Origin of the sequence: Enterococcus sp. VV15 (assembly GCF_005236045.1) — a bacterium.
Lineage (GTDB): Bacteria > Bacillota > Bacilli > Lactobacillales > Enterococcaceae > Enterococcus_B > Enterococcus_B durans.
Genome location: NZ_QPTY01000011.1, coordinates 1 through 57671, shown reverse-complemented (window position 1 = coordinate 57671; position 57671 = coordinate 1). Strand labels below are relative to the sequence as shown.

Genomic DNA, 57671 nt, shown 5'->3' with positions numbered 1-57671 from the left:
GCATTTTCCGCTACCATTTTAACAAGAGGAAGGGTGACTTTTTTGGAACGTACAAAAGAAGACCTGCGGAAATTTGGTATACAACAACTGCAAAGGATAGCCGAGAGTGGCGAGAAAGAAGCGAAAGAACGAAAGCTCTATCAAAAATTGTATGAAAGCAGCAAGTGGCAAAGGGCAAGAACCATTGGGCTAACAATAGCGAATGGCTTTGAAATTTCAACCCAACCGCTTATTGAATCAGCTCAAAGTGCAGGGAAAAGCATCGTTGTTCCGAAAACACTACCTAAACGTCAAATGGCCTTTTATCAGGTTGATCAAGAGACAACATTTGAAAAATCAAGTTTTGGTGTGTTTGAACCAATTTCTGATCGGTATTATTTGCCCGATGAAATTGACTTGCTGATTGTCCCGGGGATCATTTTTCATGAATGTGGGTATCGCATCGGTTTTGGTGGAGGATATTATGATCGATATTTGCAAAATTACCCCAATGCTACGTGCAGCCTTGTTTTCCATGAACTTATCAATAACGAATGGCTCCCTGAAAGTTTTGACAAAAAAATCCAACAACTATTTACGGATGTTTAAAAGGAGGATTTCATGAATTATCAACAACAGATAAAATTAAAGGCTTGGTTAAGAAGGCCGATCATCACTTACTTTTTCTTGGCAATCCAGACAATCGTATTTTTAGCGATGGAATTCATCCCATCAAATAATATTGCTACATCTATGGGAATGTATGGACCATTCGTCGTTTATATGAATGAATGGTGGCGATTCATCACACCTATCTTTATCCATTTTGGTCTGATGCATTTTGCCATGAATTCATTGATTCTCTATTTTATGGGTGAACAAATTGAAACGCTCTATGGGCATTGGCGCTTTTTTATAATCTATCTATTCAGCGGAATCATGGGGAATGCAGCTAGCTTTGCGTTCAATCAAGCCGGCGTCCTTTCTGGTGGGGCAAGTACCTCATTATTTGGATTGTTTGGCGCATTATTCATATTAGGTTTTCATTTCAAAAATGATTATCAGGTAAGACAATTGATTCGTCATTATATGCTGTTTATTGCTATGAGCTTTGTTTTTGGTCTCATGGATACATCGGTGGATATCTGGGGACACATGGGAGGAATCATTGGTGGTTTGCTTTTAGGGAATTGTTTAGGTTTACCCAAAAAAATGACCGATTATTCGATCCATCAGCGAATACTCTCACTTCTCGTTTTTGGATTTCTTTTAATAATATGTGTTTTATTGGGTTTAAAAAAATATGGATTACTTGTATAATATGAAGGAAGTGCTTAGAGATGGAGAGCTTGTATGATGTGCAACAACTGTTCAAAAGGTTTGGCATCTTTGTCTATGTGGGGTCACGTATCTATGATATTGAGTTGATGACGATCGAATTGAGGAATCTTTATGATAATCGGTTGATCGATCATGATACATACATGACAGCGTGGCATATACTGAAAAGAGAGCACCGAGTAGAAGAAAGCCGAAAGAAAGGAAACTTGTAATGGACAAAAAAATTATTGGGATTGATTTAGGTGGGACAACAGCAAAATTTGCAATTTTAACACCGGAAGGAGAAATTCAACAAAAGTGGAGTATCGATACCAATATTTTGGATGATGGCACGCACATCATTCCTGAGATTGTTGAATCAATCAATCATCGTTTGAATTTATACAACATGAAAGCTGAAAATTTTATTGGGATTGGTATGGGGACACCTGGTAGTGTCGACAGCGATGCTGGGACAGTCATTGGTGCCTACAATTTAAACTGGACTGAACTTCAATACGTAAGAAAGCAAATTGAAGAAGGTACAGGAATCAAATTTGCAATCGACAATGATGCCAATGTAGCAGCTTTAGGCGAACGATGGAAAGGCGCTGGGGAAAATGACCCAGACGTTATCTTCGTTACGCTAGGAACCGGTGTGGGCGGTGGTATCATAGCTTCTGGAAACTTGATCCATGGCGTTGCTGGTGCTGGGGGCGAAATTGGCCATATCACAGTTGATCCAGAAGGTTTTGAGTGTACTTGCGGTAAACGTGGCTGTCTTGAAACGGTCTCAAGCGCAACTGGTGTGGTTCGTTTAGCACGCTTCTTAGCCGAAGAATACGCTGGTGACTCAACACTTAAAAAGATGCTTGATGATGGTGAAGAAGTGACAAGTAAAGATATCTTTGAATTAGCAGAGGGCAATGATCCTTTTGGTTTGATAGTTGTAGACCGCGTATGCTTCTACTTAGGCTTGGCTTGCGGCAATCTAGGGAATACAATGAACCCTTCAAGCATCGTTCTAGGTGGGGGCGTTTCAGCTGCAGGTGAATTTTTACGCAGCCGTGTCGAAAAATATTTCAATCAATTCACATTCCCACAAGTAAGAGAATCAACAAAAATCAAATTAGCGGAATTAGGAAATGAAGCCGGTGTGATTGGTGCTGCTTCATTAGCCTTGAAGTTTGCTTAACAAAGTGGAGGAATTACATGGTTTTATGGGTTATTAACATCGTATTGCTACTAATTATTCTTGCAATCGTATTTTGGGAAGTCTATTTGCGAGTAATGGCAAAACGTTCTTCGAAAACGCTGGAAGAAGAAGAATTTCGAGAAAATATGCGAAAAGCACAAGTCATTGATGTTCGTGAAAAAGATGTTTTTGATGCGGGACACATCCTAGGCGCAAGAAACATTCCTTATACAGTTTTGAAAGATTCACTAGGATCGATTCGTAAAGACCAACCAGTGTACATTTATGATCAAAAGAAAAGTTTAAGCATACGTACAGCAAATAAACTAAGAAAAGCTGGCTACAAAGATATCTATATCTTAAAAGGTGGATATGATGGTTGGTCAGGTAAAGTAAAAAGTAAAAAAGTGTAACATTTCTTCAATACTTGAAGAAATCAGTAAAGATCCTTTCAAAAAGTCTGAGTATCTGAAAATATTTTTTATATTTTCAAGATTCTTAGACTTTTTCTTTATGATCAGTTTTTGTAGGTTTGGACAAAATCGACTATTATTTGAATCATTTATGCTATGATCGAAATAGAAGAGGAATGTGGAATCAATGATTAAATTAAAGAGAATTTATCAAGAAAGAGAAGAAAATGATGGGGTTCGGGTTTTAGTTGATCGCATATGGCCTCGAGGAATATCGAAAGAAAAAGCACACCTTGATTTGTGGCTCAAAGAAGTTGCACCGAGTACAGAATTAAGAAAGTTTTTTGGACATGATCCAAAGCATTTTGCAGAATTTTCTAAACGATATAGTGAGGAATTGACAAAAGAGGAAGAAAAACGGACAGCAATTACCCAGTTAAAGTTGCTTCTTGAAACTTATCCGGTAGTGACGCTAGTCTATGGCGCAAAGGATGAAAAACAAAATCAAGCGGTCGTATTGAAAGAATATCTCGAGAGGAGTGTCGATGGATGAAAATTGGCATTGTAGGCGGTGGACCAAGAGGATTGAGCATGGCTGAACGATTGTTGCGCAATGGGGCAAATGAGCAAGCGCTTGAACTTATTCTATTTGATCCAGTAGGACCGGGCGGAAGAGTCTGGCGACTTGATCAACCTTCTGAGTTACTAATGAATTCTGTATCTCAACAAGTGACACTTTTTACTGATGAAACGTTATCAAGCGGAGGGGTTATTTCACCTGGTCCCAATCTTTATCAATGGAGTAAGACAAACGCAGTTGACTTCATTGAACAGCAAAATATACCAATGAAAGCTGAGTTTATCAAGGAATCAAGGGAGTTAAAAAAGGATGAACAATGTTCCCGCTGCTTTTACGGACTTTATCAGCACTGGTTTTATACACAATTAAATGAAGCATACCCCGAAAATCTGAATTTGGTCAAAGGGATAGTTACTGAAATCCAAAAAAAAGAGCAGCAGTATCAACTGGAGACGGACAAACAAGTATTTATGGTAGATCAATTGGTTTTGGCTACAGGTCATTGGGAAAATGAACTAACTGGGGAAGAGAAGAAGCTTTATGATCACGCAACGAAAGAGAACTTATTCTATCAGCCCCCTGCAAATCCGGCAGACGTTCCTGTTCAATCGATCTCATCAAAAGAAAATGTCATTTTGAAAGGATTAGGATTAAGTTTTTTCGACTATGTAGGGCTGTTCACAATTGGCCGTGGCGGTTATTTTGAAGATAAAGGGGAAAAATTGATTTATCATCCTTCCGGATTGGAACCAGTTGTCTATTGCGGTTCGAGAAAAGGACTTCCTTATTTTCCTCGGGGAAAGAACCAAAAACAGGGAGGTGCTATGGCTTTACCAAGATTGATCACAAGAGAAAATCTGTCAAAGCTGTATCATTCGAAGAAATTGACAGGAACTTTATTTTTTGAATTATTGAAAAAGGATACAGAATTGTTTTATTACAAAAAAATCATTGAAGAATATCAGCTAGAGATTTCAAGTGCCGTATTTGAGCAAGACTTTCTTTCTGATAAAGAAAAGCTGTGGCAACAAAAGTACCCTGAGTTAATGTCTTATCACTGGTCGTGGGATTTCTTTGCTGCCCCATTGAGTTCTAGTCAAGATTTTATACCAGCAAGCAGACAGTTTATTGCATATCAGATCAATGAAGCTTTAAAGGGAAACTGTACAGGTGCGATTGCGTCGACATTCGATGCATTGAAAGATTGGCGTGATCCGATACGGCAAGCGATCGAATGGGAAATTTTTACAGTAAAGGAATATGAAGAATTGTTATGGGGTTGGTTCACTCGTCTGAATGCGTTTCTTACGATTGGCCCACCAGCAATTCGAACAAGAGAACTAGCTGCTCTGATTGATGCCGGGATTTTTCATTTGGTCGAGCCCCCTATTGATATCCGTATGTCAGAAGGTTGTTTTTCTGTAGATTATAAAGGTGTGACGGTCAAAAGTAGGTTTTTGATTGAAGCACGTGTACCTAAAAATGACCTTCTTTACACAGAAAACCCAGCTTTAAAGAGTCTAATAAATAATCAGCTTATTCGTTCATATACTTATCAAGACCAGAAAAAACAATACCATACAAATGCAGTTGATATCATTCGAGGAATAAACCAAGTTGTGAACCAAAAAGGAAAGGTAGAGGAAACGGTTTATTGTATCGGTATCCCAGTTGAAGGCGTAGATTGGTTGACGGCTGCCGTTTCAAGACCTTACACTGATCCTTGGAATTTAAGACAAATCGACCGAATCGCACAACATATGTTGCAGAGTAAAAGGATATAGAAAAAAGACCTAAAAGTACGACTCTTTTAAGAAAGGGTGTCTCTTAGGTCTTTTCTTAAAGCAAAATTAGTGGGAAACACGTTTACGCATTGCTTTTTTTCGATTTTCTTCGATCATTGCTTCCTTCTCATCGATTGGATCAATGACTGTTTTTTTGACTGAAGCGACTAAGCCAGCAACTGCAGCAGCTGTTGCCAGACTACCTACTAAAATACCTGATACAAATTTTTTCATCTCAAACACCTCGTTTATTAGTTGTTACCTCTATTATGGAACAAAATGGAAAAAAAGACCAGTCTGAGGTCTAAAATTTGAAAACCTTTGCAATTGATGGTTGAAAAAATTACTAAATGTTTTATTATAAATTTACTAAATAAAAAGAAAGCATTTTACAAACACTTGAGACTTTTCATGCGTTCAAAAAAATGTTTGAAGAAGAAAAAAGGAGTGGGCATATGTCAATTTTAGTTTTAGGTGGTGCAGGTTATATTGGTTCCCATGCTGTGGATCAATTAATCAATAAAGGCTATGAAGTAATCGTGGTGGATAATTTATTGACTGGTCACAAAGCTGCGGTCCATCCAGATGCACGTTTTTATGAAGGTGATATTCGAGACAAAACTTTTTTGAAATCTGTTTTTGAAAAAGAAACGATTGAAGGAGTTCTTCATTTTGCTGCTAGTTCATTAGTAGGTGAGTCAGTCGAAAAACCGTTAAAATATTTCAACAATAATGTCTATGGTATGCAAGTGTTATTGGAAGTCATGCATGAATTTGATGTCAAAAATATCGTATTCTCTTCGACTGCTGCAACCTATGGCGAGCCAAAAGAATTCCCGATTACAGAAAGTACCCCAACGAATCCTAAAAATCCTTATGGTGAAAGCAAACTGATGATGGAAAAAATGATGAAGTGGTGCGATAATGCCTATGGAATGCGGTATGTTGCTTTACGCTACTTCAATGTGGCTGGTGCTAAATCGGATGCCTCTATAGGAGAAGATCATACACCAGAAACACATTTAGTTCCAATCATCTTGCAAGTAGCGTTAGGCCAACGTGAATCATTAGCTATTTATGGGGATGACTATGATACACCAGATGGGACATGCGTCAGAGATTATGTACAAGTAGAAGACCTGATTGCCGCACATATCTTAGCATTAGAATATCTAAAAGCCGGTAACGAAAGCAATTTCTTCAATCTAGGAAGTAATCAAGGCTATTCAGTGCAAGAGATGCTTGAAGCAGCTCGAGAAGTGACAGGAAAAGAAATTCCAGCGAAGATTGCCCCTCGACGAGCAGGCGACCCAAGTCGATTAGTCGCTTCAAGTGCAAAAGCACAAGCGATTTTAGGTTGGAAGCCGAAATTTACAGACGTGAAAGAAATTATTAAAACTGCTTGGGAATGGCATGTCAGCCATCCTAATGGTTACAAGGAGTAGAGAAAAGATGACAATCAGTCAAACGATTTGCGATTTTACTACGTTAGCGATCGAAGCGGGTGGATGGATGGAGATGGACCGGCTCTATCTGCAAAATAAGATCAACGGTATGATCGGTGAAGAGGCAATGGATGTATACCAAGTGCGTTCCGTCAATGAGGACTCAGTGGATTTATTGGATCGTTTAGTCGAGCAAGCACAAAAAAATAGGATAGTTTCTGACTTAACAGCGGAAAAAGAAATTTTCGAAGCACAACTGATGGACTTTTTGACTCCTCCACCTTCTGTAGTCAATGCATTTTTTGCACAACATTATGCCAACGATCCTGAAGAGGCAACGAACTATTTCTTTGATTTGAGCAAGCGAAATGACTACATCAAGACCCGAGCTATCGCAAAAAATATCCAATATACCTACCCATCAGATTATGGTGAGCTGGAAATCACGATCAATTTATCGAAACCGGAGAAAGATCCCAAGCAAATTGCAGCGGAAAGACAAGCTACGAAAGTTGATTACCCTAAATGTATGCTGTGTATGGAAAACGAAGGATACAAGGGGCGCTTGAATTATCCAGCGCGGACGAATCATAGGATCATTCGTATGAACTTGGATGGCGAAAGCTGGGGATTTCAATACTCACCTTATGCTTACTACAATGAGCATTCGATCATTCTTTCAGAAGAACATCGGCCAATGAGAATCACGAAGGAGGCTTTCGCTCGTTTACTGAAAATTACGGAAGTCTTGCCACACTATTTTGTTGGTTCAAACGCTGATTTACCGATCGTAGGGGGATCGATCTTATCTCATGATCACTATCAAGCAGGACGTCATGAATTTCCAATGGCAAAAGCGCCAATAGAAAAATTAATCAAATTATCTGATTATCCGCAAGTAATTGCTGGAATCGTCAAGTGGCCGATGTCTGTGATCCGTTTACAAGCGACAGATCGACATGTATTAGTCGAAGCGGCTACAAGCGTGCTGAGAAAATGGAAGAACTATTCTGATCCAACAGTAGAAGTCAATGCATTTTCTCCGGATGGAACACCACACCATACGATTACACCGATAGCTAGAAAACGGGATGACTATTATGAACTTGATTTAGTGTTACGTGATAATAATACGTCAGAAGAACATCCAGAAGGGATCTTCCATCCACATCAGGATATCCAACACATCAAGAAAGAAAACATTGGCTTAATCGAAGTCATGGGGCTAGCAATTTTACCGCCACGCTTAAAACCAGAATTAGCAGAGGTTAAAAATTATCTATTAGGAAAAGACCATCATATTGCGGATTATCATGTGGAGTGGGCAGATCAGCTTAAAGCTGAACACCCAGAATTGACTGAAAAATCAGTGGACAATATCGTCTTTGAAGCTGTAGGAAAAGTTTTTGCACGTGTATTAGAAGATGCGGGTGTTTTCAAACGTGATGAAGAAGGACGAGCTGCTTTTGAACGCTTTACTGCAGGGTTATAAGAAAATGGATGGAAAACGAAGAGGAGGGAGAGACAGTGGCAACAATTAAAGATATTGCTCGGTTGGCAGGTGTTTCTCCTGCTACCGTTTCGAGAGTTCTTAACTATGATAGCGAGCTGTCAGTTGCTTTAGAGACAAAGAAAAAAATTTTTGAGGTTGCAGAAAGTTTGAATTATACGAAGCATCTCAGAAATGGTTCTGCAATCAAACAAACTGTGCGTCTGATCCAATGGTACAATGATCAGGAAGAATTAGAAGATTTGTATTATCTTGCGATCCGTCTGGGGATTGAGAAGAAAGCGGAAGAGTTGAATATTGCGCTACTAAAAGAAACGTGGGATTCAGTAAGTGAGAAGCCAGCAGATGGAACAATTGCTTTAGGTAAGTTCGATACGCATCAATTAGTGGAATTGAAAAAATCACAAGCGAACCTTCTCTTAGTTGATTCAGATGGGACCAATTATGGTATCAATTCTTTGATCGTTGATTTCTCTTCAAGTATCAAAAAGATCATTGATTATTTCAAAAATCAAGGAGCAAGGGAGATCACGATGCTTGCTGGCAAAGAGTATACAAAAAAGAGCCGCCAAAGAGTCAGTGATCCGAGGAGCAGTGCATTCAAACAGCTTGTCGCTGCAGAGGGAATACAGGGAACAATTATCGAAGCAGATTTTTCCGTAGAATCCGGGTACCAAGTGATGAAGGAATATTTAGAAAATCATCAGAAAGTTCCAACTGCGCTGTTTGCGGCAAATGATGCATTAGCGATCGGTGCATTAAAAGCTATTACGGAAAAAAATTATAGAGTTCCACAAGATATTTCGCTGATCGGTTTTAATGATGTCAGTGTAGCAAAATATGTTTCTCCGCCACTTTCAACGGTGAAGGTCTATACAGAATGGATGGGAGAGCTTGCGGTTGAAACATTGGTTCAAGGGATGAATGAAAAATCTCCTGTTTCAAGAAAGATAATTGTCGGAACGGATCTCATCTTGCGAGGCTCGACGAACCCAATCAGTAAGTAATAGAATAAGTATAAATAAGAAAAAAGTTGTGTATTTGTTACAACTTTTTTTCTTTTTTTGCTGAAATTCTTTTTTCTTTTCTTTGCTAGAAGTATGCTACAATATAAAACGACAGTAGTAAGTAGAAAGGAATAAATAAATGATTACATTAGGAATAGATACAGCCAATCAAACTTTAGCAGTTGGAGTGATCGATGATAATCACATTTTGGGTCAAGTACAAATCAATGTAAAAAAGAATCATAGTATCAGCTTGATGCCAACTATTGATCAATTGTTTTCAGCAATCCAATTGACACCCGATGCAGTTGATCGGATCGTTGTTTCGGTAGGACCTGGCTCCTACACAGGATTGCGGATCGGTGTGACTACAGCTAAGACATTAGCATATACATTAAAGAAAGAATTAGTCGGCGTATCAAGTTTGAAGGCTATTGCAACAAATTGTATCGGAATTGAAGGGCTTATCGTGCCTATTTTCGACGCAAGAAGAAAAAATGTCTATAGTGCAATCTATCGTCAAAAGAATGGGGATCTTGAAACAGTGTTAGCAGATACACATATCTCGTTAGCAGAGCTGCTTGACCACTTAAAAGGATCGAGTGAATCTATTTTGTTTGTCGGGGAAGACTGCCAAAAGTTCTCTGCAGAGATTGCAGAAAACTTACCAGAAGCAACAATCAATCGACTTGCGGAATGGAACATACCTAATGGAGCGACTATAGCTAAAATGGGTGCCGCTGATGATCCAGTTGAAGATATCCAAAACTTTTTACCGCGCTACTTAAAGAAAGTGGAAGCAGAAGAAAAATGGTTAGAGACTCATAGTCCTGGAGAAGAAAGTTATGTTGAAAAAATTTAAAGCATATGCCAGAAGTTTGTTCTACGAAAAAAAAAATTTCTCAACGAAAACTGTAGAAATAAAAGGACAAGCCTATCAGTTCAAAGAATTGAATCCGAATGATGTGAAAGATTTATTAACAGTTGAACGTGCTGTATATGATGGAGAGCTACCTTGGACAAAAAGTGCATTTTTATCAGAAATGAAATCGCCTTTTTTAAATCTATATCTGGGAGTGTTTCAGGGAAACAAACTTTTAGGATTTATTGGTGCAAGAATCTTTGGGTTTGATTGCCATATCACGAATATTGCTGTTATCCCAACTTATCAACGAAAAAATCTTGGAACGAAACTGATTGACGAAATAGAAGATTTTGCTATAATGAATCGCTGTGAGACTCTTTCTTTAGAAGTCAGGATCAGTAATCAGGATGCGCAAAGACTCTATCGGAAATTAGGGTTCCAATCACGTAAAGTAAGAAAAGGCTACTATACTCAAACGAACGAAGACGCTTTAGACATGGTAAAATTTTTAGAAAATGAGTGAAACTAGTGATTTATAAAAAAAATAAGTTTAAACCAGAAGAGTTGGCGGAATGTTTGTGGACCCTTTGCGAAGAAGCTTATGAATATGGGTCGCCTTGGACGAAGAGTCAGTTTTTAGCAGATATTCTTCAGCCGCATACTGATTATTGTATATTAGTCGAACATTCGACAATTCAAGGGTTTCTAAGTTATTCTAGCGTAATGGATGAAACGGAAATCACAAATATCGCAGTGGCAAAAGCGATGCAACATAGAGGTTGTGCGCGAACTCTGTTAAGATTTTTATTGGCTGAAGAGAAAAAAGCGGGTACGTATACAGTCTTTTTAGAAGTACGACTATCCAATACACCCGCCCGTAAACTTTATGAATCAGAAAAGTTTCGGATGTTAGGTAAACGAAAATCTTATTACCACAATCCAGTAGAAGATGCGATTATTATGAGTACAAAGTTAAAAACGGAGACGATAAAATGAATGAAGAATTGATTCTCGCAGTTGAATCAAGTTGTGATGAAACGAGCGTAGCAATCGTAAGGAACGGAAACGAGATCTTATCGAATATTGTTGCCTCACAAATAAACAGCCATAAGCGGTTTGGCGGTGTCGTACCTGAAGTTGCAAGCCGTCATCATGTAGAACAGATCACTTTATGTATTGAAGAAGCAATGACAGAAGCGCAAGTCACAGTTGAAGAATTAAGTGCTGTAGCAGTTACGTATGGGCCAGGGCTAGTCGGTTCATTATTGATTGGGATTTCTGCTGCTAAGGCATTTGCTTGGGCAAATCGTTTGCCGTTGATCCCTGTCAACCATATGGCAGGTCATATCTATGCTGCTCGGTTCGAAAAACCGTTTAAATTTCCATTACTTGCGTTGCTTGTCAGTGGTGGACATACAGAACTAGTTTACATGCAAGAAGATGGCGATTATGAAATTATTGGAGAAACGAGAGACGATGCAGTTGGTGAAGCGTATGATAAAGTAGGTCGTGTCTTAGGCTTGAGTTATCCAAGCGGCAAGGAAATCGATCAACTAGCCCACCGAGGTCAAGATACGTATAACTTTCCACGAGCAATGATCCATGAAAATAACTATGATTTCAGTTTTAGTGGGTTAAAAAGCGCATTTATCAATCTTGTGCACAATGCAGAACAACGTGGTGAAAAACTTGATAAAAATGATTTAGCTGCCAGTTTTCAGGCAAGTGTGATCGACGTTTTGATAAACAAAACGATTCGAGCCTGTCAAGAGTACCCTGTGAAGCAACTAATCGTTGCTGGAGGAGTAGCCGCTAATCAGGGATTACGAGAAACGCTTGAGCAAACGCTGACTGAAACCTTACCAGAGATAGAATTATGTATCCCACCATTAAGACTTTGTGGGGATAATGCAGCAATGATCGGGGCAGCCGCACATGTCGAATTACAAAAGAAACATTTTGCAGACTATCGCTTGAATGCAGACCCTAGTTTGATATTGAATTAGAATATATCAGTCAAGGCTTTGCTGTTCAAAAAATGGATGTTAACTAAAAAGAGGTCGAGACAAAAGTCGTTTCGGTTTGCGAAATTGGAGAAAAGAGGCTGGGACAGAAGTGTTTAACTCTAAGAAATAAGAAGAAATTCACGAAAATTGCTTTTTAAATTTTTGTGAATTTCGGCTTATTTTATTATGTTTTTTTTTTTTTTTCACCTTTTTTTTTTTTTTAAATTATGTTAAATAATGTGTTTTTTATTTTTTTCCAATTTTTTTTTTTTTTTTTTGAAATTTTCGAAAAAACTGACTTTTGGACACTGTTTATTCGAGAGTCTGTAGCAAAACTGATTTTTAGATTTGTCCCACATACTTTTTTATGTTCTACCTCATTCAACGAACTTGATTTCTATAAGGGTTTTAGTGATGGTTGATCCGCCACGTTTTTTAGGATATTTACAACCAACGTGCTCATGATCTAGTTCTCTTTGAGAGGGGCAAGGAAATAGTTAGTCAAAATATTTTTTATCACGATGGAATAAAGTGAGCTTAGCATTCATATAAATAATTAGTTTTTTAGAAAAAATGAAGAAGTAATAAAATCAAAAAATGGGAATAAAAATTTCTTGATATGGGAATTTTTGTTCGAAGAATTTCTGATATTTACGTACATAAAATATAAATAACAGATAAACTAAGGGAAAGATAAGTTTTAGTTTTTATGAGATCCTTTCGCTTTTTTATAGTAAGTAATTCGATTATTTTTTCGTTTTTAAGGTAAGTGTTGTTATTTTTTATAATGCTTGATAATATTTGTGTTGTGATTTATTAAAAATAGTTGGAATTCATTTTCTATTTTTATTTTTTGTATGTATAGCTATTTTATTGCATTTGTTATTTTTGAATTCGTTATTTATCCAATTGTCTTAAAGAAAGGTATGTGCTAATATAAAATTGTAGAGATGCTTATATGTGTTATTTTTATTTCGAGGATATAAGCCTTTCAAATTAAAAAAAGGAGGTCCAATAAAAATGAAAAACGTTGGAAAGTATGTATTAGTAGTATTACTGAGTTTCTTTTTTACGAGTTCTGTAGATGCTGCTGGGGCTATTTCGGTAAAAGAGCAATTGATTTTGGATGAATTAACTCAGAAACTTGAAGTCCAAGGAAATGAATTTCAAGTTCCAGAAACATACATCACACAAACAGAAAATTATTTAAAGCAAAATGATTTAGCGGAATCGCAAACACTGGTTGTGATCAATAGTATTCGGCAAGCAAAATCGTTGATCAAAAGTTTAGATACCGACTTGTCTAATGTTCATTCTTTGGATGAATTAATTAAGCGCATTCCGAGAGATTCTGTTGTAGAACTTCAGCGACTCATCACAGAATCAGCAGACGTGTTGGGTTTGGTTGTTCTAAGTTGGAATGAGGGACATGTCGAATTAGGCACTCAAAATCCAAATGGTACGACTTCAGCTGTTTTTAGTTCGGAACAGCCAATCAAACAAACGGGAGCAGTACATATATCTAGTTTTCTGGCAATTGGCTTATTGCTATTGACCGCAACAGGAGCGTTCATAATCGGTAAGAAAGTGAAGCTTGCATAGAAAACAAAAAAAATTAAAAAGGATTGGGGGGATGATAGTGATCCCAATCCTTTTCTTATTGTGTGGCTATTCTCTTGTATATATCGTAGGGCGACCTGTCATCCATTTTACTTCGTCTTCGTTACAACTATTTCTTCTGTCTGAGCTTCCAAAATTTGAAAAAAATGAGCAGACATTGCCTGAATTAGACAGGAAAACGATTGAAACCAATGAACAAACAATTTTTTCCAGTCAAATTGTTTATCCTCGAGCTGGTTATCGATATGGAAGAGTAGTAGCAGACTCGGTAAGTCTGGATGTGCCTTTGTATTACGGAGATTCAGCTGAAATACTACGTCAAGGTGCTGGACAATATATGGGGTCGGTCTATCCAGGCGAATTGGGGACTACTCTAGTAGCAGGACATAATGCAGATGAATTTGGTAAATTGATCGCAATAAAAAAAAGTGATGTGATCCAAATAAAAGCAAGTTATGGCGATTATAGTTATCAGATTTATAAAATAGCTGTGCTAGATAAAAATGCTGAAGAAATCAAATTATTATTGACACAAAAAGAGCAACCTAAATTGATCCTTTATACTTGCTATCCCATCGATAGTATTGGGTTGACAGATCAACGACTATTCGTTTTTGCTGATCTGGTTCAAGGCCCATTGATTCAAGAACATCAATGATTATCTGAGCAAAAATATCCCAATTTTAGGTATGCTTTTTCTCAAGTTAGATTAGAGCGTAAGGAGGAGTCGCCGAAGTTAATTATTACATAGTTCATCTAACCGTTTTGGAAATTGTATTTCGTTATTCAGAACATTTAGAATAAAAGTGGATAATTTATTTTTGGAAAAATAGAAAATGAGCAAAAAAAAATGGCGAAAATTAGCAAAAATGATCGTAGCGTTTGTCTGCTCTCTTAGTGTGTATTTTGCGTGCACTTTGACAATTATTAGACTGACATTATGTAATCAACTATTTATGGAAAATACTATTTTATCATCAAGTTATGTCGAAATAGTGACAGATGAGATTAATCATACGATAAGTGATCTTGGAAGAGGAAGCAATGTCCCAGAAAACGTATTGAGTAGTGTAGTAACAGAAAAACAGGTCGAAGAGAACATCATGAGCTATATTCATAGTTTGTATTCAGATTCAGTTTTTCAAATAAAAGGATCAAGCGTAGTGCAACAAAAAGTGAAAGAAAGAATTGTGGATTATGCAAAAAATAAGAATTATCCACTTGATGAACCAGTCCAATTAACGATAGAGACACTACAAACATCAGCTGTAACTGCTGTACAACAAGCAATTGAAATGCGTTCGCTCAATATATATGGGAAGAAATTGCTTGCTTATAAAAAAATAATCGATTTACTCATTGTGTTTTCTTTGACGGTATCTTTCAGTTTGTTTGCGTCCATCATTTCTCTGAATAGACGTTTTTGGCATCGAGTATTACGTTATTTAGCATACGTTCTTTGTAGTTCAAGTTTAATGTTAGTGACACTTCCACTTATTTTATATGTAAACCAAATCGTTGAAAGAATAGGAATTTCTTCAAAAACGCTTTATATTTTTCTTACGACATATGGGAATCATTTTATTTTAATATTCATCAAATGGGGAGGAGTTATATTTTTCATTAGTATCATTTGCTTTTGGGGGAGTGAATATACCAGACGAAACACAATAACCAGCAAAAATTAAGTAGAAAAGGTGGCGAAAGAATGGAAGAAATGGTCAGCTTGGGAGAAATGTTCATCTTATTAAAAAAGCGATTATTGTTAATCATCCTGACTACAGTAGTAGGATTGGCAGGGGCATTGGCAGTCACTCACTTTTTTATTACACCTAAATTCAGCGCATCAACTGAATTGATCGTTCAATCAAAAAATAATAGTACGGTTGTGAATCTTCAATCAGATGTACATGCGAATATACTGTTGATCAATACATATAAAGATATGATTTTGGGAGATATCGTCCTCAATGCAGTAAATGAAAAATTATTATCTGGGAGGACTTATCAGGTGACAAAAAATGAACTGTCAAAGATGATAAATATCATCCAGTCAGCGGATTCCCAGATGTTTCAAATAAAGGTAACGACTGATGACCCGGAAAAATCAGCTGCTATTTCCAATATTCTTGCAACGATCTTCAAAGAAAAAGTAACGGAAGTCTTGGATGTGAGCAGAGTGACAGTCACCTCACATGCTCAAAGTAATGCGACACCGGTTTCGCCTAATAAAAAATTAAACATGGTTATTGGAAGTTTGTTTGGTCTAGCGTTAGGGATAGGAATTGTTTTTTTACTGGAAATTCTTGATAAAACAGTCAAAGATGAGCGTTTTATTACAGAAGAACTTGCACTTCCTATTTTGGGTACAGTCAACGAAATGAATAATAAAGAACTGGATAAAGGACGAACTGTTCAGGTAACAAATAGAATAATAGAGAATAAAGAAAAAGAGAGTCGAATACAACGAAATCGAGTATAAGGAGCGTTTTGAATGAAAAAGAAAAACATGATTATGCCTGTTTCACTGATCAGTGTAGCAGATCAAACGGCTACGATTCCTGAGCAATATCAAACGATACGCTCCAATATCCAATTTACTTCAATTGATCAAGAGTTGAAAACGCTGGTAGTTACTTCATCAGGACCAGGCGAAGGAAAGTCGACAACCTCAGCAAATCTAGCGGTAGTTTTTGCGAATAGTGGAAAGAAAGTATTGCTAGTGGATGCGGATTTAAGAAAGCCTAGTGTTGCTTTAACATTTCATTTGCCAAATATTAATGGATTAACTAATTTATTAGGCTCCAAAGAAAAGAATATTCAGGAATGTGTAGTTGAAACGATGATCGACAATTTATGGGTGATGACAAGTGGACCTAAACCTCCAAATCCTTCAGAACTGTTGGATTCTAACCGCATGATGGATATCATTGTGGAGCTAAAAAAGCAATATGACCTGATTATTTTTGATATGCCACCTGTTGCCTCAGTAACTGATGCTCAAATATTATCAGCTAAAACAGATGGAGTAGTGCTAGTCGTTCGTGAGCGAAAAACGATCAAAAAAGATCTACTGAAAGCAAAAAAACTTTTAGCCATTGCAAAAGCCAATATATTAGGTATCGTTTATAACGGTGTGAAAAAAAGCAGTGAGTACAATTATTACTATTATTATCGATGAACGGAGGATAAAATGGTCGATTTACAGAATTTCTGAAAGAGAAAGCCCAAGGTTTTAATCGTGAAATGATAGTGAAGTAGATATGAAGGTTCTCTAATACATAGATTAGTTTCTGTATGATCTTCGAACGATAGGCATCATTCCCATTATTGTAAACTCTGAGTGGAATCGATCAATCCAAGAAAATCCAAATTACCTACTTTCTTATCTGAATATGGGATGTTTAGCACAATTAAGGCTTTTAGCTTAGTAGGAATCTATAGTAAAAAAGTACAATAGTTAAGTGAAAAATTAATTGCACATTATTTGGTCCAGATGGTTGCTTCAAACCTAAGGAAGATTGGTTTATTTTTTTCTTCTGTGATCATGATGGTGGGAACAAGAATAGTATCTACTCACATGCCACCAACATTACTTACAAACCTTTTCCAAGTCAGTATGGGATTTTTGATCTATTTCAGTTTGACTGCAGAAAGTAATGTGAACCCAGTAATCGATTATTTCTTCAAAAAATGAAGTAGTCGATATATTGAATGGTTGAGATAAAAAATGGATATGGGATAAATCTAAAAATCAGTTTTGCTACAGACCCTCGAATAAACAGCGTCCAAAAGTCAGGTTTTTCGGAAATTTCAAAAAAGAGGCTGGGACAAAAGTGTTTCTTACTTTTGTCCCACGTTCGTTTTTTTCTCCAGTTTCTCAAACCTAAACGATTTTTGTCTCGACCTCATTTTTATAGTTATTCTCTTAATGCCGGCGTGACCGCCGCTTTGCAAAAAGTAAATCGTTTCTTTTCATAATCCAGTAATCCTGAATCCTTTAATTGCTTGATTACTTGTCCCGCCGTTTCTCTTGTCGTACCACTATTTACAGCTAATTCTTTTAATGTAATAGGGTAAGGAATATGGATATGCTCATCTTCTGTAGGAACACCTAGCTCTTCTTTTAAAACAAATAAGTTTTGTTTCACTCTGTCGAACGCGCTAGAAGTTAACCCGATTTGAATCCGAAGTTCATGCATCTCAACAACTTTAGATAATTTATGGATCATATAAATCAGATATTTTGAATTTTTTTTAGCAATTTTTTCGTAAAAAGAAACTGGAAAAGAGAATGTCTCGATGTCAGTCATTGCTTGTGCTGTGTAGGTGTAAGTGCTTTCTTCAAAAATTCCAGACATAGGAAAGAGGTTGTTTGCAGCAACATAGTCATAATAATAATACGTGGCGCTTTCATCATAGCGTTCTAAACGAACCAGACCTTCTGTAAGAATATAGAGGCGTTGGCGTTCGTCTCCTTCATCAAAGAGGATTTGTCCCTTTTTATAAGAACGAAGGATTGCATGTTCTTTTATCTGCTCAAATTCATCATCAGTAAAGTTTTCAAAATCAGGTTGATACCGTAGTTTTGAAAAGTGAAAATCAATTCTATTTACCCGCATAAAATTTCCGCTCCTTACTTTCAACTATTAATATTGTGGCTTTTTTTTCGAAAAAAGTAAAGTTATTACTTTGGATAAAAATTTCTGTTTTTTTTCTTAAAAAAAAATTTTTTTGTTATTATGTAAAAATTATACATTCGATTTGAATAATGTCGTTTTTCACCTGTTTATTCTGTATAAAAAACAACAATAGCTAATAAAGTAATCGCTAACATGATTGAAAAAGAAGTATTTTTTAGCTTATTCAAAAAATATTTTTTTATGAATAAATATTTTTTTGATAGTGATTTCAGTATAAATAAAGAGAGAAAAGTTGATAAAAAATGTAAAAACGTTTAATTATTTAATTATCCTTTAATAATGTGAAAAAACTCTCATTTTAGATGAGATGAAATTATGAAAGAGATTACAAAAGGACTGTATTCTAAGTATGTAATCAAAACGAAGGAGGCAACACAACATGGAAAAACCTATTCACGTTTTCTCTGAGATAGGAAAGTTAAAGACAGTTTTATTGAAACGACCTGGACAAGAAGTGGAAAATTTAACACCAGACATCATGGACCGTTTGTTGTTCGATGATATTCCCTATCTACCAATCGCACAAGAAGAACATGATAATTTTGCAAAAACATTGCAGAATGAAGGCGTCGAAACTTTGTATCTGGAAAAATTAGCAGCAGAAGCAATCGATGCCGGTAATGTGAAAGAGCAATTCTTGAACAAAATGCTAGATGAATCACACATTGCATCAGCTGCTGTAAGAGACGGTCTTCATGAGTTCCTTCTATCAATGGAAACACAAGAAATGGTAGATAAAATCATGGCTGGGGTACGTACAAAAGATATCGAAGTACGTTCAAATAGTTTATACGACTTATCAGCAGATGACGATTATCCGTTTTATATGGATCCAATGCCAAACCTTTACTTCACTCGCGACCCTTCCGCATCAATGGGAAATGGGATGACTGTCAACAAAATGACATTTGAAGCTCGCCGACGCGAATCGATGTTTACAGAATATATTTTGAATCATCATCCTCGCTTCGCTAACAAAGGGGTAGAAGTTTGGTTAGATCGTGAAAACCCAGATCATATCGAAGGCGGCGATGAATTGATCCTAAGCGATAAAGTAGTCGCAGTCGGGATTTCTCAACGTACCAGTGCCAAAGCGCTAGAAAAATTAGCACGTCACTTATTCGAAAAAAATTCAGGATTTGAAAAAGTATTGGCTATCAAGATTCCAAATAACCGCGCAATGATGCATTTGGATACGGTATTTACAATGGTTGATCACGATAAATTCACGATTCATCCAGCGATCCAAAGCAAAGAAGGAAAAATCGATGTCTTTACGATTGAGCCTGCAGGTGATGACATTAAAATCAGTCATTCAGATGACCTTCATGCGACAATGAAAGAAGCGTTAGGTTTAGACGATCTAGTCTTGATCCCAACAGGAAATGGCGATGCCATCGTTGCTCCTCGTGAACAATGGAATGATGGCTCAAATACGTTAGCAATCGCTCCTGGAGTTGTGGTGACTTACAACCGTAACTATGTTTCTAACGAATTGTTACGCAGCTATGGTATCAAAGTATTGGAAATCAATTCAAGTGAATTGTCACGTGGCCGTGGCGGTCCTCGCTGCATGAGCCAACCATTAGTACGTGAAGATTTGAAATAGTTTGTTTCCCGGTGACAGTCTAACTGTCAGCTGTCGCTGGGTTTCCTCTTTAAAAACTAAATAAAACAACCTAAAGGAGAATGTTAGTTATGAAAGAATCAGTATTTCAAGGAAGAAGTTTATTAGCAGAAAAAGATTTTACAAAAGAAGAATTACAGTATTTGATCGATTTTTCTGAACACTTAAAAGATTTGAAAAAACGCGGGATTCCTCATCACTACTTAGAAGGGAAAAATATTGCTCTTCTATTCGAAAAAACGTCTACTCGTACACGTTCAGCATTTACTACTGCAGCAATCGATCTAGGTGCACATCCTGAATATCTTGGAGCAAACGACATCCAATTAGGCAAAAAAGAATCAACTGAAGATACTGCCAAAGTATTAGGTCGAATGTTTGACGGTATTGAATTCCGTGGTTTTAGCCAAAAAATGGTTGAAGAACTTGCTGAATTCTCAGGCGTACCTGTATGGAATGGTTTAACAGATGAATGGCACCCAACGCAAATGATAGCTGACTTCTTGACTATCCAAGAAAACTTTGGAACTGTTGAAGGTATTACAGTGGCTTACTGTGGAGACGGCCGTAACAACATGGCTAATTCATTACTTGTAACTGGTGCTATTTTAGGAACAAATATGCGTATTGTCGCACCTAAAGAATTACAACCAGAAGAAGAAATCGTGAAGATGGCAGAAGGATTCGCTGCTAAATCTGGTGCAAAATTAATGATCACTGATGACGTCGACAAAGGTGTGGACGGAGCAGATGTCCTTTACTCAGATGTTTGGGTATCAATGGGTGAAGAAGATAAATTTGAAGAAAGAATCAAATTATTGAAACCTTATCAAATCAACATGGAAATGGTTGAAAAAACACATAACACAGACCGTTTGATTTTCTTACACTGCTTACCAGCATTCCACGATACAAACACAGTTTATGGTGAACAAATGAAAGAACGTTTTGGTATTACAGAAATGGAAGTAACGGACGAAGTATTCCGCAGTAAATATGCTCGCCAATTTGATCAAGCAGAAAATCGTATGCATTCGATCAAAGCAATCATGGCAGCGACACTTGGAAACTTGTTCATCCCTCGTGTCTAACGTTTAACCACATTCATCTCATCGATAAAACGAGTCAGCTTTCCTCATTGTAGCAAATTGCTGGCTTGTTTTGTCATCGAAAAAATTCAGAATTATCTGAAGAAAGGAAGACGAAATATGGCCAATCGTAAAGTAGTTGTCGCATTAGGAGGCAACGCAATTTTATCTACTGATGCTAGCGCAAAAGCACAACAAGATGCACTGAAGGAAACAGCAAAATATTTAGTGAAATTCATTGAACAAGGAGATGAACTGATCATCTCACATGGGAACGGACCTCAAGTTGGGAATTTATTGATCCAACAACAAGCTGCCGATTCAGAAAAAACTCCAGCAATGCCTTTAGATACCTGTGTCGCAATGACGGAAGGTTCTATCGGCTATTGGTTGCAAAATGCTATGGGTGAAGTTCTCAAAGAAAAAAATATCGATAAGGATGTTGTTTCTTTAGTCACTCAAGTAATCGTTGATGAAAATGACCCATCCTTCAAAAATCCAACGAAGCCTGTTGGACCATTCTTCACCGAAGAAGAAGCAAAAGGCCAAATGGAATCAGACTCAGCTGCTACCTTTAAAGAAGATGCAGGCCGTGGATGGAGAAAAGTCGTTGCTTCCCCTAAACCAATCTCAATCAAAGAAGCTCGAGTTATCAAAGCACTGGTTGAACAAGGTGTCATCACTGTTTCTGTTGGTGGCGGAGGTATCCCAGTGGTAGAAACAGCCACTGGTCTTGAAGGAAGAGAAGCAGTCATCGATAAAGATTTTGCCTCTGAAAAGTTAGCGGAGATCATTGATGCAGATCTATTGATTGTTTTGACAGGTGTCGATAATGTCTATGTAAATTATCAAAAACCAGATCAAAAGAAACTGGAAACTGTTACAGTATCAGAAATGAAAGAATATATTGATGAAAATCAATTTGCACCAGGAAGTATGTTGCCTAAAGTTGAAGCAGCCATTGCATTTGTTGAAGCGAAACCAGATGGGAAGGCTATCATTACTTCACTAGAGAACATTGAAAATCTTCTAGCATCTGAAGAAGGAACGATCATTGTAGCAGACAAATGAACTGCGTAAGAGCAATTGAGACTCCTTAGAACATTTACCTTGCTAAAAAATGTCCAGTCGGAATTTATTCTCCTTTAGGCCTTCTGGACATTTTTTTATAAGAAATCCTAGCCATTAATTTTTTTATCTGTTATAATTCATGTTAAGTTTAATAAGTTACAGTTTGCTGAACAAGAGAGTAATTGTATAGATCTGATCAAAGCGAGTTTGGAACTGGTGGAAGCCAAACGAAGAAAATACAATGAAGCGCACTTGGAGAACTCTGTCTGAGACAGACGGTCATCTGCCGTTAACAGATAAAGTGGGTCCTAAAGAATAGGACAATTGGAGTGGTACCGCGGGATAACTCGTCTCTAGTAATTATACATGTATAATTACTAGAGATTTTTTTGTTTTTAGCAAACCAAGTATCAATAGGAGGAAGTCAAATGAATAATAAAGATGTGGTTGCAAAAGCAGTTTATGATATCGTTAAAGAAGATTTAACACTCGAAGAAGTAGAGAAACTATTGGAAAATCCAAAATCTGCGGATCATGGAGATGTGGCATTTCCAGCTTTTTCATTAGCAAAAATCTATCGAAAGGCACCACAGCAAATCGCGGCAGATTTAGCCGAAAAAATAGATTCAACTAATTTTGAAAAAATCGAAGTTGTGGGCCCATATTTGAATTTCTTTATGAACAAAGCAGTGATCAGTAAAGATGTTTTAGCTTCTGTCGTAAAAGAAAAAGAACATTACGGAGACAGTACGATCGGCAATAATGGAAGTGTTCCGATCGACATGTCTTCACCAAATATCGCAAAACCAATTTCTATGGGACATTTGCGTTCTACTGTTATCGGGAATTCCATTGGATTTATTATGGAAAAATTAGGGTATCAACCAATCCGTATCAATCATCTAGGTGACTGGGGCACACAGTTTGGCAAATTGATCGTTGCCTATAAAAAATGGGGATCAGAAGAAGCAGTAAAATCTGAACCAATCAATGAATTATTACGTTTGTATGTCCAATTCCATGAAGTAGCAGAAACAGAACCAGAATTGAATGACGAAGCGCGTTCTTGGTTCAAACGTTTAGAAGAAGGTGACAAAGAAGCAATCGAACTATGGCAATGGTTCCGCGATGAGTCAATGAAAGAGTTCAACAAAATCTATGACCTGTTAGAAGTTCGCTTTGATTCATTGAATGGAGAAGCGTTCTACAATGATAAGATGGATGAAATCGTTGAACTTTTAGAAGAAAAACATTTATTGAACGAAGATAAAGGTGCGGAAATCGTTGACCTTTCAGAATACGATTTGAATCCAGCACTAATCAAAAAATCAGATGGTGCAACGCTATACATCACTCGTGATTTGGCAGCTGCTCTTTATCGTAAACGTACGTATGATTTCAAGCAATCTCTATATGTTGTTGGGAATGAACAAAGTTACCATTTCAAACAATTAAAAGCTGTCTTGAAAGAATTAGGATTTGACTGGTCAGATGATATGCATCATATTCCATTTGGGTTGATCACTCAAGGTGGTAAGAAATTATCAACGCGTAAAGGAAAGATCGTTTTATTGGAAGAAGTGCTTAATGAAGCAATTCAATCAGCAAAAGAACAAATCAGTGAGAAAAATCCAGATTTAGAAAATAAAGATGTTGTAGCTAAACAAGTTGGGGTAGGCGCGGTTATTTTCCATGATTTAAAAAATGATCGTTTGAATACCTTTGACTTCAATCTAGAAGAAGTTGTTCGTTTTGAAGGTGAAACTGGTCCATATGTACAATATACACATGCTCGTGCCATCAGCTTGATGGAAAAAGCAGGATTTAAACCATCAGAAGAACACACATATGCATTAGATGATGAAAACAGCTGGGAAGTAGTGAAGCTGATCCAAAAATATCCAGAAACAGTACTATCAGCTGGTGAAAAATATGAACCTTCAATCATTGCAAAACATGCAATCAAATTAGCACAAGCCTTCAATAAATATTACGCACATACAAAAATCTTGGTGGAGGATGATCAAAAAGAATCTCGTTTAGCTCTTGTGTATGCCGTATCAGTGCTGTTGAAAGAAGATTTACGCTTACTTGGTCTACATGCGCCAGATAAAATGTAAAAAGGCACGATTCCATCAGAAAGTACCAAAACTCATCAGAAGAACAGATGAGTGAATCGAATGTTTTTGTTTGGAATAGCCCAAAAAAGCCGTCCATCACGACCCTCTATTTTGTGATGGACGGCTCTTTTTGAATGAGGTAAACAAGGGGAGAACGGACATCCTAAATACAGGATCATTGTCAAACGATGTTGGTAATATGAAATCATAGAATGATTTGGACAGAGATTTAGACAAAAGTCGGTTAAGTTTGAGACATTGGAGAGAAAAGAGCGTGGGACAAAAGTAAGAAACACTTCTGTTCCACGCCTCAAAAAGTATAGAGTCTAAATACAATAAGCCCTTACCAAACTAAAAAATAGATGCATCTTTTGGATGATGTAAAAAGTCTTCAACTAATTGTGCATCCGCTTCGTTTTGAGAAATGATGATCGTAGTATCGAACCCGGCAATTGTACTAACGATGTGAGGTGGTTTGATTTCATCCAACACAGCAGCGAAAAGGGGTGCGTTGTCCGGTAAAGTATGAACGATTGTCAAAAAGTGGACACGTTCCACTTTTAAAACAATATCTTCGATCATTTGGATCAGCCGTTTTTCATCCTCGTTTTTTGCTTCTAATCCTTCTTTTCCCTGAAAGAACACAAAGCGTGAAATGCCATTCTCGTCAGGGGCTTTGACGATTTTTAAATCACGGATATCGCGAGAAATCGTTGCTTGAGTAGCATTAACACCGTAGTCACTCAATTTTGTTAACAATTCTTCTTGTGTACGGATCGTAAATTCATCGATCACCTGTTTAATCAATAAATGTCGCTCAGCTTTACGCATATTCTTTCTCCTTTACGAAAGATTTCACATGTATCATATCAAAAAACAAAAGAATTTCCCAATAATAATTTGTTTTATGAGATAACTCTAGTAAATAAGGCTCCTTTTATGGTTGCGCTATCATTTTGAAACAGGAAGATTAAAAGTTATGAATAAAGAATGAGATTTTTCTTGATATTTAACAGTATATCAGGTAAAATATTGAATGTTGAGCAGAAAATCCTTATTAAGTATTGCGGAGCAAGTCAGTTGCTTGTATAATACTTGAGGATGTTGAACTGCATCAATAAATCCACATTCTTGTTGGATCGTTGATAGGTGCTTGCAAAAGTTTGTCAGCGAGGTAGAAGACAAGAAGAGGGAAAATAAAACCAAATCGGAGGAAACAAAAAATGGCAGTAATTTCAATGAAACAATTACTAGAAGCTGGCGTGCACTTTGGTCACCAAACACGTCGCTGGAACCCAAAAATGAAGAAATATATCTTCACAGAAAGAAACGGAATCTACATCATCGACTTACAAAAAACAGTTAAGTTAGTAGATGCAGCTTACGACTACATGAAAAACGTTGCAGAAGAAGGCGGCGTAGCTTTATTTGTAGGTACTAAAAAACAAGCACAAGAAGCAATCAAAGATGAAGCAACACGTGCTGGACAATACTACGTTAACCATCGTTGGTTAGGTGGAACATTGACTAACTGGGATACAATCCAAAAACGTATCAGCCGTTTGAAACAAATCAATGCAATGGAAGAAGACGGAACTTTTGAAGTTCTACCTAAAAAAGAAGTTGCTGGTTTGAACAAACAACGTGAACGTCTTGAAAAATTCTTAGGCGGTATCGCTGATATGCCAAGAATCCCAGATGTAATGTACATCGTTGACCCTCGTAAAGAACGTATCGCTGTTCAAGAAGCGCATAAATTAAATATCCCTATCGTAGCTATGGTTGATACAAACTGCGATCCAGATGAAATCGACGTAGTTATCCCTTCAAATGACGATGCAATCCGTGCCGTTAAATTGATCACTTCAAAAATGGCTGATGCATTCATCGAAGGAAATCAAGGTGAAGATCAAGTAGTTGAAGAAGATTTTGTAGCAGAAAACACTGCAACATCAATCGAAGAAATCGTTGACGTTGTTGAAGGCGACAACTCTTCAGCAGAATAATTCTTAAATGATGGAGCTGTTTCAAAGGCTAGGCGACAAGCCTCACTCTCCTTTGAAACAGCTTTTTTTAAAAAGAAAATACAGGAGGAAACAAAAAATGGCAGATGTAACAGCTAAAATGGTAAAAGAACTACGCGAAATGACAGGCGTAGGTATGATGGATGCGAAAAGAGCATTAGTTGAAGTAGAAGGCGACATGGAAAAAGCAGTTGATCTTTTACGTGAAAAAGGAATGGCTAAAGCAGCGAAGAAAAATGACCGTATCGCAGCAGAAGGCTTAGCTTCAGTAGCAGTGAAAGGTAACACTGCTGCAATCGTTGAAGTAAACTCAGAAACTGACTTTGTTTCTAAAAATGAAATGTTCCAAGATTTAGTAAAAGAAATCGCTGAACTTGTTGCAGAAAACAAACCTGCAGACATGGATGCAGCTATGAAAATCAAAACAGAAAAAGGAACAATCGAATCTGATTTGATCGAAGCAACGCAAGTTATCGGTGAAAAAATCAGCTTCCGTCGTTTCGAAATTGTTGAAAAAGATGACAATGCAGCATTCGGTGGCTACTTACACATGGGCGGACGTATCGCTGTATTAACTGTTTTGGAAGGTACAACTGACGAAACTGTTGCCAGAGATGTAGCAATGCACGTAGCAGCTATCAACCCTCGTTACGTAAACGAAACTCAAATCCCAGAAGAAGAATTAGAACATGAAAAAACTGTTCTTACTGAACAAGCACTTAACGAAGGCAAACCTGCAAAAATCGTTGAAAAAATGGTTGAAGGCCGCTTGAAGAAATTCAAAGCAGAAATCGCATTGGTTGACCAACCTTTCGTTAAAGATCCTGATATGACTGTTGAAAAATATGTTGCATCTAAAGGTGCTACTGTGAAAACATTCGTACGTTTCGAAGTCGGCGAAGGTATCGAAAAACGCGAAGACAACTTTGTAGAAGAAGTAATGAGTCAAGTGAAAAAATAATTCGCAAGAGTTATTTAGCGTCTGTTCTCTAAACATCAAAGCTTTTCAAGAATCGTTTTTGCAAGCTGATGTTTAGAAACAACGCTTAGCTGAAATTTAACAAGGAGCAGCGACGTATGTCACAGCTCTTTTTTTTAGGCATAGAAAGAAAATGCTCGACTTTAGTGGCTAAATTATCTGGATATGGTAAAATAGCAATAGAAAATATTGGAGGAATGAACATGGTCACACCGAAATATCAGCGTGTAGTCTTAAAATTAAGTGGAGAAGCTTTAGCTGGAGATGAAGGGTTTGGTATTAAACCGCCAGTCATCAAAGAAATTATCCAAGAAATCAAAGAGGTGCACGAACTAGGTGTTGAAATGGCAATCGTTGTTGGTGGCGGTAATATTTGGCGCGGACAAATCGGTGCTCAAATGGGGATGGAACGTGCTCAAGCAGATTACATGGGTATGCTGGCAACGGTGATGAATGCCTTAGCATTACAAGACACGTTAGAAAATGTTGGTGTACCAACGCGTGTACAAACTTCAATCGAAATGCGCCAGATCGCGGAACCTTATATCCGCAGAAAAGCAGAACGTCATTTAGAAAAGGGACGGATCGTCATTTTTGCAGGTGGTACAGGGAATCCTTACTTTTCAACAGATACTACAGCAGCACTACGAGCAGCTGAAATTGGAGCTGACGTTATTTTAATGGCTAAAAACAATGTTGACGGTGTTTATTCAGCTGATCCAAAAGTGGATGCCAATGCAGTTAAATTTGAAGAATTGACTCATCTAGAAGTTATCTCAAAAGGATTGCAAGTGATGGATTCAACTGCCAGCTCATTGAGCATGGACAATGATATTCCGCTACTTGTCTTCAATTTGAATGAACATGGAAATATCCGACGCGCTATCTTAGGCGAAAATATCGGAACTACAGTTAGGGGGAAATAAAAATGGCAGATGCAATTATGACAGAAGCAAAAGAAAAAATGCATAAAGCAGCACAAAATCTACAACGTGAATTAGGACAGATCCGTGCAGGACGTGCCAATGCAAGCTTATTGGACCGTATCACTGTAAATTATTACGGAGTACCTACACCACTAAACCAAATGGCTTCTATCCAAATTCCAGAAGCACGCATTTTGATGATCACACCATTTGATAAAAGTATTCTTCAAGATGTAGAAAAAGCAATTATGACAAGTGATATCGGTATCAGCCCAACAAATGATGGGAATGTGATCCGTTTAGTGATTCCACAATTAACAGAAGAACGTCGTAAAGAATTAGCGAAAGACGTAAAAAAAGAAGCAGAAAATGCAAAAATCGCTGTACGTAATATTCGTCGTGACGCAATTGATGAATATAAAAAACAACAAAAAAATGGAGACATCACAGAAGATGATCTACGTGGTCTAGAAAAAGAAGTACAGACCTTGACTGACAATAGTATCAAAGAGGTAGATAAAATCGCTGCTGAAAAAGAAAAAGAACTATTAGAAGTTTAAGCGTTATTTAAAAATCAATCGATGTTTTTTAACTAAGAATCTCTTGATCAGTGTATCGATCAGAGAGTAGAAAAAGCTGGTTCATCTCGCCAATAGTGAAAGCTGTTAACGAGAGGAACCGGTTTTCTTTTTGAAGTTCTGGCACTACTCAATAGGAAGTGTAAAAAAGAGAAGCTTTGATAAGAGAAGTGGCTTCTTTACTTTACTAATAGCAATCAAAAGTTAAAAAAATGAAAAATCTTAGTGAAAAAAAGAAAAAAAAACGCTAGACCGTAGGAAATGACTATATATATTGCTATAATGGCAGAGATAGTGGTAATTTTTTAGCATAGGAGGAAAAAGAATGTTACGTTTTTTTCCGCAAAAAAACAAATATATTCAAGAAAAAAGTGAGCTTCGTTTCAATAGTGATGGCCCAATTCCACAACACATAGCAATCATTATGGATGGCAATGGGCGATGGGCACAAAACCGACGATTGCCTCGTGTGGCTGGACATAAAGAAGGTATGGAAACAGTAAAAAAGGTAACGAAACAAGCTTCCAGATTAGGCGTCAAAGTATTGACTCTTTATGCGTTCTCCACAGAAAATTGGAAAAGACCCAAGGATGAAGTAAGCTTTTTGATGCAACTTCCCGTTGACTTCTTTGACACATTTGTACCGGAACTGATCAAGGAAAATGTGAAGGTCCATGTGATGGGGTATGAAGGTCTATTACCTGAACATACACAGGATGCAGTGAAACGTGCGATCGAACAAACAAAAGACAATACAGGGATGGTACTCAACTTTGCTTTGAACTACGGAAGTAGAGCGGAAATCGTGACGGCTGTCAAAGCAATTGCTACTGAAGTCAAAAATGAAGAAAAATCAATTGAAGAGATCGATGATACACTGATTTCTGAACATCTCATGACGAGTTTTTTACCAACTGAACTTCGAGATCCTGAACTTGTCATTCGGACAAGCGGAGAAGAAAGAATCAGCAACTTTTTACTTTGGCAACTTGCCTATAGTGAATTGTACTTTACCAAAGCATTATGGCCTGATTTTGATGGAGCACATCTAGAAGAGGCGATTGCTTCATTTCAAAATAGAGATCGTCGTTTTGGTGGTGTGAAAAACAAGGAGAAAGAAGGAGATCAGTCATGAGACAACGAGTGATCACTGCTGTCGTAGCATTGGCGTTATTTATCCCGATTCTTTGGCTAGGGGGGGTGGCTGTTGAATTAGTAGCAGCTCTATTAGCTGTTATCGGAGTATATGAGTTGTTTAGGATGAAAGGATTGACATTATTAAGTTTTGAAGGAATATTAGCAGCGATTGGCGCAGTTGTTTTAGTATTACCTAAAGAACGTTGGTTTTTCTTTTTATCAGAAGGTACGGATACATTTATGTTGTTTTATCTGATTGTGATGATCTTATTAGGCACCGCAGTCATTTCCAAAAATACGTATACGATAGATGAAGCTGGCTTTCCAGTAATTGTGAGTTTATATGTTGGGATGGGCTTCCAGAATTTTGTCAATGCGCGGACAGAAGGACTACCTGTTTTGCTGTTTGGTCTGTTCATTGTTTGGGCAACCGACATCGGTGCCTATATGGTCGGACGAAAATATGGAAAGCATAAATTAAGTCCAGATGTCTCACCAAACAAAACCATTGAAGGCGCATTAGGCGGTATTGGGAGTGCTTTAGTAGTTGCTATTCTGTACTTTTTACTCTATCCGTCGACTGAATTGTTTGGGCATGGACTATTTGTCATGTTGTTGTTAACGATCCTGTTATCGATTGTTGGTCAGTTTGGTGATCTAGTCGAATCATCGATCAAACGACACTATGATGTAAAAGATTCTGGCAATATTTTACCGGGGCATGGGGGAATCTTAGATCGATTCGACAGTCTGTTGTTCGTCTTTCCGATCATGCATTTATTTGGATTAATTTAATAAGAGGATATGGGTCTTTGCTTTAGTTTTAGATACAAATCGTTTTTAGAAACCTAGTTACTGTAGATGATGTGATTAGTTGATAAGAGCGAAGTGGTTATTTTAATAAACTAAAAGCAAAGGCTAATTTTTTCTCTATAACTCACTGATACTATTGGTGAACAGCTGATAATATGGTAAAATTAAAGTGTTTTATTTATCAAAAGTTTCAATGTTAAAGAAAAAGCGTGTAAAGGAGAATGCAAAATGAAAACAATTATCACATTTATTATTGTCTTCGGTATTTTGGTCATTGTACATGAGTTTGGACATTTCTTCTTTGCGAAACGATCAGGAATTCTCGTTCGTGAGTTTGCTATTGGAATGGGTCCGAAAATCTATGGACACCAAGCAAAGGACGGAACTACCTATACATTGCGTTTATTGCCGATCGGCGGTTATGTGAGAATGGCAGGAAACGGAGACGATGAAACAGAAATGGCCCCTGGAATGCCGTTATCTCTTTTGTTAAATTCTGATGGTATCGTGGAGAAAATCAATGTAAGCAAAAAAGTGCAACTGCCCAATGGGATTCCATTAGAACTGATCGCATACGATCTTGAAGATGACTTAACGATTACAGGTTATGTGAATGGAGATGAAACACAGGAAGTCACCTATCACGTCGAACACGATGCTTCCATCATTGAAGCGGACGGTACAGAGATCCGAATTGCGCCTAGAGATGTTCAATTCCAGTCAGCGAAATTATGGCAACGGATGCTGACTAATTTCGCTGGGCCGATGAATAATTTTATTTTAGCGATCCTGTTGTTCATTATCCTTGCGTTCATGCAAGGTGGCGTGCAAGTAACGGATACCAACCAAATTGGAAAAGTCTTACCGAATGGCGCAGCCGCAGCCGCTGGGTTGAAAGAAAATGATGAAATAGTATCGATTGATGGCAAGTCTGTTCATTCATGGAATGATTTGACGTCAGAGATCACCGAAAATCCTGGAAAAAAATTAGATGTTGAAGTAAGACGTGACGGCAAAACACAGCAGCTTGACGTAACACCGAAAGCAGTTGAAGCCAATGGGAAAGAAGTCGGTCAACTAGGGATTCAAGCACCAATGAAGACGGGCTTTTTGGATAAAATAGTTGGTGGAGCCCATCGAGCATTCAGTAGTTCAATGGAGATATTCAAAGCGTTAGGCTCATTGTTCACAGGCTTTAGCTTAGATAAATTAGGTGGACCAGTGATGATGTTCCAGCTTTCTTCTGAAGCTGCTAATCAAGGTGTGATGACTGTCATTAGCTTGATGGCCCTGCTTTCCATGAATCTAGGAATCGTTAATTTACTGCCGATTCCTGCATTAGATGGTGGGAAAATCGTCTTGAACATATTTGAAGGTGTGAGAGGAAAACCTCTCAGTCAAGAAAAAGAAGGCTTTATCACTTTGGCAGGATTTGGGTTATTGATGCTATTGATGGTATTGGTCACTTGGAATGATATTCAACGATTCTTTTTCTAAAAAAGTTGACAAATAGGGTATAATTACAAACGATAGATTATTATTGAGGAATAGAGGAGTATATAGAATGAGACAATCAAAAATGTTGATTCCTACGTTAAGAGAGGTTCCTAATGATGCAGAAGTATTAAGTCATCAAATTTTATTGAGAGCTGGATACATTCGTCAAGTATCTGCAGGAATCTACTCTTATTTACCACTAGCAAATCGTGTGTTAGAAAAACTAAAAGCAATCATGCGAGAAGAATTTGAAAAGATCGGCGCAGTTGAAATGTTGATGCCGGCGATTTTACCAGCAGAATTGTGGGAAGAATCTGGTCGTTATGAAACATATGGCCCAAACTTGTATCGTCTGAATGATCGTAATGATCGTAAAATGATCTTAGGCCCAACACATGAAGAAACATTTACTGATTTGATTCGTAATGAAATCAATTCATATAAAAAATTACCATTGAATCTTTATCAGATCCAAACAAAATACCGAGATGAAAAGCGTCCTCGTTTCGGTTTATTACGTGGTCGGGAATTCATCATGAAAGATGCTTACTCATTCCATGCTTCTGAAGAAAGTCTAGATGAAGCGTACAAAGACTACGAAAAAGCTTATACTGAAATCTTTAAACGCTGTGGACTTGAATTCCGAGCAATCATCGGTGACGGTGGCGCAATGGGCGGGAAAGATTCAAAAGAGTTCATGGCAATATCAGAAATCGGTGAAGATACGATCTGTTATTCAACTGAAAGTGATTATGCAGCAAACTTAGAAATGGCTACGAGCTATTATGTTTCTAAAAAATCACATGAAACGCAACTTGAACTGGAAAAGAAAGCTACACCTGATGTTAAAGCAATTGAAGAAGTAGCAGCTTTCTTTGAGACAGAACCACAAAAAATTATCAAATCTGTTTTGTTCATGGCGGATGAAGAACCTGTACTTGTGCTAGTTCGTGGAGATCATGAAGTGAATGATGTCAAATTGAAGAACTTCTTAGGCGTTGACTTCTTAGAAGAAGCAACAGAAGAAGATGCAACGAAATTTTTAGGTACTGATTTTGGTTCTGTTGGTCCAGTGGGCGTATCAGAAGATGTGAAGATCTATGCTGACCGACATGTTCAAGACCTTGCAAATGCCATTACTGGTGCTAATGAAACAGGTTATCATTATATCAATGTCAATCCAGAAAGAGATTTTACAGTCCTTTCATATGAAGATCTGCGTTTTGTGCAAGAAGGTGACCCATCCCCAGACAATAATGGTGTGTTGGCCTTTACTCGCGGAATCGAGATCGGACACATCTTCAAGTTAGGCACGCGCTACAGTGAGTCAATGGGAGCAACTGTTTTAGATGAGAATGGTCGTGAAAAATTTGTGATCATGGGTTGCTATGGAATCGGCGTCAGTCGTTTACTTTCTGCAATCGTTGAACAAAATTCTGATGAAAATGGCATCAATTGGCCAAAAGGGATTGCACCATTCGATCTGCATGTCGTTCAAATGAATCTGAAAGACGAAAATCAAACAAACTTGACAAATGAAGTGGAGCAAGCGATGACAAAAGCAGGCTACCAAGTATTGGTCGATGACCGCAACGAACGTGCAGGTGTGAAATTCGCAGATTCCGATTTGATCGGTTGTCCAATCAGAATCACGATCGGTAAAAAAGCAGTTGATGGGATCGTAGAAGTGAAAATCAAGAAAACAGGTGAAATGGTTGAAGTCCGTAAGGAAGAATTAGCCAATACCCTACCAATCTTATTAAATCAATAAATGATAAACGAAGCGATTGAGATAAAAGTCGTTTAGGTTTGAGAAATTGGAGAAAAAACGAACAATACGTTTTTTGTATTGCTCGTTTTTTTTTTGAAATTTCCGAAAAAACTGACTTTTAGACGTCGTTTATTCAAGAGTCTGTAGCAAAACTTATTTTTAGATTTGTCCCACATTCTCTAAATCCGAGTAAACGGCAGAACAGAAGTAGTTTCTTAGAAGAAGTCAAAATTCTCAAAAATTTGAAAAAGCAGTTTTCATGGATTTTTTCTTGTTCTTTTAGGCACCCCACTTTTGTCACCCTTATTTTTTAATGTAAAATCAATAAAAAACGAGTATACTAGAAAGTACTGAAAAAAGAAGAGAACAAAAAAACTTTTTAATTGTTTCTCATCAGAAAGGGCGTATGGTTTTGTCAGAAAAACGAGAGTTATTTGAAAAGCTACTGGAACAGATCCAACTGGAAGAAGCGGATAAACAGCATCCTCTGATTTCTTCTGGCGAAGTGGAACGAGTAGTCGTTCATCGTAAATCACGCTTATGGGAATTTACGCTACACTTTTCTCAAATTTTACCGATCATGCTTTATCGTTCGTTAGTGCAACATGTGACATTGGCCTTTCATGATATTGCACAAGTGAAACTAAATATAAAGGCAGAAAATCAACAATTTGACGAACAGTTGTTACAAGATTATTGGGCACAAGCATTGGAAAGCCAACAATGTGATACACCTCTTGCACAACAAGTCTTAAAAACACAAGTTCCAATACTAAAGGAACATAAAATCATCTTGCCTGTCGATAGTACTGGCGCACTCAGCTATTTGAAGCAACAATATTTACCATTAGTAGAGTCTTTATTTGTCAGCTACGGATTTCCTAAATTTGGGATCGAGCCAGAAGTAGACGAGCAACAAGCAGAACGTGTGTTAAAACTGTTTGAAGAACGGAAACAAGAACAAGCAGAAGCCTTTATGAAGCAAGCGGCAGAAAGCTTGATCGTCCATGAACAAAAGAAAAAAGAAAAGAAAGAGCAGTTGCCTGCTTTAGACGGACCAATCCAATTGGGACGAAATATTCCTACGGATGAACCAACTACACCGATGGTAAATATTGTAGAAGAAGAGCGTCGTGTGACATTAGAAGGGTATGTATTTGATAAAGAAGTACGTGAGCTTCGCTCAAAACGAAAAATCTTAACCTTAAAAATCACTGATTATACGTCGTCCTTCATCGTCAAAAAATTTTCAAACAATGAAAAAGATGAACAAATATTTGAAGCAATCAGCACAGGTAGTTGGTTGAAAGTCAGAGGGAGTATCCAAGAAGATACCTTTGTTCGTGACTTAGTGATGAATGCACAGGATATCGTAGAAGTGAAACATGCTCCACGAAAAGATTATGCGCCAGAAGGTGAAAAACGAGTAGAGTTACATGTCCATAGTAAAATGAGTACGATGGACGCAACAAATAACATTGCGGATATCGTGGCTCAAGCAGGGAAATGGGGCCATCGTGCTATTGCCATCACGGATCATGGTGGCGCACAGGCATTTCCTGAAGCACATAGCGCAGGGAAAAAAGCTGGCGTGAAAATTTTGTATGGGGTAGAAGCAAATGTTGTGGATGATGGCGTGCCGATCGCCTACAATGATGTGCATGAATCCTTAAGTGAAGGAACCTATGTAGTATTTGACGTGGAAACAACGGGGCTATCCGCTGTTTACGATACGATCATCGAACTAGCTGCGGTTAAGATGTATAAAGGAAATGTAATTGCTAGTTTTGATGAATTCATCGATCCAGGCCATCCACTTTCACGAACAACTGTTGATTTGACGGGGATTACCGATGAAATGGTTCGTGGTTCAAAATCGGAAGAAGAAGTTTTACGACTGTTTCTTGAATTCTCAAAAGATACTATTCTTGTAGCGCATAATGCGGCGTTCGATATGGGATTTTTAAATACAAGCTATGCAAAATATGGAATACCAGAAGCACCTAATCCCGTAATCGATACGTTAGAATTAGCTCGCTATCTCTATCCTCAATTCAAACGTTTCGGGTTGGGTGTACTGTCTAAGAAATTTGGTGTCAGTCTGGAACAACATCACCGGGCGATTTATGATGCAGAAGCTACTGGTCATCTTGCATGGATCTTTATCAAAGAAGCGATGGAAAAACATGACATGTTTTTCCACGACCAACTGAATGCACATATCGGGGAAGGAGACTCCTATAAACGAGCAAGACCTTTCCATGCAACATTGCTTGCTAAAAACCAAGATGGGTTAAAGGATTTGTTCAAACTGATCTCGATGTCTAACGTGGAATATTTTGAACGTGTCCCGCGAATCCCACGGTCACAATTAAACAAATTACGTGACAACCTATTGATTGGCTCCGCCTGTGATAAAGGCGAAATCTTTGAAGCGATGATGCAAAAAGGAGTCGAAGAGGCAAGAAATCGTGCGAAGTTTTATGATTATATCGAAGTGATGCCAAAAGCAGTCTATGCACCTTTGCTAGAACAAGAATTAGTAAAAAATGAACGTGATCTAGAGGAAATTATTCAAAACTTAGTTGAAATAGGAAAGTCATTAGACAAAATAGTGGTGGCAACAGGGAATGTCCATTACTTAAATGAAGAAGATGCGATTTATCGTAAAATATTGATCAATTCAATGGGAGGAGCCAATCCATTGAACCGTCACAGTCTACCTGATGTCCATTTTCGAACAACTGATGAGATGTTGACAGCTTTTAACTTCTTAGGTGAGTCTCTTGCAAAAGAGATCGTTGTAGAAAATACAAATAAAATCGCAGATAGCTGTGAAGAAGTCATTCCTGTGAAAGATGAACTTTACACACCGAAAATCCCTGGTTCTGAAGAAGAAATCTCTGAATTGAGTTATACCAAAGCCAAACAACTGTATGGTGATCCTTTACCAGAGATCATTCAAAAACGTTTGGAAAAGGAATTGAATTCGATTAACGGGAATGGATTCTCCGTTATCTATCTGATTGCTCAAAAACTCGTACACAAAAGTAATGAAGATGGCTATTTAGTTGGTTCTCGTGGATCGGTAGGCTCAAGTTTCGTTGCGACGATGACTGGGATCACCGAAGTTAATCCTTTAGCTCCTCACTATTATTGTCCAGAATGTCAGTATTCTGAATTCTATGAGGATGGGACATATGGTTCTGGGTTCGATATGCCTGAGAAAAAATGTCCAAAATGTGGTGCTCGATTGAACAAAGATGGACATGATATTCCTTTTGAAACGTTCTTAGGATTTCATGGTGATAAAGTACCCGATATCGATTTGAACTTTTCGGGAGACTATCAAGCAGAAGCCCATAATTATACGAAAGTATTATTTGGAGAAGAATATGTTTATCGTGCTGGAACAATTGGTACGGTGGCAGATAAAACGGCTTATGGCTTTGTTAAGGGCTACGAAAGAGACCATAATCTGCAATTTCGAAGTGCAGAAGTCGATCGCTTAGCCAAAGGAGCTACTGGAGTTAAACGAACGACTGGTCAGCATCCAGGGGGGATCATCGTTATTCCTGATTACATGGATGTTTATGATTTCACCCCCATCCAATTTCCAGCAGATGATCAAAATTCAGAATGGAAAACGACCCACTTTGATTTCCACTCGATCCATGATAATGTATTGAAACTTGATATTCTTGGACATGATGACCCGACTGTTATTCGGATGCTCCAAGATCTATCTGGGATCGATCCACAAACGATCCCTACAGATGATCCAGAAGTGATGCGGATATTTGCCGGGCCGGAAGTCTTGAACGTGACGCAAGAACAAATCAACTCTAAAACAGGTACACTAGGGATCCCCGAATTCGGGACTCGTTTTGTTCGTGGGATGTTGGAAGAAACCCATCCAACTACTTTCGCTGAATTACTGCAAATCTCTGGACTCTCTCATGGGACAGACGTTTGGCTTGGAAATGCGGAAGAATTGATCAAACGTGGGGATGCGACACTAGCGGAAGTAATTGGTTGTCGGGATGACATCATGGTCTATCTGATCCATGCCGGATTAGACAGTGGGATGGCATTTAAAATCATGGAAACAGTGCGTAAGGGACTGTGGAACAAAATCCCAGATGAACTTCGTGAGACATATTTAAATGCGATGAAAGAAAATAATGTACCAGATTGGTATATCGATTCTTGTTCAAAAATCAAGTACATGTTCCCGAAAGCCCATGCGGCTGCATATGTACTGATGGCATTACGTGTAGCATATTTTAAAGTATATTTCCCTATCCTGTATTATTGTGCTTACTTCTCTGTTCGTGCCGATGATTTTGATCTTGTTTCTATGTGCAAAGGAAAAGATGCAGTCAAACAAGCCATGAAAGAGATCACAGACAAAGGAATGGATGCCTCTGTGAAAGAAAAAAATCAATTGACAGTACTTGAATTGGTAAATGAAATGTTAGAACGCGGCTTTAAATTCGGGATGATCGATTTGTATAAATCAGATGCGGTCAATTTTGTAATCGAAGGAGATACATTGATTGCGCCATTTCGTGCCGTACCAAGTTTAGGTACCAACGTGGCAAAACAGATTGTCGAGGCAAGGAAAGATGGTCCGTTCTTATCAAAAGAAGATTTGGCTACAAGAGGAAAAGTATCCAAGACTTTGATTGAATATATGAATGATAATGGCGTATTAAAAGACCTTCCTGACGAAAATCAATTGTCGCTTTTTGATATGTTATAGTAGGCAACAGTGAGCTTGCTTGTCATTTCAGAGAAATTATGGTATAGTTATTTATAGGTAATGATACTAACTGTGAGTGAGCGGATTTTTCGCTCACTCTTTTTAATGGAATTACGGATTCAATTTTTAAGGAGGCGAAATTCTTGAGTAGCGTCGTTGAAACAGTCACAGAAATGGTGACTCCGATTTTAGAGGAACAAAATTTTGAACTTGTAGAAGTAGAGTTTGTGAAAGAAGGAAAAAGTTGGTTCTTGCGAGTATTTATTGATAAAGATGGTGGAATCGATATTGAAGAATGTGTCTATGTCAGTGAAAAATTAAGTGAAAAACTCGATGCAATAGATCCCGATCCAATCCCACAAGCATATTTCCTAGAGGTGTCATCTCCAGGAGCAGAACGTCCGCTAAAAAAAGAAACAGATTATGAAAAAGCACTAGGTGAATATATCCATGTGTCTTTCTACCAACCAGTGGATGGAGAAAAGCAATTTGAAGGATTTCTTCAGTCATTTGATGCTGACCAGCTTACATTGAAAATACGCATAAAAACACGGGAAAAAGAATTAATTCTTGACCGAAAAAACATTGCCAAAGCTCGCTTAGCAATCCAATTTTAATCACGGAGAGGAAACAGAACAATGAGTAAAGAAATGTTGAACGCGTTAGATGCATTAGAAGCTGAAAAAGGAATTTCAAAAGAAATCGTAATTGACGCTTTAGAAGCAGCTTTAGTTTCTGCGTATAAACGCCATTATGGTCAAGCACAAAACGTAGAAGTAGAATTTGACCAAAAGAAAGGGAAAATCCACGTCTATGCAGTGAAAGAAGTGACAGAAGAAGTCATGGATTCACAGTTGGAAGTATCATTGAAAGATGCACTTTTGATCAATCCAGCATATGAAATCGGCGACACGATCCGATTTGAAGTTACACCAAAAGATTTTGGCCGCATTGCTGCGCAAACAGCAAAACAAGTAATCTTGCAACGTGTAAGAGAAGCAGAAAGAACAATTATCTATAATGAGTTCAGTGCATATGAAAAAGATATCATGCAAGGAATCGTTGAACGTCAAGATAAACGTTACATTTACGTGAATCTTGGAAAAATCGAAGCAGTGTTATCTAAACAAGATCAAATGCCGAATGAATTTTATCAACCGCATGATCGGATCAAAGTGTATGTTTCTCGAGTAGAAAATACCTCAAAAGGTCCTCAAGTTTTTGTTAGTCGTAGCCATCCAGACCTTTTAAAACGTTTGTTTGAACAAGAAGTACCAGAAGTATACGATGGTATCGTTGAGATCGTCAGTGTCGCAAGAGAAGCGGGTGACCGTTCTAAAGTTGCTGTACGCTCAAATGATGAAAATATCGATGCAGTAGGAACTTGTGTTGGTCCGAAAGGGCAACGTGTCCAAGCAATCGTCAATGAATTAAAAGGTGAAAATATGGATATCGTTGAATGGGATGAAGATCCAGCAGTATTCATCGCAAATGCATTGAACCCAGCGCAAGTCATGGATGTCATCTTTGATGAGCAAAATCCAAAAGCTTGTACAGTCGTTGTTCCTGATTATCAATTATCATTGGCAATCGGTAAACGTGGTCAAAATGCACGATTAGCTGCAAAATTAACGAACCATAAGATCGACATCAAGTCAGAGTCAGACATGGCTGCATATTATGAAGAACAAGCAAATAAAACTGAAGATGCAAGTGATGAATCAGTGGCAGAAATACACGATGAAGCAATCATCCAATCTGATTTGACAGATGACGAATATGAAACAATCGCATTCAACGATGAAAAAACTATCGAAGAAACAGACCAAGATGCTTAACAGATAGCTTAGGAGGCAAAGAGATGAAACAAAGGAAAATCCCTTTACGCAAATCTGTCGTTTCAGGTGAAATGAAACCAAAAAAAGAGATGATTCGTATTACTCGTTCGAAAGAAGGAGAAGTATCAATCGATCCAACTGGGAAAATGCCAGGACGAGGCGCGTATGTCTCACTTGAGCCAGATGAAGTACAACAAGCTTGGGATAAAAAAATTCTCGATCGAGCACTTGAAACGAGTTTGACTGATGAATTTTATCAAGAATTATTGGAGTATGTAACACACCAAAAAGCACGAAAAGAGCTATTTGGTAAATGAGAGAAGTCAATCGGCAAAAAGCCATGAATCTCATTGGATTAGCGATGCGCGCTGGCAAACTAGTCACGGGCGAAGAGCTAACGATTGCAGATATCCGCAGAAACAAAGCCAAAATCGTTTTTGTCGCGAATGATGCAAGTGAAAACACGAAGAAAAAGATTAAAGATAAGAGTTCATACTATGAAGTTCCTTGCTTTGAGCTATTTTCTGAAGCGGAAATCACGCAGATGATCGGAAGACCTCGCAAAGTATTTGGGATCCTGGATAACGGATTTGCGAAGAAAATCAAGGAGCTAATTGAAGGTTAGGAAGGTGATTGCATGAGCAATAAACGAATTTATGAACTAGCAAAAGAAATGAATAAGTCTAGTAAAGACCTTGTGGAAAAAGCACAGAAGCTCGGTATTGATGTGAAAAATCATATGGGAGTCATCACAAGTAGTGATGAAAAAAAACTGCAACAAGCATTTAAACCACAAGGAAATAAGCATACAGCACAGCAAGAAAGCCAAAAACCAGTCAAAAAGCAGCCGAACGATCATCCTAAAAACGAAACAAAACCAAAACAACAAAAAAATAACCGCAACTATCAAGATCGCGGTCAAGGGAGCGGTCAAGTGAATCAAGGAAAAAAACAATCAACAACTCAAAACCGAAATAATAGTGGAGGCGCTACTAACCAAAATCGCCAAGGCGGAAATCAAAGCCAAAACAGAAATACAAACAACAATCGCGGAAAATTCAACAATAACAACCGCAATCGTTTTAATAAAAAAGGAAAAAAAGGCAAACAACAGACATCAAATAAACCAGCTGTACCACCACGTAAATTCCGTGAGTTACCAGAAGTATTAGAATATACTGAAGGAATGAATGTAGCAGATATCGCTAAAAAAATCCATCGTGAACCAGCTGAGATCATCAAGAAATTATTCTTGCTTGGTGTAATGGTCAATCAAAACCAATCCTTAGATAAGGATACGATCGAATTATTAGCAACAGATTATGGGATGGAACCTCAAGAAAAAGTTCAAGTAGATATAGCAGATATCGATAAATTCTTTGAAGCGGAAGAAGTAAATCCTGAAAATCTAGTATCTCGTCCTCCAGTTGTAACTATCATGGGACACGTTGACCACGGGAAAACTACGTTGCTTGATACCTTACGTCATTCACGTGTAACAAGTGGAGAAGCTGGTGGGATCACGCAGCATATCGGTGCCTATCAAATCGATATCGATGGCAAACCAATCACATTCTTGGATACACCAGGACATGCGGCGTTTACAAGTATGCGTGCGCGTGGAGCAAGTATCACAGATATCACGATTTTAGTAGTCGCAGCTGATGATGGTGTGATGCCACAAACAGTGGAAGCCATCAACCATGCAAAAGCAGCTGGTGTGCCAATCATTGTTGCTGTGAATAAAATAGATAAACCAGGTGCGAACCCACAACACGTCATGCAAGAATTAAGTGAATATGAATTGATTCCAGAAGCATGGGGCGGAGAAACGATCTTTGTTGAAATTTCGGCTAAATTTGGCCAAAATATCGATGAATTATTAGAAATGATCTTATTGGTTGCTGAAGTTGAAGATCTTAAAGCTGATCCTACACAACGAGCAATCGGTACAGTTATTGAAGCCCGTCTTGACAAAGGAAAAGGACCTGTAACTACATTACTTGTCCAACAAGGAACATTGAATGTCGGTGATCCGATCGTTGTAGGGAATACCTATGGACGTGTACGTGTGATGAACAATGATCTAGGTCGCCGTGAAAAATCTGCTGGTCCAGCAACACCAGTTGAAATCACTGGATTAAATGATGTACCACAAGCTGGTGATCATTTCGTTGTATTTGAAGATGAAAAAACAGCTCGTGCTGCCGGTGAAGAACGTGCAAAACGTGCGTTATTGGAGCATCGTGCTGCTACAAGCCGGGTCACATTGGATACTTTATTCGAAAGCTTGAAAGAGGGAGAATTGAAAGATGTCAATGTGATCATCAAGGCTGATGTACAAGGTTCTGCCGAAGCATTAGCAGCGTCATTGAATAAAATCGATGTAGAAGGTGTACGTGTAAAAATCGTCCATTCTGCAGTTGGTGCGATCAATGAAAGTGATGTCACACTTGCTGCTGCAAGTAATGCGATCATCATCGGTTTCAATGTCCGTCCTACACCACAAGCGAAGAGTCAAGCAGATGCAGAAGAAGTAGACATTCGTTTGCACCGTATCATCTATAAAGCAATCGAAGAAATCGAAACAGCGATGAAAGGCATGCTTGATCCAGAATTTGAAGAAAAAATCACAGGCCAAATGATCGTACGTGAAACATTCAAAGTTTCAAAAGTCGGAACGATTGCAGGAGCATACGTGACAGAAGGCTATATCCGCAGAGATAGCGGTGTACGTGTCATTCGTGATGGAATTGTTATCTATGAAGGCCAACTTGCCAGCTTGAAACGCTTCAAAGATGATGTAAAAGAAGTGAAAATGGGCTATGAATGTGGCGCAATGATCGAAAAATTCAACGATATAAAAGTAGATGACGTCATTGAAGGATTCATTATGGAAGAAATCAAAAACGACTAAATGAATAGGGAGGCCGCTCAATATGGCAAACTATCGTGACCGCCGAGTCGGTCAAGAAATTTTAAAAGAAGTAAATGATATATTACGTAAAAAAGTACGTGATCCTCGTGTTGAAAATGTTACGATCACCGATGTTCATGTAACTGGTGATCTGCAACAAGCAACGATTTATTATAGTATCTTATCTGATTTAGCATCGGATAAGAAAAAAGCAAAAGAAGGATTAGAAAAAGCTAGTGGCTTGATTCGCCGTGAATTAGGGCATAACTTGAGTATTTATAAGACACCTGAACTGACTTTTGAACTTGATGAATCAGTTGTCTACGGCAACCATATCGACCAATTATTACGAAACCTGAATAAAGACTAGATCCTACTCGTAAAGGCAAGTCTGTTCAATATTAAAACCGTTATTCACCAAGTTTAGATACATGGTGAATAACGGTTTTTTTGCTATATTTTTGGCTATCTTATTTTGGAGAAGAGTAAATAACTAACAAGCTACGTATAATGATAAGTATTTATTAAAAAAAGGTGCGACAAAAGTAAAAACTACTTTTAGCGCACAGCTTAAATATGAATAAACGGTGGGAACAGAAGCATCTTTTTCGAATAGAAAAACGATTCGGCACCTCTGTTCCGACCTAACTGAATCATTTCATCAACGCTAAAGTCTAGGGGAAAGATTATTTGCCTGATAACCATCCATATAGCCAATCAAAAGGTAGAAAGAAAAAATTTTCCATAGTGTTCCCTCCTTTGATTAAAGCATAACATAGTAGCTATTTACATGATGATGAAGATTTATTACAGTTCTATTGCTAAAGAATAAAAACCGTAGAGAAGCGGTTCAAAGTCGTTAGCAAATACATTTCATGTGTTATAATTGTACAGTTGATACCTCAAGTGAAAAGGAGAAAAATTATGGATGGTTTATTACCTTTATGGAAAGAACGTGGCATGACTAGTCATGACTGTGTATTTAAATTACGAAAAATTTTACATACAAAAAAAATCGGGCATGGCGGAACATTGGACCCTGATGTAGATGGTGTTTTACCGATTGGTATTGGAAAAGCGACAAAAGTCATCGAATATTTAACAGATTCAGGTAAAACATACGAAGGAGAAATCACCCTAGGCTTTAGTACAACTACTGAAGATCGTTCCGGAGAAAAAGTAGAGAGCAAACGTGTGGGTATACCTTTAGAAGAAGAGCTAATAGATGCTGTGATGGAGAGTTTTGTTGGCGAAATCACACAGATTCCTCCGATGTATTCTGCAGTAAAAGTGAATGGCAAACGACTTTACGAATATGCCAGAAATAACGAAACAGTAGAAAGACCAGTGCGCAAAGCCCAAATCTATCGTTTTGAGCGAACAAGTGATATTCATTGGAACGAAACAGATGGGCTATTGTCTTGGCGTTTCGAAGTAGAATGCGGCAAGGGTACCTACGTCAGAACATTAGCTGTTGATACAGGGAAAAAACTAGGCTATCCTGCACATATGTCAGATTTGACTCGTACGGCTAGTGCCGGAATGAAAAAAGAACAGGCAATTACATTGCAACAAGTAGCAGATTACATGGAAAGTGGAACGGTAGAAGCGCATTTGCTGCCATTGGAAATTGGGGTTGCTCGCTTCAAACGGGTAGATATCAGTGATGATGTATGGCGGAAGGTTAAAAATGGGATGCGTCTTGAATACAGCGTCTTTCAATTGGATCGTATGCCCACAGAGAAAATTGCTCTTTTCTATCGTGACCAAGTCGTGAGCATTTACCAACCGAACCCTAAAGAAAAAAACAAATTAAAACCAAGTAAAGTGTTGAGAAACGAGGTATAAAAACATGAAAATCATCAAAATCAGACATCCCTATCAGATGGACCAAATTCCTAAAGAGGATGTTGTATTAGTATTAGGCTTTTTTGATGGTGTGCATAAAGGACATCAAAAAGTAATACAAACAGGCAAAAAAATTGCGGAAAAAGAAGGATTAAAGTTGGCATTGATGACTTTCAATCAACATCCATCAATCGTTTTTAAAAAAATCAATCCTAGTCAGGTTAAATATTTGACTACATTAGCACAGAAAGAAGAAAAAATGGCAGCGTTAGGTGTTGATTATCTCTATGAAATTGATTTTACTTCTTCGTTTGCACATTTAGCACCACAAGATTTTGTCGATCAATATATCGTGGGACTACATGCAAAGTACGCTGTTTCAGGTTTCGATTATACGTATGGTCCAAGAGAAATTGCAGATGTTGTTCATTTGCCACAGTACGCTAAAAAGCGATTTGAAGTTGTGACGATCCCGAAGGAAGAAAATGAAGGAGAAAAAATAAGCTCCACGCGCATACGTAACTTATTAGATAATGGCAAATTAGAAGAAGTCACTAAGCTTTTAGGATCAGTTTATGAAGTAGAAGGTGTAGTCGTACATGGTGATGCTCGTGGTCGTTTGTTAGGATTTCCTACAGCTAACGTGAAGGTCAAGAGTACCGTTCATCTTCCTAAAGAAGGAGTTTATGTCACTGAAATCAAAGTTGGCGATACTTGGCATAGAGCAATGGGCTCGATTGGGCATAATGATACCTTTGGCGAGGGTCGTGAATTGACTGTTGAACTGTATATTTTAGATTTTGCACAAGATATTTATGGGGAACATGTCACTATCCGTTGGAATCATTTCCTGAGAGATCAAGTGAAATTTTCGAGTGCGGAAGCTTTGATTGACCAATTAAAAGCAGATGAACAAGCGACAGCGGACTATTTTAACTAAATTTTAGGAAGAGAAACTAGGACAGAAATGGTTCATTATTAGAAAATGAGTCTCAAAAATTACTTTTCATTCTTTTGTGGATTGTTGACTTATTTTTCCGAGAAAAAACTCCTTCTGCTATTTGTTCGTGTTTAGGGTGTGAGGCTAAAGTATTTATTTCTTTTGCTTCATGCCCTTTTTTGACATACAGCATGCTATTGGTGCAACTATTCGTAAGCGTATTGTTTGCTTGAAATGGTAGGTCGTATAGTACACTTTAAATAAGTTGATCATAAAAGATCAAGAAGGGTGGAAATATAGATGTATAAAGATCTTGAAAACAAGGTAGCCGTAGTAACTGGTGGTTCAAAAGGAATTGGAACAGCCATTTCAGAACGTTTTGGTAAAGAAAAAATGAAGGTCGTTGTTAATTACAATTCAGACAAAGAAGGAGCAGATGAAGCTGTTGCTGCAATCAAAGAAGCAGGAGGAGAGGCAGTTGCTGTTCAAGCAGATGTCAGCACAGAAGAAGGAATCAATCGCCTATTAGAAACAGCGATCAATAAATTCGGACAACTGGATATTTGGGTAAACAATGCAGGCATGGAAAATCAATCTGCAACTCATGAACTAAGCTTAGAAGATTGGGAAAAAGTTATTAAAGTGAATCTAACAGGCGTATTTTTAGGGACAAAAGCAGCGTTGAATTATTTTAAAGGTGAAAATCGAAAAGGAAATATCATCAATATGTCTTCCGTCCATGAACAAATTCCGTGGCCAACTTTTGCCCACTATGCTGCATCAAAAGGTGGAGTCAAATTGTTTACGGAAACTGTCGCTATGGAGTATGCCCCAGATCATATTCGAATCAACAGCATTGGTCCGGGAGCCATAAAAACGCCAATCAATGCGGAAAAATTTGAGGATCCAAAGCAAAAAGAAATACTTGAAAACATGATACCGCTGGCACGAGTTGGCCAACCGAAAGAAATTGCCGCTGCGGCTACTTGGTTAGCTTCTGAAGAATCTAGTTATGTTACAGGGATCACCTTATTTGTGGATGGTGGTATGACCTTATACCCTTCTTTCCAAGACGGGAAAGGCTAAGAATAATAGGATATGGGAAATCAATCTTGAAATAAATAGCTGAGGTCCTAAAAAATTATTCTAGATAAAGTTGTGTTTAATCTATGTTGATGATTTGAATGATTTGCTCACACGAGGAGCGATCAAAAGCAATTGCTGACCAGAGTATAAGGAACTAGATCTGTGTCAGCAATTGCTTTTTGCAGTATGTCTTCTTGTTAAGAACTTGCCATTTTTTTCAAGGTAATCGATGATTGTTTTTGGAGTAATTTGTAGATCCAATGACTAAAGTTCATCACATAATTTAAGTTGCCCCCAATGGTTAGTTCATAGTGGTTCTGTTTGAGGTGTTGATAGTGAAGTAGACGCTCTTTTTTATTGGCATAGATATCTAGATAGTAAGTAAAAATAGTATCTTTAAACTCTTGCATTACATAAAAGTCAGTAGTGATAAGTGAAAATTTTAATGTGACAGGAGCTTCAAGAATCCGCTTGTTTTCTTGGTCCTGGTTGGTCTCTTCGACGCCATATAAAAAATCATATAGATCTTGTTCGGTAAAACGCCATTTATCACCTGCTTTAGTTCCGTGTAGTTTTCCTTCTTGTAAATAATTTCGAATAGAACACGTTGTCACACTCAGCTGTTCCGCAAGTTCTTGTACGGAATAATAATCTTTCATATATATATCCTAATAGATATCTACTAAATGGTAGATATTTTTGATAACTGACAACAAAAGGTCAAGCTATCACATTTATTTAATCATCAAATATTCTGTATTATTTTTCATTGTATTCACGTAATGGATAAAAAGTGCTCCTTATTAAAATAGTATAGGGTTGTTTAGCTGTGTATCTTTGAAGATACTGAAAATAGAGAAGCAGAGCAAAAGAGAAAAGGCATTTCTAGTCAAGGATACAGACTAGAAATGCTTTATTTTATTTAGATGAAATCGTTTTTTGATACGAATAGTTTTTTTCATATAGACAAAGAAGTAACCCAAGAATGAACCCTGCGAAAGTAGGAAGAATAAAGCCAAGCCCATTCGCAGCAAATGGGATCGTATGTGTATACCAAGAAGTCAAAGCAAAAGTGAAAGAGTTTTGTACGGGTAAAGCTTTGATTCCATCTAAAAGTGCTGGAATCACTGTGAAAAGTGTCGTCATTTGATAAACGATCTTACGATTATTGAATAAGCCAGAACAAATAGCTGGCAATATCATTGCCATCGCCAAAGGATAAAGGAGCATCAGAAATGGCATTGTCCAAGAAATGATCGTATTCAAACCAAAATTAGCAGTAGTGAAAGAGAGAATCGTAGTGACACGGAGCCAACCTTTATAACTAAGTATAGGGAAACGAACTGAAAAATCTTGAGCAAATGAGGCAATCAACCCGATAGCAGTAGTGAAAACGGCTAAAATCGTCATTGTTCCCATCAGTGCTAAGCCGGCTTTTCCAAAATAAGCTTGAATGATTTGGGTTAATGCAATCCCACCATTTTCAGAAACACTGAATCGTGTAAGAGACATTGAGCCTAAAGCGATGATTCCTAAGTAGATCCCGCCACATAAAAGCATAGCAAGAGAGCCAGTTTTGATCGTATTTTTGGCAATTGCGTCTTCTTTATGGATCCCCATACCTTGGAGTGAACGAATGATCGTAACACCAAAAGCTAGAGCGGCCAGTGCATCCATTGTATTATAGCCTTCTAGAAAGCCATTCGTGGTGGGGCCATGTTGGTAAGTAGCGATGGGTGTCCCGTCTAGTGGTCCAAATGGGGATAGGAAGGCAATGATGAATAAAAGAAATAAGATTATTAGAAATAAAGGATTTAACCACTTCCCAATTATTTTAAGTAAATTTGATTCATGAATTGATAGATAATAGGCAAGACCAAAAAATATAGCAGAAAAAATCAATAAACCAATCGTTGAATATTTAGCAGGTAAAAAATTTCCTAGGCTAAATTGATAACCTAAGGCAGCAGTTCTCGGCGTAGCAAACATTGGCCCTAAGGCAAGATGATTCATAACCAGAAAAGTAACGCCATACCATGGAGAGACATGCTTCGCAAAATCGTATAATCCAGTCGATTTAGTTTTACTTAGTGCAACGAGTGCAGCTAAAGGCAATAATGTTGCACTAAGTAAAAAACCGATACCAGCAGATAGCCAATGGTCGCCAGCAAGCTGTCCTAAATGTACTGGGAAAATCAAGTTTCCCGCACCAAAAAACATACCAAAAATAAGTGAAGCAACTAATAATAAATTCTTTATAGATAATTTTTCCATCATAAAAACCCCTTGTCTTTTTAGTTAAAAATGAGCAATGTGATTTTTGATGAGACTCGATCATCCTTGCTAAGATACATATCCATCTTCCTTTCTTTGGGTGGTAAATACAAAAAAGCCCGCTGGAATAATAATTATTCCAACGGGCAATAGTCAATTGCGGTACCACCGTTTTTTTGTTTGAAAAATCAAACAATCTCTCAGCGACTCATTAAAAATGAAGCGCATTATCCGATAACGGGGATCACCGTCACAAACTTCTTACGTCACCTGTGCATCTCCAGAGCTACTTTCACTTATAGAAGAAATACGATTTCACACCACCCAATCGCTCTCTTAATCTCCATCTATCAGTTACTCTCTCTATCAATGATTTTTGTCATTATAGCTGTATTATTATGCAGTGTCAAGCTTATACAAAAATATGTTCCTCTAATATTTATAAATGCTGTTGTGTTTTTGAAGTTTCAGAAAATCATGGTTCCAATGATTGTTTACGATGCGATTGTAAGAATGCAAAATATTTTTAAAGTCTTCAGGAGTAGGATTGGAGTGGATAGAAACGACTTCGCACTCTGTTAGATTCAAAGATGGAAGATCAGTAACCAGCAAATCGTAATTATTCGCAGAGTGACATACTTCAGACAGTGTAAGGTGATTCAAAGAATGGATATCCAAGCGAAACCCTAGATGGTATTGGAGATCATTTTTTAGAAAAAGGTTATGCTCATAGCTTGTATTAAAGAATAAGCCTGTCTTCACTTTAGGTGCGATCGTTTCCAACTGTTCAGATAAACTAATCCAAGAAGTAATCAACATGAATAAATACTTATTGATAACAGAAGAATCGAGATAGATAGCTAGCGGTTCCTTCGTAAGGGACTCTTTGATCATTATGCAGATTCTTTGTGTAAAGCTAGTATAGTAATTATTTAATTGACGAAAGAATTCTTCATTGGGATTGTATAAAATCGTCGCAGGCCCCCAGACATAGGTGGTTGCATTATATAAATAAAGCAATAGGTCATTTTTATTCTCCACTGTCAGCTTTTCTTGCTGTTCGATAGTATTCAATAAATCTAAGAGACCAGATCTAATTTGATTGATTTGATTATTTTTTTGAGATTTTATCCGCAGTTCTTCAATTGACCAAGCAAAATTTTGATTGAAAAAGACATAAAATAGTTGGTAAGTGATTTGAGGAGTTACAGCTATCTTATATTTTTCATATATTTTACTGCATACTTGATGGGACAATTGGAAATCTTTTCTGACCGTTTGCTTTGTTTGGCTAGTAAATAGATGACCTTTGCGAATCCGTGAAAAGCAAATAAAGAGCATGATTCGAAATTTATTGCGATACGCATATACTTGTCGTTGAGGAACAAACAATTCTGGATAGTAAGAAAAAAATTCTCTGTAGATCTCATCGAATAAGTCCAGTGCATCATCACGCATAAATTCATCAGAAACACCATATTTTTCAGTGAAAAAGCAAAAGAAAAACCAGCAGATTTTTCGTTCATCGCCGACGATGTTTAGTTGACTCGAGTCAACTGATAAACTATAGGGAGCAAGTAGTTGATTAAGTTCAGCAATTTTCCTCTTCAATGTTGAGGTACTAAAAAAAAGCTTGTCAGCCAGTGAGGTGAGATTAGGATAATGATTGATAAAGATTTCTTCCAATAATGTAAAACGCAATGATTGTTTATACAATTTCGAAAAAATAAAGAAGCCGTTTTGCTGTGGTGGCAGAAACAGACGTATTCCTCGCTGTTGGCTACTATTTATTTTTGCAGGCAGAATATACTGGTTGATTTCACTGATATTTTGACGAATCGTAATTTCAGATAATCCTGTTGTTTTTGCAATATCTCTGATTTTTTCCCATTTTCGGGGTAGTAAGTAACTAATGATTAAATAGTGTTTCAATAATTTATTTTCCAACAATTTTTTCATAACTTTCCTCCTATTATCATCTAACGATAGTTTGAAAATGAACTCGCGCGACAATAAATATTGTTTTATAGTTATTTTTATCATCGTTGGATAAATAATTATATAGGTAAATCCAACATGATTATAACAACAGAGGGAGCGAAAAAATAGAGGAAAGGTAGAAAAAGTTGGAAAAATTCAGAAAAGTCAAACGAATAGTCTTGGTTCTATTGTGTAGCTGCTTTATTGGGGTGGCATGCTACTACTATTATTTAACACATTACACAAGACCAGTCGTTGTAGCAAATCAAACAAACGGGGCAGAATCTAAATATGTCAAAAATATGTCTGATAAAGAATTTTCGGCTTATTTGCAAGGGCAAGCAGACAAGAGTCAATTTCGCTTAAAAATGGAATCGGATATGTTTTTTGAGAAAGCAGACAAGGTGGGGAAAGTCACGATATTAAACTCAAACAGTAACCATTATGCAATTCGTGTACAAACAACAATCGAAAACCAAGAAGCGATTATCTATGATTCAGGAATGATCAAACCGAAACAGTTTGTTGAGAATGGTGAATTGAAAAAGGCCATACCACAGGGTGTTTATAGAGTGAACCATCATGTTATTTACTATGAACTTACAAATCTAAAACAGAAAGTCGGCGAAACAGTTATCGTGGGCCAGCTTGCAATCAATCAGTAGTTTTAGAATAAATGGAGGAAAATAAAGTGATAAAAGTAAATTTAATAAAAGTTACCGGCGTACTACTGTTCAGTAGTTTTGCAATTTTGAGTGGAACAAAAGGCTATGCGTATGAGAATGGTCAAAATGATCCTAATATGCAGACACAAGAAATCAAAAAACAAGATTCTGCGACCTTACCAGCAGAAGGAACATTCCAAGAATTTGATCCAACAAAACCAGTTGATCCATCTCTACCAAACCCAGGACCCACAGATAAAGCTTGGGTAGATGTAGAAATTCCTACAAAAATCTTATTTGGACAGACGGATATTAGCTCAGGTATCATCTCGCCAAATTATGAGATCAAAAATCTTTCATCCAAAAGTGTTGAAATAGCAATTATGGATTTCAAAGATCGTGCAAAACCCGCCACAGGAAAGTCGGATGCTGAAAAAATCAGTGATCAGCTTACCCTGGATTTGAAAAATGTGACAAGTAACACAGTTGTTCCTCTACACACAACTGACGCGAAGAATCCAGCCCAGTTTCCTGCAGATTTAGGTGCAATCACCACACAAGGAGAAAAACTTGTTTTTCAATTGACAGGAAATATAGCAAAAGGATTTCAGTTTAGTCAAACAGCGATCCAACCGCAGTATGATATGGTTTTGAAATTTGAAGTAAAATAGGAGTAATAATGAAAAAGCAAAAAGAAATTTTTTCAATGATGATCTTACTTATTTTTCTCTTTTTGCACCCTTCCTTCAGCTATGCAGAATCAGTAGAGTCCTATAGATATATCCCTGTTGAAGGGATCATCGGCAATCCTTCTATAGCAGAAAATGAACCAATAGTTTCAGAGTTCATTTCCAGAAATACATTTCCAAAACTATTCGAAGCTACAGGAAGTACTACTGTCTTTTCTATTTTGGGCATATTGTTAGTGATGATCGTAATTGATATTTGCTGTATAAGGAGGAACAATCAATGAATCAAACCAAAAAACTAGGACTAACCCTCTTTTTCGCGTTGTTTTTTTGCTGTTCCTTTTCTACAGATAGTTATGCAAGTGATTCAGGAAGTACTGCGAAAGAAGTGGCACAAGATGTGACTGAGTCCCAGTGGCAGATGATGAAGGATTATTTTTCTCAGACCCCTGTTGCTGCGACAGAAGGTTATACGATAGGAACAGATTTTTCACCTGATTTTGAGCAAAGCTGTCAGTATCATGAACGGAATGAATACAATTATACAGGTTCTGCTAAACGAATAATTACAAAAATCACTTCCAATGATACTGATACACTCGAAGTTAGCTATTCCAATCATAATATTCAAATGAAACGTGGAAAAGGAAACAACGATCACGTACTGGTCACGATCGAATACCATTTGGAATGGAGCTTCCGAGTACAAGAAAAAGTACTTGGCATATGGTGGAGCGTGAACGATCAAATTGGTTCAACTGGTACATTTACTGATTCTATAGACGTTACTGTGGAACAAATACAGTTTACTGTTACACCAAAATCTACCAATCGAATTGAATTGAATCTCTATGATCCTAAAAAGATAGATCCACTGACATTTGTAGATTATTCTGGAAACACAGGCCCCGTAACGAGTTACATGCAGGAAAAACCAGATGATAGTAAATTAGGAGCTACTCAGGGGAAGTTTGTCTTTTCAGATACTAAATATAAGAAGGCAGTAGTCATTCCCTTTACCGTAGTCGACACGACCCCACCTACTGGAAGATTGAAAGATCCACTGACGATGGAAATCGGAACATTGCCTAATCTTGTCGATCTTTTCGACTATGAACCATATGATAATGATTGGCAAACGGTGGATATTCTATCATCTTTTAATTTTAAACAGTTAAAAAAAGGAACACAGCCAATCCAATTGATTCTGGAAGACCAGTCAAAAAATCAAGCAAAATTGACTAGTACGATTGAGGGAGTGGATACGACTCCGCCAAACGTAGTAACAAAGAGTGCAACAATTGAATATGGCGAAAAAATCGATCCAAGTGACTTCATTGTTTCTGCTACGGATAATGATCCCGATGGTGTGATTGCATACTCGTTTGAAAAGCAACCAGATAGGTATCAAAGTGGTACGCAAGAAGTCACCATTCTTGCTACAGATGCATCAAAAAACACAGTAAAGGTGAAAGCAAGTTTGATTGTCAAACCTGATATAACTGCCCCAAGTGCAGACGGTATTTTACAAATGGTTCCGATAAATGGATCTTTGCCAACTGACCCACTGACGACAGTGACGAATCTAAAAGATAATGAAGATGTGACAAAACTTTCTTGCAAATATCTTGTACTTCCTGATACCTCTAAAGTTGGCTTAACCAGTACAACCGTAGAAATAGCAGATCGAAATGGCAATAAAATCCAAGTAAGAGTGGGTGTATTTGTTTATGACGATCATAGTATATACGATAAACAATATGTCCTAAGTACACAAAATTTTACACTTTATTCTAATGAAGTCGATGGAACGACGATTGATGAAACTATACTAAAAAAAAGTAAAGCAAAAGCGTGGGATATATCCTCAGGAAAAGAAAGATCAGACATCAAAGTAATCACACAGAATGTCCAAAATAAATTTGGCACATACACCGCAACATTAGCGATAGGGCAATTGAGGCAGACGATTCAGATCAATGTATTGGACGCCAAAGAATTGATCGATATTTCACTTCCGCAAAAAGTGATTTTCGGTTCTACGGATATCCAACAGGGGACTGTGAATTCACCCAAATATGAAATCGTCAACCATTCTAGTGTACCTGTGGATGTCCAAATCTCTCAAATCAAAGTTGATCCAGCTTCCAATATTCCCTTGCTAGATCAGGCATCTTCTTCGGAAGAAAAAAAAGCAGGGGTAGAGTTAAAATTAATCACATCGGAAGGATTTCTTGACAAATCATTTGCAGTTGATACAACACTAAAACAAACGTTAGGAATTTTACATGCGCAAGAAAAAGGTAATTTCATCTTTTCAGGAGATTATTATGGTCCCTATAAGAAATCTGCACATTGTAACTTCACGATGATCTTCAAATTTGAAGCACAATAAAGAGAGATCGAGACAAAAGTCGTTTAGGTGTGAAAAATTGGAGAAAAAAGAGGCTGGGACAGAAGTGTTTAACTTCTTCTTAAATAAGCCGAAATTCTCGGAGTTAAACACTTCTGTCCGGCCTCTTTTTTGTGTTTTGAGTAACAACTGCTATGTAGGCAGGACTGGAGCTATGATTATCATTAAAATGGCATATCATGCGTAATTTTATGATCTTAAGGAACGTGTTAATACACGAATATTTTTATAAGTATAGAAGTGTAACAATCACAATTAAAGTTGCTTTATATGCGGAAGCCGTAATACCCGGGGGGCTATGAAGTTTGTTGACGTGAAACATGGACAGGCGCAATATCCGTTTTAAAAATGCAAGAAGAATTGATTAGAAAAATGGTTGGGTTACATAAGTAAACAGGTTATAATAGTTTTGAAAGAGCTGTAGGGATTTAATTTAAAAATGGAATAAGAAAGGAAGTTCTCTTGTATAAAACTTGGATACTGTATACGAAAAAAACATCCCTACGCTAGTATCATCCTTATAGCGCTAGTAGCCAGTTTAGTAGGTATTTCTATCGAATATTTAGTAAATCGAGATTTTGTGAGTAGTGGTTTTTGGGTGACATTATTTTTAGTTATAGGGCAAATGATCAATGTTAGAATAAAAATTAAGTATTTTTTATACAGTAAATGCGAAATCTTAAAATGATTTCTATTACTATTTTGTCTAAACATAGGGAATATTTTTTCGAATAGATTTAGTATAGATGAATTTGAAGTCTTTTTGGAAGAAGTAGGTCATGTCGATCTAGGGACAAAACAGTATATCCAAACTTAGAAGCAAAAACAGAACTTTCAGGTGAAGAAGGATTAGCTAGGAAATTTGATTTTTATACTTATGTGATTCCTAGTATGACTCGTAATTTTATAAAATATACTGCTTGTATTGTTATAAGTTCGTTACCCTTTGAAAAGGGCGTTTGGTATACGTTGCAAGGAGAAAAAATTGTTAAATTTTTCTGAGTTATTAACCAAGTATGAAGATTCTTTTATATATGTGGATGAACGAAAAAAAACAATGGATGTTTTGAAGCAAATCGTTGATATAGAGGAAAAGCCGATTGATTTTTTTCTAAAAAAGCGTATTGAATTATTAACAATAAATGTCGTGAATTCGATCTATTATAATCCGACAAGAAATGTATCAATAAAGCTTTTTATTGTGATAAACAATGAAAAGAGTAAGAAATATTACCAACAAGCATTAAATATTAATAATAGGACAGATTCGTTGTTTGAAGATGAGCAAATATATGTTTTTATTGACAAATCAGTGAGGATAGTCGAAACAAACAGTTTACTCTTATCTTCTGATGTTCGTATATTATCTGGTATTACGCATGAGAATGTTGCAAAAAAAGATATTTATTTTATGGATTATATTTCTGCATTTGAACAGAAAAATGAAATAAATCAATAGTTGTTATAAAAATAGGCTCATTGTCAAATGATATTGGTAAAGAGAAATCTTAGAATAATTTGGACAGAGCAGAAAGAAGAAACCCTCTTTCTGTTCTGTCTTGTTCATTTCGAGAAATCGATCTGGATGATTGTTCTCTTGCGATTATTCGAAATCGAATTCAAATAAATGAAGCGAGGCAAAAGGAAATGAGGCAACGAGAAAAAGGAACTTTTATAAGGACATATCAGCGAAAGAACCAGACTACCTATCACAAAAAAGTGAAGGCTTCCGAAAACTTTCTTTTTTCCACCACGATTTTTCAGACCCAAAATGGGACCCCTGCCGTTTATCATTCGTTTAATGAGTTTATGAATGGTCATGGCAACAATAAAAAAGCAGTGAAAAGTGTGAAAGATATCTTAAGAGAAAAATATCCTGCGTTTAAGAAGCATGTGACTACGCACACGTTTCGCTACACCCATATCTCTTTATTAGCTGAAGCTGGTGTCCCAATCAAAGCGATCATGGATCGTGTGGGTCATTCCAATATGAAAACCACACTGGAAATTTACAACCAGGTGTCTAGTGCCACGAAAGAAAAAGTCATCCAAGAAATCGATTCTTGGATTTTTTAGTGGATTTGTTTACCGATTACAGTTAGTATGCGTATATGAGAGGTCGTAAGCAAAGCGCTATGACCTGAGCAATTAAGGAAGAATCTGAGAAAATAGCTTTCCATATTTTTGCAGATTTTGAC

Annotated in this window: 53 protein-coding genes and 2 other annotated features; of the genes, 47 read left to right on the top strand and 6 right to left on the bottom strand. The window is 37.4% G+C overall.

All coding sequences use genetic code 11. The annotated features are described in order from the left end of the window. The first annotated feature begins 42 nt into the window (after positions 1-42). The 7 genes from DVW83_RS05940 (at position 43) to DVW83_RS05910 (ending at position 5271) form a co-directional block, all read left to right on the top strand. Entirely contained in the window at positions 43-588 is a 546-nt protein-coding gene (locus tag DVW83_RS05940; protein ID WP_167592071.1) for a 5-formyltetrahydrofolate cyclo-ligase, read from the top strand. A 12-nt stretch (positions 589-600) separates the two neighbouring features. Next, a complete protein-coding gene (locus DVW83_RS05935) occupies positions 601-1299 on the top strand; it encodes a rhomboid family intramembrane serine protease (RefSeq protein WP_104661073.1) in 699 nt (232 codons plus the stop codon). 20 nt (positions 1300-1319) lie between these two features. Then, a complete protein-coding gene (locus tag DVW83_RS05930) occupies positions 1320-1532 on the top strand; it encodes a YqgQ family protein (RefSeq protein ID WP_005879489.1) in 213 nt (70 codons plus the stop codon). Next, positions 1532-2494, top strand: coding sequence for an ROK family glucokinase (locus DVW83_RS05925; protein ID WP_104661075.1), 963 nt, complete (start codon positions 1532-1534; stop codon positions 2492-2494). The genes DVW83_RS05930 and DVW83_RS05925 overlap by 1 nt, the downstream gene beginning before the upstream one ends. Before the next feature lie 17 nt (positions 2495-2511). Beyond that, entirely contained in the window at positions 2512-2907 is a 396-nt protein-coding gene (locus DVW83_RS05920; protein ID WP_104661076.1) for a rhodanese-like domain-containing protein, read from the top strand. Positions 2908-3094: 187 nt separating this feature from the next. Further along, positions 3095-3460, top strand: coding sequence for a DUF488 domain-containing protein (locus DVW83_RS05915; protein WP_104661077.1), 366 nt, complete (start codon positions 3095-3097; stop codon positions 3458-3460). After that, a complete protein-coding gene (locus tag DVW83_RS05910; protein WP_104661078.1) occupies positions 3457-5271 on the top strand; it encodes an FAD/NAD(P)-binding protein in 1815 nt (604 codons plus the stop codon). The genes DVW83_RS05915 and DVW83_RS05910 overlap by 4 nt, the downstream gene beginning before the upstream one ends. Positions 5272-5337: 66 nt before the next feature. Here DVW83_RS05910 and DVW83_RS05905 read toward each other — a convergent pair whose 3' ends face one another. Next, a complete protein-coding gene (locus tag DVW83_RS05905) occupies positions 5338-5505 on the bottom strand; it encodes a DUF3042 family protein (RefSeq protein WP_104661079.1) in 168 nt (55 codons plus the stop codon). Between the two features lie 221 nt (positions 5506-5726). On the opposite strand from DVW83_RS05905, the gene galE reads away from it, so the two are divergent. From galE to DVW83_RS05845, 12 genes are all read left to right on the top strand, one after another. Then, positions 5727-6716, top strand: a complete 990-nt coding sequence (gene galE / locus DVW83_RS05900; protein WP_104661080.1) for a UDP-glucose 4-epimerase GalE — start codon at positions 5727-5729, stop codon at positions 6714-6716. Positions 6717-6723: 7 nt separating this feature from the next. Then, on the top strand, positions 6724-8208 hold the full coding sequence (galT, locus tag DVW83_RS05895) for a UDP-glucose--hexose-1-phosphate uridylyltransferase (protein ID WP_104661081.1): 1485 nt from the start codon (positions 6724-6726) through the stop codon (positions 8206-8208). A gap of 35 nt (positions 8209-8243) precedes the next feature. Next, complete coding sequence (locus DVW83_RS05890) at positions 8244-9233, top strand: LacI family DNA-binding transcriptional regulator (RefSeq protein WP_104661082.1); 990 nt, start codon at positions 8244-8246, stop codon at positions 9231-9233. Between the two features lie 139 nt (positions 9234-9372). Further along, positions 9373-10095 (top strand): tRNA (adenosine(37)-N6)-threonylcarbamoyltransferase complex dimerization subunit type 1 TsaB, encoded by a 723-nt coding sequence (tsaB, locus tag DVW83_RS05885; protein WP_104661083.1) that lies wholly within the window; start codon positions 9373-9375, stop codon positions 10093-10095. Beyond that, positions 10079-10621 (top strand): ribosomal protein S18-alanine N-acetyltransferase, encoded by a 543-nt coding sequence (rimI, locus tag DVW83_RS05880; protein WP_104661084.1) that lies wholly within the window; start codon positions 10079-10081, stop codon positions 10619-10621. Before tsaB ends, rimI (DVW83_RS05880) begins: the two co-directional genes overlap by 17 nt. Before the next feature lie 5 nt (positions 10622-10626). Further along, the gene (rimI, locus tag DVW83_RS05875) at positions 10627-11094 is read left to right on the top strand and encodes a ribosomal protein S18-alanine N-acetyltransferase (protein ID WP_174784259.1); all 468 of its coding nucleotides are present in this window, start codon (positions 10627-10629) and stop codon (positions 11092-11094) included. Then, on the top strand, positions 11091-12104 hold the full coding sequence (gene tsaD / locus DVW83_RS05870; RefSeq protein WP_104661086.1) for a tRNA (adenosine(37)-N6)-threonylcarbamoyltransferase complex transferase subunit TsaD: 1014 nt from the start codon (positions 11091-11093) through the stop codon (positions 12102-12104). Before rimI (DVW83_RS05875) ends, tsaD begins: the two co-directional genes overlap by 4 nt. A gap of 1020 nt (positions 12105-13124) precedes the next feature. Next, complete coding sequence (locus DVW83_RS05865) at positions 13125-13706, top strand: hypothetical protein (RefSeq protein WP_137239118.1); 582 nt, start codon at positions 13125-13127, stop codon at positions 13704-13706. 31 nt (positions 13707-13737) lie between these two features. Next, positions 13738-14382, top strand: a complete 645-nt coding sequence (locus tag DVW83_RS05860) for a class D sortase (protein ID WP_137239116.1) — start codon at positions 13738-13740, stop codon at positions 14380-14382. A 178-nt stretch (positions 14383-14560) separates the two neighbouring features. Continuing rightward, a complete protein-coding gene (locus DVW83_RS05855) occupies positions 14561-15412 on the top strand; it encodes a hypothetical protein (RefSeq protein WP_238699374.1) in 852 nt (283 codons plus the stop codon). Positions 15413-15432: 20 nt separating this feature from the next. After that, on the top strand, positions 15433-16206 hold the full coding sequence (locus DVW83_RS05850) for a YveK family protein (RefSeq protein WP_224784474.1): 774 nt from the start codon (positions 15433-15435) through the stop codon (positions 16204-16206). A gap of 12 nt (positions 16207-16218) precedes the next feature. Then, the gene (locus DVW83_RS05845; RefSeq protein ID WP_238699370.1) at positions 16219-16905 is read left to right on the top strand and encodes a CpsD/CapB family tyrosine-protein kinase; all 687 of its coding nucleotides are present in this window, start codon (positions 16219-16221) and stop codon (positions 16903-16905) included. Between the two features lie 739 nt (positions 16906-17644). On the opposite strand, the gene DVW83_RS05840 is transcribed toward DVW83_RS05845, so the two are convergent. Beyond that, entirely contained in the window at positions 17645-18346 is a 702-nt protein-coding gene (locus DVW83_RS05840) for a Crp/Fnr family transcriptional regulator (RefSeq protein ID WP_104661473.1), read from the bottom strand. Between the two features lie 460 nt (positions 18347-18806). On the opposite strand from DVW83_RS05840, the gene arcA reads away from it, so the two are divergent. The 4 genes from arcA (at position 18807) to argS (ending at position 24333) form a co-directional block, all read left to right on the top strand. Beyond that, a complete protein-coding gene (gene arcA, locus DVW83_RS05835; protein WP_104661472.1) occupies positions 18807-20036 on the top strand; it encodes an arginine deiminase in 1230 nt (409 codons plus the stop codon). 89 nt (positions 20037-20125) lie between these two features. Then, positions 20126-21145: an ornithine carbamoyltransferase gene (gene argF / locus DVW83_RS05830; RefSeq protein WP_104661471.1), complete on the top strand. Its 1020-nt coding sequence runs from the start codon at positions 20126-20128 to the stop codon at positions 21143-21145. A 117-nt stretch (positions 21146-21262) separates the two neighbouring features. Then, a complete protein-coding gene (arcC, locus tag DVW83_RS05825) occupies positions 21263-22213 on the top strand; it encodes a carbamate kinase (RefSeq protein ID WP_104661470.1) in 951 nt (316 codons plus the stop codon). A 157-nt stretch (positions 22214-22370) separates the two neighbouring features. Then, positions 22371-22571: a binding site (T-box leader), on the top strand. Positions 22572-22641: 70 nt separating this feature from the next. Continuing rightward, positions 22642-24333, top strand: a complete 1692-nt coding sequence (argS, locus tag DVW83_RS05820) for an arginine--tRNA ligase (RefSeq protein ID WP_104661469.1) — start codon at positions 22642-22644, stop codon at positions 24331-24333. 351 nt (positions 24334-24684) lie between these two features. On the opposite strand, the gene DVW83_RS05815 is transcribed toward argS, so the two are convergent. After that, a complete protein-coding gene (locus tag DVW83_RS05815) occupies positions 24685-25164 on the bottom strand; it encodes an arginine repressor (protein WP_104661468.1) in 480 nt (159 codons plus the stop codon). Positions 25165-25556: 392 nt separating this feature from the next. Between DVW83_RS05815 and rpsB the strand changes: the two genes are divergently transcribed. The 18 genes from rpsB to DVW83_RS05725 all read left to right on the top strand — a co-directional run bounded on the left by rpsB (position 25557) and on the right by DVW83_RS05725 (position 47452). After that, entirely contained in the window at positions 25557-26339 is a 783-nt protein-coding gene (rpsB, locus tag DVW83_RS05810) for a 30S ribosomal protein S2 (protein WP_005875940.1), read from the top strand. Between the two features lie 97 nt (positions 26340-26436). Beyond that, positions 26437-27318 carry a translation elongation factor Ts gene (gene tsf, locus DVW83_RS05805; RefSeq protein WP_104661467.1) on the top strand — a complete coding sequence of 294 codons (882 nt, stop codon included), beginning with the start codon at positions 26437-26439 and terminating at the stop codon, positions 27316-27318. Between the two features lie 221 nt (positions 27319-27539). Next, a complete protein-coding gene (gene pyrH / locus DVW83_RS05800; protein ID WP_005875937.1) occupies positions 27540-28262 on the top strand; it encodes a UMP kinase in 723 nt (240 codons plus the stop codon). A 2-nt stretch (positions 28263-28264) separates the two neighbouring features. Beyond that, positions 28265-28822, top strand: a complete 558-nt coding sequence (gene frr / locus DVW83_RS05795) for a ribosome recycling factor (protein ID WP_005875935.1) — start codon at positions 28265-28267, stop codon at positions 28820-28822. Positions 28823-29165: 343 nt separating this feature from the next. Continuing rightward, positions 29166-29975 carry an isoprenyl transferase gene (locus tag DVW83_RS05790; RefSeq protein ID WP_104661466.1) on the top strand — a complete coding sequence of 270 codons (810 nt, stop codon included), beginning with the start codon at positions 29166-29168 and terminating at the stop codon, positions 29973-29975. After that, positions 29972-30772 carry a phosphatidate cytidylyltransferase gene (locus tag DVW83_RS05785; RefSeq protein ID WP_104661465.1) on the top strand — a complete coding sequence of 267 codons (801 nt, stop codon included), beginning with the start codon at positions 29972-29974 and terminating at the stop codon, positions 30770-30772. Before DVW83_RS05790 ends, DVW83_RS05785 begins: the two co-directional genes overlap by 4 nt. A gap of 246 nt (positions 30773-31018) precedes the next feature. Continuing rightward, positions 31019-32287, top strand: a complete 1269-nt coding sequence (gene rseP / locus DVW83_RS05780; RefSeq protein ID WP_104661464.1) for an RIP metalloprotease RseP — start codon at positions 31019-31021, stop codon at positions 32285-32287. 67 nt (positions 32288-32354) lie between these two features. Beyond that, entirely contained in the window at positions 32355-34058 is a 1704-nt protein-coding gene (locus DVW83_RS05775) for a proline--tRNA ligase (protein ID WP_104661463.1), read from the top strand. Between the two features lie 412 nt (positions 34059-34470). Further along, entirely contained in the window at positions 34471-38823 is a 4353-nt protein-coding gene (locus DVW83_RS05770; RefSeq protein ID WP_104660867.1) for a PolC-type DNA polymerase III, read from the top strand. A gap of 143 nt (positions 38824-38966) precedes the next feature. Further along, positions 38967-39440 carry a ribosome maturation factor RimP gene (gene rimP / locus DVW83_RS05765; RefSeq protein WP_081134991.1) on the top strand — a complete coding sequence of 158 codons (474 nt, stop codon included), beginning with the start codon at positions 38967-38969 and terminating at the stop codon, positions 39438-39440. A gap of 21 nt (positions 39441-39461) precedes the next feature. Then, positions 39462-40661 (top strand): transcription termination factor NusA, encoded by a 1200-nt coding sequence (gene nusA, locus DVW83_RS05760; RefSeq protein WP_104660859.1) that lies wholly within the window; start codon positions 39462-39464, stop codon positions 40659-40661. A 23-nt stretch (positions 40662-40684) separates the two neighbouring features. After that, positions 40685-40978 (top strand): RNase P modulator RnpM, encoded by a 294-nt coding sequence (gene rnpM, locus DVW83_RS05755; RefSeq protein ID WP_005875920.1) that lies wholly within the window; start codon positions 40685-40687, stop codon positions 40976-40978. Beyond that, entirely contained in the window at positions 40975-41286 is a 312-nt protein-coding gene (locus tag DVW83_RS05750) for a YlxQ-related RNA-binding protein (RefSeq protein ID WP_104660860.1), read from the top strand. Before rnpM ends, DVW83_RS05750 begins: the two co-directional genes overlap by 4 nt. Before the next feature lie 12 nt (positions 41287-41298). Beyond that, the gene (gene infB / locus DVW83_RS05745) at positions 41299-43578 is read left to right on the top strand and encodes a translation initiation factor IF-2 (RefSeq protein ID WP_104660861.1); all 2280 of its coding nucleotides are present in this window, start codon (positions 41299-41301) and stop codon (positions 43576-43578) included. Positions 43579-43600: 22 nt separating this feature from the next. Further along, positions 43601-43948 (top strand): 30S ribosome-binding factor RbfA, encoded by a 348-nt coding sequence (rbfA, locus tag DVW83_RS05740; protein ID WP_005875913.1) that lies wholly within the window; start codon positions 43601-43603, stop codon positions 43946-43948. Positions 43949-44502: 554 nt separating this feature from the next. Further along, complete coding sequence (gene truB / locus DVW83_RS05735; RefSeq protein WP_104660862.1) at positions 44503-45426, top strand: tRNA pseudouridine(55) synthase TruB; 924 nt, start codon at positions 44503-44505, stop codon at positions 45424-45426. A 4-nt stretch (positions 45427-45430) separates the two neighbouring features. Continuing rightward, on the top strand, positions 45431-46366 hold the full coding sequence (gene ribF / locus DVW83_RS05730; protein WP_104660863.1) for a riboflavin biosynthesis protein RibF: 936 nt from the start codon (positions 45431-45433) through the stop codon (positions 46364-46366). A gap of 300 nt (positions 46367-46666) precedes the next feature. Then, a complete protein-coding gene (locus DVW83_RS05725) occupies positions 46667-47452 on the top strand; it encodes a glucose-1-dehydrogenase (RefSeq protein WP_104660864.1) in 786 nt (261 codons plus the stop codon). A 197-nt stretch (positions 47453-47649) separates the two neighbouring features. Here the strand turns inward: DVW83_RS05725 and DVW83_RS05720 are convergent, their stop codons facing one another. From DVW83_RS05720 to DVW83_RS05710, 3 genes are all read right to left on the bottom strand, one after another. Next, positions 47650-48111 carry a helix-turn-helix domain-containing protein gene (locus DVW83_RS05720; protein ID WP_104660865.1) on the bottom strand — a complete coding sequence of 154 codons (462 nt, stop codon included), beginning with the start codon at positions 48109-48111 and terminating at the stop codon, positions 47650-47652. A 259-nt stretch (positions 48112-48370) separates the two neighbouring features. Then, on the bottom strand, positions 48371-49729 hold the full coding sequence (gene brnQ / locus DVW83_RS05715) for a branched-chain amino acid transport system II carrier protein (protein WP_104660866.1): 1359 nt from the start codon (positions 49727-49729) through the stop codon (positions 48371-48373). Between the two features lie 136 nt (positions 49730-49865). Further along, positions 49866-50105: a binding site (T-box leader), on the bottom strand. 53 nt (positions 50106-50158) lie between these two features. After that, positions 50159-51685 (bottom strand): helix-turn-helix domain-containing protein, encoded by a 1527-nt coding sequence (locus DVW83_RS05710; RefSeq protein ID WP_123863005.1) that lies wholly within the window; start codon positions 51683-51685, stop codon positions 50159-50161. Between the two features lie 167 nt (positions 51686-51852). Here DVW83_RS05710 and DVW83_RS05705 point away from each other — a divergent pair, with 167 nt between their 5' ends. From DVW83_RS05705 to DVW83_RS05680, 6 genes are all read left to right on the top strand, one after another. After that, positions 51853-52371, top strand: a complete 519-nt coding sequence (locus tag DVW83_RS05705) for a hypothetical protein (protein WP_104661825.1) — start codon at positions 51853-51855, stop codon at positions 52369-52371. Positions 52372-52397: 26 nt separating this feature from the next. After that, positions 52398-53042 carry a hypothetical protein gene (locus tag DVW83_RS05700; RefSeq protein WP_174784258.1) on the top strand — a complete coding sequence of 215 codons (645 nt, stop codon included), beginning with the start codon at positions 52398-52400 and terminating at the stop codon, positions 53040-53042. 8 nt (positions 53043-53050) lie between these two features. After that, positions 53051-53344, top strand: a complete 294-nt coding sequence (locus DVW83_RS05695) for a hypothetical protein (protein WP_137239114.1) — start codon at positions 53051-53053, stop codon at positions 53342-53344. Next, positions 53341-55455, top strand: coding sequence for a hypothetical protein (locus tag DVW83_RS05690; protein WP_224784471.1), 2115 nt, complete (start codon positions 53341-53343; stop codon positions 55453-55455). Before DVW83_RS05695 ends, DVW83_RS05690 begins: the two co-directional genes overlap by 4 nt. A gap of 1003 nt (positions 55456-56458) precedes the next feature. After that, a complete protein-coding gene (locus DVW83_RS05685; protein WP_224784470.1) occupies positions 56459-56932 on the top strand; it encodes a hypothetical protein in 474 nt (157 codons plus the stop codon). Positions 56933-56991: 59 nt separating this feature from the next. Then, a complete protein-coding gene (locus tag DVW83_RS05680) occupies positions 56992-57549 on the top strand; it encodes a tyrosine-type recombinase/integrase (protein WP_373412800.1) in 558 nt (185 codons plus the stop codon). The last annotated feature ends 122 nt before the right edge of the window (positions 57550-57671 follow it).

Excerpts from the sequence above, each read along its gene's own strand:
- DVW83_RS05935 (WP_104661073.1), top strand. The coding sequence starts at position 601 with ATGAATTATCAACAACAGATAAAATTAAAGGCTTGGTTAAGAAGGCCG.
- DVW83_RS05930 (WP_005879489.1), top strand. The coding sequence starts at position 1,320 with ATGGAGAGCTTGTATGATGTGCAACAACTGTTCAAAAGGTTTGGCATC.
- DVW83_RS05925 (WP_104661075.1), top strand. The coding sequence starts at position 1,532 with ATGGACAAAAAAATTATTGGGATTGATTTAGGTGGGACAACAGCAAAA.
- DVW83_RS05920 (WP_104661076.1), top strand. The coding sequence starts at position 2,512 with ATGGTTTTATGGGTTATTAACATCGTATTGCTACTAATTATTCTTGCA.
- DVW83_RS05915 (WP_104661077.1), top strand. The coding sequence starts at position 3,095 with ATGATTAAATTAAAGAGAATTTATCAAGAAAGAGAAGAAAATGATGGG.
- DVW83_RS05910 (WP_104661078.1), top strand. The coding sequence starts at position 3,457 with ATGAAAATTGGCATTGTAGGCGGTGGACCAAGAGGATTGAGCATGGCT.
- DVW83_RS05905 (WP_104661079.1), bottom strand. The coding sequence starts at position 5,505 with ATGAAAAAATTTGTATCAGGTATTTTAGTAGGTAGTCTGGCAACAGCT.
- galE (WP_104661080.1), top strand. The coding sequence starts at position 5,727 with ATGTCAATTTTAGTTTTAGGTGGTGCAGGTTATATTGGTTCCCATGCT.
- galT (WP_104661081.1), top strand. The coding sequence starts at position 6,724 with ATGACAATCAGTCAAACGATTTGCGATTTTACTACGTTAGCGATCGAA.
- tsaB (WP_104661083.1), top strand. The coding sequence starts at position 9,373 with ATGATTACATTAGGAATAGATACAGCCAATCAAACTTTAGCAGTTGGA.
- rimI (WP_104661084.1), top strand. The coding sequence starts at position 10,079 with ATGTTGAAAAAATTTAAAGCATATGCCAGAAGTTTGTTCTACGAAAAA.
- tsaD (WP_104661086.1), top strand. The coding sequence starts at position 11,091 with ATGAATGAAGAATTGATTCTCGCAGTTGAATCAAGTTGTGATGAAACG.
- DVW83_RS05865 (WP_137239118.1), top strand. The coding sequence starts at position 13,125 with ATGAAAAACGTTGGAAAGTATGTATTAGTAGTATTACTGAGTTTCTTT.
- DVW83_RS05860 (WP_137239116.1), top strand. The coding sequence starts at position 13,738 with ATGATAGTGATCCCAATCCTTTTCTTATTGTGTGGCTATTCTCTTGTA.
- DVW83_RS05855 (WP_238699374.1), top strand. The coding sequence starts at position 14,561 with ATGAGCAAAAAAAAATGGCGAAAATTAGCAAAAATGATCGTAGCGTTT.
- DVW83_RS05850 (WP_224784474.1), top strand. The coding sequence starts at position 15,433 with ATGGAAGAAATGGTCAGCTTGGGAGAAATGTTCATCTTATTAAAAAAG.
- DVW83_RS05845 (WP_238699370.1), top strand. The coding sequence starts at position 16,219 with ATGAAAAAGAAAAACATGATTATGCCTGTTTCACTGATCAGTGTAGCA.
- DVW83_RS05840 (WP_104661473.1), bottom strand. The coding sequence starts at position 18,346 with ATGCGGGTAAATAGAATTGATTTTCACTTTTCAAAACTACGGTATCAA.
- arcA (WP_104661472.1), top strand. The coding sequence starts at position 18,807 with ATGGAAAAACCTATTCACGTTTTCTCTGAGATAGGAAAGTTAAAGACA.
- argF (WP_104661471.1), top strand. The coding sequence starts at position 20,126 with ATGAAAGAATCAGTATTTCAAGGAAGAAGTTTATTAGCAGAAAAAGAT.
- arcC (WP_104661470.1), top strand. The coding sequence starts at position 21,263 with ATGGCCAATCGTAAAGTAGTTGTCGCATTAGGAGGCAACGCAATTTTA.
- argS (WP_104661469.1), top strand. The coding sequence starts at position 22,642 with ATGAATAATAAAGATGTGGTTGCAAAAGCAGTTTATGATATCGTTAAA.
- DVW83_RS05815 (WP_104661468.1), bottom strand. The coding sequence starts at position 25,164 with ATGCGTAAAGCTGAGCGACATTTATTGATTAAACAGGTGATCGATGAA.
- rpsB (WP_005875940.1), top strand. The coding sequence starts at position 25,557 with ATGGCAGTAATTTCAATGAAACAATTACTAGAAGCTGGCGTGCACTTT.
- tsf (WP_104661467.1), top strand. The coding sequence starts at position 26,437 with ATGGCAGATGTAACAGCTAAAATGGTAAAAGAACTACGCGAAATGACA.
- pyrH (WP_005875937.1), top strand. The coding sequence starts at position 27,540 with ATGGTCACACCGAAATATCAGCGTGTAGTCTTAAAATTAAGTGGAGAA.
- frr (WP_005875935.1), top strand. The coding sequence starts at position 28,265 with ATGGCAGATGCAATTATGACAGAAGCAAAAGAAAAAATGCATAAAGCA.
- DVW83_RS05790 (WP_104661466.1), top strand. The coding sequence starts at position 29,166 with ATGTTACGTTTTTTTCCGCAAAAAAACAAATATATTCAAGAAAAAAGT.
- DVW83_RS05785 (WP_104661465.1), top strand. The coding sequence starts at position 29,972 with ATGAGACAACGAGTGATCACTGCTGTCGTAGCATTGGCGTTATTTATC.
- rseP (WP_104661464.1), top strand. The coding sequence starts at position 31,019 with ATGAAAACAATTATCACATTTATTATTGTCTTCGGTATTTTGGTCATT.
- DVW83_RS05775 (WP_104661463.1), top strand. The coding sequence starts at position 32,355 with ATGAGACAATCAAAAATGTTGATTCCTACGTTAAGAGAGGTTCCTAAT.
- nusA (WP_104660859.1), top strand. The coding sequence starts at position 39,462 with ATGAGTAAAGAAATGTTGAACGCGTTAGATGCATTAGAAGCTGAAAAA.
- rnpM (WP_005875920.1), top strand. The coding sequence starts at position 40,685 with ATGAAACAAAGGAAAATCCCTTTACGCAAATCTGTCGTTTCAGGTGAA.
- DVW83_RS05750 (WP_104660860.1), top strand. The coding sequence starts at position 40,975 with ATGAGAGAAGTCAATCGGCAAAAAGCCATGAATCTCATTGGATTAGCG.
- infB (WP_104660861.1), top strand. The coding sequence starts at position 41,299 with ATGAGCAATAAACGAATTTATGAACTAGCAAAAGAAATGAATAAGTCT.
- rbfA (WP_005875913.1), top strand. The coding sequence starts at position 43,601 with ATGGCAAACTATCGTGACCGCCGAGTCGGTCAAGAAATTTTAAAAGAA.
- truB (WP_104660862.1), top strand. The coding sequence starts at position 44,503 with ATGGATGGTTTATTACCTTTATGGAAAGAACGTGGCATGACTAGTCAT.
- ribF (WP_104660863.1), top strand. The coding sequence starts at position 45,431 with ATGAAAATCATCAAAATCAGACATCCCTATCAGATGGACCAAATTCCT.
- DVW83_RS05725 (WP_104660864.1), top strand. The coding sequence starts at position 46,667 with ATGTATAAAGATCTTGAAAACAAGGTAGCCGTAGTAACTGGTGGTTCA.
- DVW83_RS05720 (WP_104660865.1), bottom strand. The coding sequence starts at position 48,111 with ATGAAAGATTATTATTCCGTACAAGAACTTGCGGAACAGCTGAGTGTG.
- brnQ (WP_104660866.1), bottom strand. The coding sequence starts at position 49,729 with ATGATGGAAAAATTATCTATAAAGAATTTATTATTAGTTGCTTCACTT.
- DVW83_RS05710 (WP_123863005.1), bottom strand. The coding sequence starts at position 51,685 with ATGAAAAAATTGTTGGAAAATAAATTATTGAAACACTATTTAATCATT.
- DVW83_RS05695 (WP_137239114.1), top strand. The coding sequence starts at position 53,051 with ATGAAAAAGCAAAAAGAAATTTTTTCAATGATGATCTTACTTATTTTT.
- DVW83_RS05690 (WP_224784471.1), top strand. The coding sequence starts at position 53,341 with ATGAATCAAACCAAAAAACTAGGACTAACCCTCTTTTTCGCGTTGTTT.